Source organism: Marinovum sp. J2-8 (assembly GCF_055808435.1).
In genome coordinates this window covers 1-57671 of record NZ_JBVVRZ010000004.1, presented here as the reverse complement: position 1 = coordinate 57671, position 57671 = coordinate 1, and the positions used below count along the sequence as shown (strand labels likewise).

49 protein-coding genes and 4 pseudogenes are annotated in these 57671 nt (G+C 60.1%); 30 read left to right on the top strand and 23 right to left on the bottom strand.

Annotation, left to right across the window (positions count from 1 at the left end):
- Positions 1 to 174 precede the first annotated feature (174 nt).
- Complete coding sequence (locus tag AC0L4F_RS13185; protein ID WP_244688990.1) at positions 175 to 1179, top strand: LacI family DNA-binding transcriptional regulator; 1005 nt, start codon at positions 175 to 177, stop codon at positions 1177 to 1179.
- A 138-nt stretch (positions 1180 to 1317) separates the two neighbouring features.
- Here the strand turns inward: AC0L4F_RS13185 and AC0L4F_RS13180 are convergent, their stop codons facing one another.
- From AC0L4F_RS13180 to AC0L4F_RS13150, 7 genes are all read right to left on the bottom strand, one after another.
- Positions 1318 to 2376: an ABC transporter ATP-binding protein gene (locus tag AC0L4F_RS13180; RefSeq protein ID WP_244688989.1), complete on the bottom strand. Its 1059-nt coding sequence runs from the start codon at positions 2374 to 2376 to the stop codon at positions 1318 to 1320.
- 1 nt (position 2377) lies between these two features.
- Positions 2378 to 3304: a DUF4432 family protein gene (locus tag AC0L4F_RS13175; protein WP_244688988.1), complete on the bottom strand. Its 927-nt coding sequence runs from the start codon at positions 3302 to 3304 to the stop codon at positions 2378 to 2380.
- Positions 3301 to 4833 (bottom strand): sulfatase, encoded by a 1533-nt coding sequence (locus AC0L4F_RS13170; protein ID WP_244688987.1) that lies wholly within the window; start codon positions 4831 to 4833, stop codon positions 3301 to 3303. Before AC0L4F_RS13170 ends, AC0L4F_RS13175 begins: the two co-directional genes overlap by 4 nt.
- 9 nt (positions 4834 to 4842) lie before the next feature.
- Entirely contained in the window at positions 4843 to 5724 is an 882-nt protein-coding gene (locus AC0L4F_RS13165; RefSeq protein WP_244688986.1) for a carbohydrate ABC transporter permease, read from the bottom strand.
- Positions 5721 to 6596 (bottom strand): carbohydrate ABC transporter permease, encoded by an 876-nt coding sequence (locus AC0L4F_RS13160; RefSeq protein WP_244688985.1) that lies wholly within the window; start codon positions 6594 to 6596, stop codon positions 5721 to 5723. Before AC0L4F_RS13160 ends, AC0L4F_RS13165 begins: the two co-directional genes overlap by 4 nt.
- Before the next feature lie 56 nt (positions 6597 to 6652).
- Entirely contained in the window at positions 6653 to 7993 is a 1341-nt protein-coding gene (locus tag AC0L4F_RS13155; protein ID WP_244688984.1) for an extracellular solute-binding protein, read from the bottom strand.
- Between the two features lie 120 nt (positions 7994 to 8113).
- Positions 8114 to 9034, bottom strand: a complete 921-nt coding sequence (locus AC0L4F_RS13150) for a LysR family transcriptional regulator (protein ID WP_244688983.1) — start codon at positions 9032 to 9034, stop codon at positions 8114 to 8116.
- 694 nt (positions 9035 to 9728) lie between these two features.
- Between AC0L4F_RS13150 and AC0L4F_RS13145 the strand changes: the two genes are divergently transcribed.
- The 7 genes from AC0L4F_RS13145 to AC0L4F_RS13115 all read left to right on the top strand — a co-directional run bounded on the left by AC0L4F_RS13145 (position 9729) and on the right by AC0L4F_RS13115 (position 17678).
- Complete coding sequence (locus AC0L4F_RS13145) at positions 9729 to 10709, top strand: LacI family DNA-binding transcriptional regulator (protein ID WP_244688982.1); 981 nt, start codon at positions 9729 to 9731, stop codon at positions 10707 to 10709.
- 125 nt (positions 10710 to 10834) lie between these two features.
- On the top strand, positions 10835 to 11788 hold the full coding sequence (locus AC0L4F_RS13140; RefSeq protein ID WP_280520601.1) for a TAXI family TRAP transporter solute-binding subunit: 954 nt from the start codon (positions 10835 to 10837) through the stop codon (positions 11786 to 11788).
- Positions 11789 to 11976: 188 nt separating this feature from the next.
- Complete coding sequence (locus tag AC0L4F_RS13135) at positions 11977 to 13767, top strand: TRAP transporter permease (protein WP_244688980.1); 1791 nt, start codon at positions 11977 to 11979, stop codon at positions 13765 to 13767.
- Positions 13768 to 13872: 105 nt separating this feature from the next.
- A complete protein-coding gene (hisD, locus tag AC0L4F_RS13130; protein ID WP_244688979.1) occupies positions 13873 to 15204 on the top strand; it encodes a histidinol dehydrogenase in 1332 nt (443 codons plus the stop codon).
- Complete coding sequence (locus AC0L4F_RS13125; RefSeq protein ID WP_244688978.1) at positions 15201 to 15956, top strand: SDR family NAD(P)-dependent oxidoreductase; 756 nt, start codon at positions 15201 to 15203, stop codon at positions 15954 to 15956. Before hisD ends, AC0L4F_RS13125 begins: the two co-directional genes overlap by 4 nt.
- Positions 15957 to 15999: 43 nt before the next feature.
- Positions 16000 to 16710 (top strand): RraA family protein, encoded by a 711-nt coding sequence (locus tag AC0L4F_RS13120; RefSeq protein WP_244688977.1) that lies wholly within the window; start codon positions 16000 to 16002, stop codon positions 16708 to 16710.
- Positions 16707 to 17678, top strand: coding sequence for a 2-hydroxyacid dehydrogenase (locus AC0L4F_RS13115; RefSeq protein WP_244688976.1), 972 nt, complete (start codon positions 16707 to 16709; stop codon positions 17676 to 17678). Before AC0L4F_RS13120 ends, AC0L4F_RS13115 begins: the two co-directional genes overlap by 4 nt.
- Before the next feature lie 113 nt (positions 17679 to 17791).
- Here the strand turns inward: AC0L4F_RS13115 and AC0L4F_RS13110 are convergent, their stop codons facing one another.
- On the bottom strand, positions 17792 to 18829 hold the full coding sequence (locus tag AC0L4F_RS13110; protein ID WP_244688975.1) for a LacI family DNA-binding transcriptional regulator: 1038 nt from the start codon (positions 18827 to 18829) through the stop codon (positions 17792 to 17794).
- Between the two features lie 242 nt (positions 18830 to 19071).
- Here AC0L4F_RS13110 and AC0L4F_RS13105 point away from each other — a divergent pair.
- The 9 genes and pseudogenes from AC0L4F_RS13105 to AC0L4F_RS13065 all read left to right on the top strand — a co-directional run bounded on the left by AC0L4F_RS13105 (position 19072) and on the right by AC0L4F_RS13065 (position 27926).
- Positions 19072 to 20107, top strand: a pseudogene (locus tag AC0L4F_RS13105) (TRAP transporter substrate-binding protein).
- An 83-nt stretch (positions 20108 to 20190) separates the two neighbouring features.
- Positions 20191 to 20754 (top strand): annotated as a pseudogene (locus AC0L4F_RS13100) (TRAP transporter small permease subunit); the annotation flags it as partial.
- A 174-nt stretch (positions 20755 to 20928) separates the two neighbouring features.
- A complete protein-coding gene (locus AC0L4F_RS13095; RefSeq protein ID WP_244689718.1) occupies positions 20929 to 22206 on the top strand; it encodes a TRAP transporter large permease in 1278 nt (425 codons plus the stop codon).
- Between the two features lies 1 nt (position 22207).
- A complete protein-coding gene (gene ltnD, locus AC0L4F_RS13090) occupies positions 22208 to 23125 on the top strand; it encodes an L-threonate dehydrogenase (RefSeq protein WP_244688974.1) in 918 nt (305 codons plus the stop codon).
- Positions 23122 to 24390 (top strand): 3-oxo-tetronate kinase, encoded by a 1269-nt coding sequence (gene otnK / locus AC0L4F_RS13085; RefSeq protein WP_244688973.1) that lies wholly within the window; start codon positions 23122 to 23124, stop codon positions 24388 to 24390. Before ltnD ends, otnK begins: the two co-directional genes overlap by 4 nt.
- Positions 24387 to 25037, top strand: coding sequence for a 3-oxo-tetronate 4-phosphate decarboxylase (gene otnC, locus AC0L4F_RS13080; protein WP_244688972.1), 651 nt, complete (start codon positions 24387 to 24389; stop codon positions 25035 to 25037). The genes otnK and otnC overlap by 4 nt, the downstream gene beginning before the upstream one ends.
- Positions 25034 to 25795 (top strand): hydroxypyruvate isomerase family protein, encoded by a 762-nt coding sequence (locus AC0L4F_RS13075; protein WP_244688971.1) that lies wholly within the window; start codon positions 25034 to 25036, stop codon positions 25793 to 25795. The genes otnC and AC0L4F_RS13075 overlap by 4 nt, the downstream gene beginning before the upstream one ends.
- A gap of 119 nt (positions 25796 to 25914) precedes the next feature.
- Positions 25915 to 26580, top strand: coding sequence for a potassium channel family protein (locus AC0L4F_RS13070; protein WP_244688970.1), 666 nt, complete (start codon positions 25915 to 25917; stop codon positions 26578 to 26580).
- Positions 26581 to 26603: 23 nt separating this feature from the next.
- Positions 26604 to 27926, top strand: a complete 1323-nt coding sequence (locus tag AC0L4F_RS13065; RefSeq protein ID WP_244688969.1) for a TrkH family potassium uptake protein — start codon at positions 26604 to 26606, stop codon at positions 27924 to 27926.
- A 135-nt stretch (positions 27927 to 28061) separates the two neighbouring features.
- On the opposite strand, the gene AC0L4F_RS13060 is transcribed toward AC0L4F_RS13065, so the two are convergent.
- From AC0L4F_RS13060 to dctP, 5 genes are all read right to left on the bottom strand, one after another.
- Positions 28062 to 28571 carry an OsmC family protein gene (locus AC0L4F_RS13060; RefSeq protein ID WP_244688968.1) on the bottom strand — a complete coding sequence of 170 codons (510 nt, stop codon included), beginning with the start codon at positions 28569 to 28571 and terminating at the stop codon, positions 28062 to 28064.
- Positions 28572 to 28582: 11 nt separating this feature from the next.
- Positions 28583 to 29473, bottom strand: a complete 891-nt coding sequence (locus AC0L4F_RS13055) for an SMP-30/gluconolactonase/LRE family protein (protein WP_244688967.1) — start codon at positions 29471 to 29473, stop codon at positions 28583 to 28585.
- A gap of 15 nt (positions 29474 to 29488) precedes the next feature.
- The gene (locus tag AC0L4F_RS13050; protein ID WP_244688966.1) at positions 29489 to 30799 is read right to left on the bottom strand and encodes a TRAP transporter large permease; all 1311 of its coding nucleotides are present in this window, start codon (positions 30797 to 30799) and stop codon (positions 29489 to 29491) included.
- A 9-nt stretch (positions 30800 to 30808) separates the two neighbouring features.
- Positions 30809 to 31357, bottom strand: a complete 549-nt coding sequence (locus AC0L4F_RS13045) for a TRAP transporter small permease (protein ID WP_244688965.1) — start codon at positions 31355 to 31357, stop codon at positions 30809 to 30811.
- Between the two features lie 85 nt (positions 31358 to 31442).
- Positions 31443 to 32444 carry a TRAP transporter substrate-binding protein DctP gene (gene dctP / locus AC0L4F_RS13040; protein WP_244688964.1) on the bottom strand — a complete coding sequence of 334 codons (1002 nt, stop codon included), beginning with the start codon at positions 32442 to 32444 and terminating at the stop codon, positions 31443 to 31445.
- 147 nt (positions 32445 to 32591) lie between these two features.
- Here dctP and AC0L4F_RS13035 point away from each other — a divergent pair, with 147 nt between their 5' ends.
- Positions 32592 to 32849 (top strand): LacI family DNA-binding transcriptional regulator, encoded by a 258-nt coding sequence (locus AC0L4F_RS13035; protein ID WP_473446488.1) that lies wholly within the window; start codon positions 32592 to 32594, stop codon positions 32847 to 32849.
- Positions 32842 to 33633 carry a substrate-binding domain-containing protein gene (locus AC0L4F_RS13030; RefSeq protein ID WP_473446486.1) on the top strand — a complete coding sequence of 264 codons (792 nt, stop codon included), beginning with the start codon at positions 32842 to 32844 and terminating at the stop codon, positions 33631 to 33633. Before AC0L4F_RS13035 ends, AC0L4F_RS13030 begins: the two co-directional genes overlap by 8 nt.
- Positions 33634 to 33833: 200 nt before the next feature.
- Here AC0L4F_RS13030 and AC0L4F_RS13025 read toward each other — a convergent pair whose 3' ends face one another.
- From AC0L4F_RS13025 to AC0L4F_RS13015, 3 genes are all read right to left on the bottom strand, one after another.
- Complete coding sequence (locus AC0L4F_RS13025) at positions 33834 to 34562, bottom strand: SDR family oxidoreductase (RefSeq protein WP_244688962.1); 729 nt, start codon at positions 34560 to 34562, stop codon at positions 33834 to 33836.
- 76 nt (positions 34563 to 34638) lie between these two features.
- On the bottom strand, positions 34639 to 35364 hold the full coding sequence (locus tag AC0L4F_RS13020; protein ID WP_244688961.1) for an SDR family oxidoreductase: 726 nt from the start codon (positions 35362 to 35364) through the stop codon (positions 34639 to 34641).
- Positions 35365 to 35545: 181 nt separating this feature from the next.
- Positions 35546 to 36430, bottom strand: coding sequence for an AraC family transcriptional regulator (locus AC0L4F_RS13015; RefSeq protein WP_244688960.1), 885 nt, complete (start codon positions 36428 to 36430; stop codon positions 35546 to 35548).
- Between the two features lie 520 nt (positions 36431 to 36950).
- Here AC0L4F_RS13015 and AC0L4F_RS13010 point away from each other — a divergent pair.
- The gene (locus AC0L4F_RS13010) at positions 36951 to 38312 is read left to right on the top strand and encodes an ISNCY family transposase (protein WP_244686667.1); all 1362 of its coding nucleotides are present in this window, start codon (positions 36951 to 36953) and stop codon (positions 38310 to 38312) included.
- Between the two features lie 137 nt (positions 38313 to 38449).
- Here the strand turns inward: AC0L4F_RS13010 and hpaR are convergent, their stop codons facing one another.
- A complete protein-coding gene (gene hpaR / locus AC0L4F_RS13005) occupies positions 38450 to 38896 on the bottom strand; it encodes a homoprotocatechuate degradation operon regulator HpaR (RefSeq protein ID WP_244688959.1) in 447 nt (148 codons plus the stop codon).
- A 106-nt stretch (positions 38897 to 39002) separates the two neighbouring features.
- Between hpaR and AC0L4F_RS13000 the strand changes: the two genes are divergently transcribed.
- The 10 genes and pseudogenes from AC0L4F_RS13000 to AC0L4F_RS12955 all read left to right on the top strand — a co-directional run bounded on the left by AC0L4F_RS13000 (position 39003) and on the right by AC0L4F_RS12955 (position 50247).
- Positions 39003 to 39392, top strand: coding sequence for a 5-carboxymethyl-2-hydroxymuconate Delta-isomerase (locus tag AC0L4F_RS13000; protein WP_244688958.1), 390 nt, complete (start codon positions 39003 to 39005; stop codon positions 39390 to 39392).
- On the top strand, positions 39389 to 40912 hold the full coding sequence (gene hpaE, locus AC0L4F_RS12995; protein ID WP_244688957.1) for a 5-carboxymethyl-2-hydroxymuconate semialdehyde dehydrogenase: 1524 nt from the start codon (positions 39389 to 39391) through the stop codon (positions 40910 to 40912). Before AC0L4F_RS13000 ends, hpaE begins: the two co-directional genes overlap by 4 nt.
- 100 nt (positions 40913 to 41012) lie before the next feature.
- Entirely contained in the window at positions 41013 to 41996 is a 984-nt protein-coding gene (hpaD, locus tag AC0L4F_RS12990) for a 3,4-dihydroxyphenylacetate 2,3-dioxygenase (protein ID WP_244688956.1), read from the top strand.
- A 124-nt stretch (positions 41997 to 42120) separates the two neighbouring features.
- Positions 42121 to 42979 (top strand): annotated as a pseudogene (locus AC0L4F_RS12985) (fumarylacetoacetate hydrolase family protein).
- Entirely contained in the window at positions 42976 to 43776 is an 801-nt protein-coding gene (gene hpaH, locus AC0L4F_RS12980; RefSeq protein WP_244688955.1) for a 2-oxo-hept-4-ene-1,7-dioate hydratase, read from the top strand. The pseudogene AC0L4F_RS12985 and the gene hpaH overlap by 4 nt, the downstream one beginning before the upstream one ends.
- 139 nt (positions 43777 to 43915) lie before the next feature.
- Entirely contained in the window at positions 43916 to 45541 is a 1626-nt protein-coding gene (locus tag AC0L4F_RS12975; RefSeq protein WP_244688954.1) for a thiamine pyrophosphate-dependent enzyme, read from the top strand.
- 319 nt (positions 45542 to 45860) lie between these two features.
- The gene (locus AC0L4F_RS12970) at positions 45861 to 46955 is read left to right on the top strand and encodes an ABC transporter ATP-binding protein (protein ID WP_244688953.1); all 1095 of its coding nucleotides are present in this window, start codon (positions 45861 to 45863) and stop codon (positions 46953 to 46955) included.
- A 57-nt stretch (positions 46956 to 47012) separates the two neighbouring features.
- Complete coding sequence (locus AC0L4F_RS12965; RefSeq protein ID WP_244688952.1) at positions 47013 to 48056, top strand: ABC transporter substrate-binding protein; 1044 nt, start codon at positions 47013 to 47015, stop codon at positions 48054 to 48056.
- A gap of 98 nt (positions 48057 to 48154) precedes the next feature.
- Positions 48155 to 49396, top strand: a complete 1242-nt coding sequence (locus AC0L4F_RS12960) for an ABC transporter permease (protein ID WP_244688951.1) — start codon at positions 48155 to 48157, stop codon at positions 49394 to 49396.
- A 3-nt stretch (positions 49397 to 49399) separates the two neighbouring features.
- A pseudogene (locus AC0L4F_RS12955) lies at positions 49400 to 50247 on the top strand (ABC transporter permease).
- 3 nt (positions 50248 to 50250) lie between these two features.
- Here the strand turns inward: AC0L4F_RS12955 and nagA are convergent.
- The 6 genes from nagA to AC0L4F_RS12925 form a co-directional block, all read right to left on the bottom strand.
- Positions 50251 to 51423, bottom strand: a complete 1173-nt coding sequence (gene nagA, locus AC0L4F_RS12950; protein WP_244688950.1) for an N-acetylglucosamine-6-phosphate deacetylase — start codon at positions 51421 to 51423, stop codon at positions 50251 to 50253.
- Positions 51424 to 51796: 373 nt separating this feature from the next.
- On the bottom strand, positions 51797 to 52819 hold the full coding sequence (locus tag AC0L4F_RS12945; protein ID WP_244688949.1) for an ABC transporter ATP-binding protein: 1023 nt from the start codon (positions 52817 to 52819) through the stop codon (positions 51797 to 51799).
- Positions 52816 to 53898 carry an ABC transporter ATP-binding protein gene (locus AC0L4F_RS12940; protein WP_244688948.1) on the bottom strand — a complete coding sequence of 361 codons (1083 nt, stop codon included), beginning with the start codon at positions 53896 to 53898 and terminating at the stop codon, positions 52816 to 52818. Before AC0L4F_RS12940 ends, AC0L4F_RS12945 begins: the two co-directional genes overlap by 4 nt.
- Positions 53899 to 53936: 38 nt before the next feature.
- Positions 53937 to 55082 carry an ABC transporter permease gene (locus AC0L4F_RS12935; protein ID WP_244688947.1) on the bottom strand — a complete coding sequence of 382 codons (1146 nt, stop codon included), beginning with the start codon at positions 55080 to 55082 and terminating at the stop codon, positions 53937 to 53939.
- Entirely contained in the window at positions 55075 to 56076 is a 1002-nt protein-coding gene (locus AC0L4F_RS12930; protein ID WP_244688946.1) for an ABC transporter permease, read from the bottom strand. Before AC0L4F_RS12930 ends, AC0L4F_RS12935 begins: the two co-directional genes overlap by 8 nt.
- 87 nt (positions 56077 to 56163) lie before the next feature.
- Positions 56164 to 57671 (bottom strand): ABC transporter substrate-binding protein (locus tag AC0L4F_RS12925; RefSeq protein WP_244688945.1); only part of this gene is annotated, 1508 nt, incomplete at its 5' end.

Sequence of the window (57671 nt, the reverse complement as noted above, 5' to 3'; positions counted from 1 at the left end):
ACGGCTCAGGGCTTGGCTTGTGCAAAAACGACGTATTTTCAGGTACTTGAGCGGCGTGGTGAAATCTTGCAGGAAATCAATCTGTCTTGCGTCCCGCAAGATTATTTACAGACTCTGGATTATGATATAACTGTTTAACACAGATCAATTGATGACAGAGCGAGGTCCGAGGAGATGAAGAAAAGGCCATCTATCAAAGATGTCGCTCGCGAAGCCGGGGTGTCGACGGCGACGGTTTCCCATGTCTTTTCGGGCAAGAAACACGTGAACGAAGACTCTGCACAAAAGGTGCGGCGCGCGGCGGAAAAACTGGGTTACACCATCGACCGGGTGGCGGCGCAATTGCGGACGCGGCGCACCAAAATCATAGCGGTTCTGGTGCCCAATCTCGAAGACCTCTTTCTTAACCGGTTCATCTCGCTGATTAAATCCAGGGCCGAAGATGCCGGATATCAGGTCATTGTCTCTTGTTCGCGCGATGATCTGAAGATTGAACAAGACCGGCTTCGTGCGCTGATGGGGTGGCGTCCCAGCGGTTTGATCCTTGTGCCCTGTATCGAGTCAATTCCCGACATGTTGCTGAAGGAATATCCCGATGTCCCGGTTGTCGCCGTGGACCGGGTGAACCCTGCAAAGTCAAAATATGACACGATTACATCCGATGATTTCGCCTCGGGTTGGGAAGTGGCACGGCATTTGATTGAAATGGACGCGCGGTCGCTTCTTGTGCTGGCCACCAGCGACAAGATTTTCACCCAGAAAGAGCGTATTCGCGGCATCGAAGATTGTGCGCGCGAAGCCCGCGCCATGACCGTCAACACATTGGTTGCGGGCCCGGACGCAGAAGCCGCCGCCGACAAACTGGGTTGCTGGCTGGATGACAACCCGCAGACCAAGGCAGTGATCGGGCTGACCAATGTGATGACACTGGCCGCCCTGTCGACCTTTGCCTCGCGGGGGATTCAACCGCCGAAGGACGTCATGCTGGCCGGGTTTCACGATTCGTTGTGGATGACCGCCCGCCGCGTGCCGATCACGACCGTGGCGCAACCGGTTGATGCGATTGCCAATGCCGCATGGGACCGGATGCGCGTTCGGATCGCGCAAGAGGACGATCAGGTGGTGAACCTGATTTACAAAAGTACGCTGATCAAACGCACATCGACCTCGGCCGATTGAACAGCCGCCTTCCTGCGCGTGTCGTGACGATTGGCCCCGCCCTGAAACGATCCAGGGACCGCTCAGGTCGGGACATGGGGACCGGGACATGGGGCCCGGTTAGCAGGTCAGGGGCGCAGGTCAGGGCGCGCGGGTTTTTCAGGCCGCAGCCCCGTCGGGAAAGGCATGCACGCGTTCCGCATTCGGAACCAGCCAGACGCTGTCACCGGGATTGATCGCCAGACGCTCGTGTGACAGGACGGTGATGTTCTGCCCGGCCTTGCGCACCACCAGTTCCGTGGAGGCCCCTGTCGGTTCGACCACCACAACCTCGGCACGCAGTGCCCCGGATCCGGCTTCGGATTGCAGCGCGAAACATTCGGGGCGAATGCCCACGGTCGCCCGTCCCGGTGCCGCCGGCGCGGCAAGCCGCAGGGCCTCACCATCGGAAAAACGCGCCTCTGAGGGGTTCTCGGCCGACACCTCGAGGTCCAGCAGGTTCATCGTCGGCGATCCAAGGAACGCCCCGACAAAAGCATTGGCCGGATTGTCATAAAGCTCTAGCGGGGTGCCGATCTGTTCGATTTCCCCATCGCGCAACACAACGATGCGATCGGCGAGTGTCATCGCCTCGACCTGATCATGGGTGACATAAATCGTGGTGGTTTTCAGTTTCTGATGCAGTTCTTTCAGCTCGGCCCGCATCTTGACCCGTAGCTTGGCATCAAGGTTCGACAGCGGTTCGTCAAACAGGAACACCTCTGGTTTGCGCACGATGGCGCGGCCCATGGCAACGCGCTGGCGTTGTCCGCCCGAAAGCTGTTTTGGCAACCGATCCAGATAAGGCCCAAGCCCCAGGATATCGGCCGCGCGGTCGACCTTGCTGCGCCGCTGGGGTTCGTCTTCGCCCGCGAGTTTGAGGGAAAACGACATATTGTCGGCGCTGTTCATATGCGGGTAAAGCGCATAGCTTTGAAACACCATCGAGATGCCGCGATCCCGTGGCGGCACATCATTCATCGGGGCGCCGCCAATCTGTAGCGTGCCGGATGTGATGCTTTCCAACCCGGCGATCATGCGCAACAGGGTGGATTTGCCACAGCCCGACGGGCCGATCAGCACGACAAATTCGCCGTCCTTGATGTCAAGCGAGACATCTTTGATCACATCGACCTTGCCATAGCTTTTGGACAGGTTGTTCAGCCGAACATGTGCCATGTCATTCCTCCTGATTGCCGGATAAAAAGGTGTATTTTTGGTGTGATTGCCAGCTTTCGCCGGGGGCCAGCCACGTGCCGGGGCCGCTGGTGCCGTCGGCGGTGCGGTCGCAATTGGACGGTTCAATCGCCAGCACGTTGCGCCGGGGGCGGGCATCGCGCCAAAACTGAACAAAGGGCAAATCGCTTTCGATCTGGACCTTGGCCGACGGCCAGCCGTCACTGGCGGCGCGGCTGATGTCGGCGCTGCCGCCCTTTGGCGTGGGGTGGCATGCGGTGTGTTGATCCCCCAATGACAGCGGCACGCCATCCAGCCGCACGGTGGTGTCGGCGGCGACCAACGGATAGCCGAAATTGGTGTGATAGAGAATGTGCATTTCCGCCGGTTCCGGCCCGATGTTTTCCACCCGGTCGATCAGCGTCATCGTCGCGCCGCCCACCGGGGCCTCGATCCGGCGATGCAGCCGGAAACAGGCGCCGCCGAGATGGGCGGTGGTGACCTCACCCGTGGCAAAAAGCATCGGATCGGGGCGATCCCAATCCGCCCCGCAGGCGGTGACATGGGCCGGGGTCAGCGGCAGGCTGCCATGCAGCGGCATGCCCGCGCGCGGTTGGCGGGCATTGTCCAACCCGCAAGTGACGAGAAACCCCGACAGGCTGCGCTGGATGCCGGTGCCGCTGTCGGCCTCTGCATCATGTTGCCCCGGCGCGACGAACCCCGCCGGATGCTGCCAGGCCAGTGGCATGCCGCGAAAGCTGAGCGGGCCGATATCAAGGCTGCGATCGGCCAGCACCCAAAAGGCCAACCCGCCGCCGGTGTCAAAGCTGAGCGCGCGCACGCCGCGTTCCGGCCCATCATCCAGCGTGATCCGCCGCACGGCGGCCAGTTGGCGCAGATCTGCCACCTGATGTTGCCAATCGTGGATCATGCCGGGACAGCTTCGGGCAAAAGGTCGATCCGGGCAAAGGCCTCTTGTGGGGCATCCAGCCCGCGCATCAGATCGGCCATTTGTGCCGCCAGCTGTGCCTCAAGCGCGGGGGTGTCCAATGGCGCTGTCTGTCCAGGGTCGCGCGCCAGATCATAGAGCCGGGTTTCATCCTCGATCAGACAGCCGGGTCCATAGGTGTTGTACATCGCCGATTTCGAACTGACCGGCACCCGCAAAAGCGGCATGTCGCGGCTGAACGGGGTGGGCGGGGCCAGTTTCGCCTGTGTCAGCTCCTCTGGGTGGAAGAAGTCAAAGATATGCGTCGGCATCAGCGTGTATTGATAGATTTCCTGGGTTTCCACATTCGCCGGATACCGGTGATAGCTGTATTGCCCATCGGTCAGATTCACTGCGCCGCCAAAGAAGCCATAGATCAGCGCCTCATGCGGCGATGCCTGTCCCGCCAGCATCGGGCGCAGCGAGGGCGAGGCCATCTGATCCGGGCGCGGGGCGTCATAAAGATCGAGGATTGTTGCGGCCAGATCAGGGGTCTGGCTGAGGCCGGCCACCGTTGTGCCCGCCGCTGCGAGATGGGCCGGATCATGGATGAACAGCGGGATCTGGGCGATTTCCTGATATAGCGCCATGCGGTTTTTGGCCCAAAGATCATGTTCGCCCAGCAGGAAGCCGTGATCGGTGGTCACAATCAGCGCGGTGTCGTCCCACAGGTTGTCGCGGTCAAAGACATCAAGCACCTGCCCCAGAAGTTCGTCACACATCGCAAGCGAGGCATGATAACTGGCGCGCAGCTCGTCCTTTTCCTCTAGCGGGCGGTCGCTGTGGCCATATTCCGGCCAATCCAGCGCCGGACCATCGGCGCGCGCGCCGGCAATGTCGCGGAACCGCTTGGGCGCAAAAAACGGCTCATGCGGGGCAAATGTTTCGATCTGAAGGAACCAATCCTCGGCGGTCTTGTTGTGTTCGATAAATTCGACACCGGCGGCAAAGGTCTGAAAACTGGGATGTGCGGCCTCGTCCTCCAGATAGTCGCGGTTGACCACGTTGTGGCGCGGATAGCTGCGCGGTTTGCGTGACACCTGACCGGGATCAAAGCGTTTTTCGATCCCGGGCCAGTCGGGGGCGACGACGCCTTTCCAGCGGTCGCCTTCTTGTCCACGAAAGAATTCGTAGCTGTCATAGCGGTTGTGATAGGTCGCGCCGCCATCTTCCCAATAGTGGAAATGATCGGTGACAAAGTGGCTGTAGACGCCTTTGTCACGGCTCAGCACCTCGGGGAAGGTCACGTCGTAGGGTTCGATCGGCCCCCAGCTGCGATGCAGAAAGGACATGCGCCCGGTCATCAGATCCCGCCGGGCGGGCATGCAGGGCATGGATCCGACGTGGTGATTGTCGAACCGGGCACTGCGCGCGGCCAGCCGGTCAAAATTCGGGGTGGGCACCGTGTCGCCGCCATAGGGCGACAGTGCGCGGCGATTGAGCGAGTCAAAGAGTACAAGAACGGTTTTCATCGGGAATTCCTATTTCACAGCGCCAGAGGTCAGGCCGCGGACAATGAAACGCTGGGCAAAGAGCAGCAGCAGGAAGGCAGGCAGGATCGACAGGGTCGAGGCCGCAGCCATTTCCGTAAAGGCGATGGTGTTTTCCTGGGCGTATTTGCCAATGCCAAGCGGTACGGTGGCGGTCTGTCGCTGGCTGAGCACCAACACGACCGGGAATTCATTCCAGCTGAAGATGAAGGTCAGAATGCCGGTGGCTGCCAATCCGGGCCGCACGATCGGCAGCACCACATGCCAGAGGATATGCGGCACCTTGGCGCCGTCGATCTGGGCGGCCTCGACCAGCTCTTTCGGCACATCACGGACAAAGACCCCCATCATCCAAAGCGCCATCGGCAGATGCAGCGTCGTATGGGCCAGGATGATGCCGGAATAGGTGTTGTCGAGGCCAACAGAACGGAACATCGAATACCACGCCCCCGCCAATGTAATCGGCGGCACCATGTGAAAGATCACGGACCAGCCCAGCAGCGAATGCAGCACCCAGCCCGGCCATTGCAGACGATAGAGCGAGAAGGCCGCCAGCGTCGCGATCACCAACACGAGGAAGGTGCTGATCGCGCCAATCACCATGGAATTGCCGAAGTTACGCAGGAAATCCGAGGTCTTGTCGAAGATGACCTTGGTAAATCCGTCGAGATTGGGTTCGAACAGGATACGCCCCATCAACAAATCAATCTGGGTCTTGAAGGCGGCTGAAACGATCCAGAAGAACGGAAACAGCACAACCAGCGCAAAGCTCATCAGGATAAGGTGGCGGATCACCGCGACCTGACCGTCAGTCAGGGCGAAACGGCGCTGCGGCGTGGCGAGCGGCTGGTGGGTGTCAGATGCATGGGTCATGCCTTGGCTCCTTTGCCGGCGGTGGCGCGGGTGGCGGCAATGATGCCGGCGGCAATCACCGCGATCACGGCGATGGACATCGCGGCGCCATAGCCGGTCTGATCCTCGGTGAAGAAACGGCGATAGATGGTGAAGCTGATCACCTCGGTCGAGGTGCCCGGTCCGCCGCCGGTCAACAGATAGATTTCGTCGAATACCTTGAACGCAAGGATCATGCGGAAGACAAAGGTCACGGCGATGGTCGGCAGCATCAGCGGCAGGGTGATGTGACGCAGCTCTTGCCAGCGGGTGGCGCCGTCGATCTTGGCGGCCTCAAAGATGTCGTCCGGCAGGCTTTCAAGCCCGGCGAGCAGCAGCAGGAAACAGAACGGCGTCCAATGCCAGACATCAACGATGATCACGGACAACAGCGCAAGATCGGGGCTGCCCAGCCAGTCCTGCGGGGCAAGTCCCAGCGCCATGAGGATGCTGTTCAATACGCCAAAGTCATAAGAATACATCAGCTTCCAGATCGCGCCGATGATAATGCCGGGCACAAGGATCGGCAGGATGAAAACGGTCCGGTAGAACACCCGCCCCCGCACCACCCGCGTGGTCAGCAAGGCAAGGATGAAACCAAGCAGCATTTGCAGCGCCACGGCAACCACCGCAAAGATCAGCGTGTTCAGCGCCCCGGCGCGCAGCAGATTGTCCTGCGGCAGCTTGGCGTAATTGGACAACCCGACCCAGTCCCAGACCGCTTCGCGGTTGACCCACTCCACGTCATGGAAGCTGAGCGCAAAGAGTTTCATCAGCGGCAGGATGGTCAGAAGCGCAAAAAGGACAAGCGCGGGCCATAGCGTCGCGTGACGCCAGAAGGTATCGGTTTTCATGGGACGGGCTCCGTTGCATTTGGTGGCCGCGGACGAGGCCGCGACCACCGGGGAGGTTACTGGAGCGGATCGAGCGTCGGCGCGTCGTAGCCCGCGTCGGACAGCACCTTGGCAATCTCTTCCGCGGCCATGTTGAGCGCCTCTTTCAGCTCGATTTCACCGCCGATAGCCTGGTTCAGCCGCAACTCGGTCACGGCAAGGACCTGGCTGGCCTCGGGGATGGTGAAGGTCAGTTGAGCGTTGGGGATGGAGGCCGCCAGGGCGCGCATGTAGCGATAAGGTTCCTGATCGGCCATGTCCGACGTCATCACCGCCCCGCTCACCGGAGGCGACCCGGCCTCGGCGTAAGCACGCTGCGCCGCATCGGTCTGGAACCATGTCAGGAAAGCCACCGCTGCCTGCTTGTTCTCGTCGGCGATGTTTTTCGGAACACCTGCCAGCCAATGTCCGAGACCCGGTGCGGGGCCGAATTCATCCGTACCGGGAACAACCGCGTAGTCGACCTTGCCGACCACGGCCGATTGCTTGGGATCGTCGAACTGCGCCGGAGCAGGCACGCCCTGAATATGGCCCGCGCGACCGGTCGCCATGTTCTGGATCACATTGGTCTGGGTCTGCCCGGCGGTCGAGGGATGCCCGACCTCGTTCGCCAGCCGCAGGTAGGTTTTCATTCCGGCCAGCGTCTCCGGGCTGTTGATGGTCACGGTGAAATCGCCGCCCTTCTGATCGGCGATGATGCCGCCGCCGTGGCTCAGGATATAGGGAAATACGTCAAAGGTGACGTCAAAGGCGCCGCGCTGCCCGCGCTGAGAAATGCCGTACATCCCCGGGGGGTTGTGCAATACTTTGGCGTTTTCATAAAGCTGGGTCCAGGTCGTGGGCACCTCGAGCCCGTGCTCCTCGTAGAGGTCCGAGCGGTAGTGCAGGAGCGGCAGGAAAGGGTTGACCGGCACGCTGACCAGCTTGCCGTTGCCGTCGCATGTGATGGTGGCGGCAGCCTCGTCCCAGCAGACGCTGTCATCGAAGGTGAAGATGTCCTCGCCCAAGGCGAAATCGGCGTCGATATCGGTCAGCGGCTGCATGAAGCCGCCGGTATAGAATTCGACGAAAAAGCCCGCGTTCATGATCAGGATGTCAAAGGGGCTGGCGTCCGAACGCACGGCGGTGCGCTGTTTTTCCAGGCTGCCGGCAAAGGGATTGACGTCAAGGTTGACGGTATTGCCGGTTTCTTCTTCGTATTTCTCGACCACCGCCTGAAAGCCGGGAAACCACGGCGATTGGTTGATGACGATGGTGATCGGCGTTTCCGCAGCCGAAGCCAGCGACGCGCAGAGCGCCAGTGCGCTGGCCGCAAGACCGGTGCGCAGGGGTTTTGTATGTCCAGTAAAAAGAGCCATGTGACCTCCCATGAGTGGCAATTGCGATACCTCCCGCATCGCTTGTTATTGGGTGTACCTCAGACGGATGGCATTCCGGAAATGAAAAGAATTGCTCTCTCCATAGCCGCTGGCTATGCCTTAGTTGAACGGATCCGCGGCGCATTCCTCGATCAATGCATCGGCAATCACCCGCGCCGCCGGGGTCAACAATCCGGGACTGCGATAGATCAACCCGGCCTGACGGTTGGTCACCAGCTCCGGCACGTCGATTTCCACCAGCTGGGCCGCTTCGGGCGTCAAAAGCTGTGAGCGCGTCGTATAGACCAGCGTGTCGGTCTGGCTTGCGTGGGTCAGCAGGAAGGTCAGCGATGTCGACACCACATGGGCCTGCGGCGGAGAATGGCCAAGGCTGATCACCCGCCCGTCAAGCTTGCGCCGCGCCAGCGTATCCCCCGGTGGCAGTGCCCAGGCCATCGCCAATGCATCCAACGTCGACACTGACTTGCGCCGGGCCAACGGATGGTCCGCCCGTCCCACGACGATCAGGTCGTCTGCGGTCAGCAAGCGGAATTCCAGGTTCCCGCTTTCGCCGTCCAGCGGCCGTTCGGCGACCACGAAATCGAGCGCGCCCTTGGCCAGCCGCTCCAGCAGCGACTCGTCAAACCCGGTGTGCACCTCGATCATCATGTCGGGCCGTTGCGTCGTGATCCGGCTGACCGCCTCGGGCAGCATGCGCCGCACCCAGGATGGACCGGCGCCGATCTGCACATGGCCGCCCTGTCCGGTCTGCAATTGCGCCATTTCGGCGGCGGCATCATTGACCTGCGCCACCACCACCGCCGCATGTTCGGCCAGTCGCGCACCAATCGGCGTCAATGAAATCCCGTGTGCATGCCGTTCCAGCAGCGGTGTGCCGACCTGATCTTCCAACAACTTGAGCGCCTTGGACAGCGTAGGCTGCGCCACATTGAGCTCTGCCGCCGCGCGCGTGATATTGCCGGTCTGTGCGGTGCGGTGGAAATAGCCCAGCAGGCGAAGATCGAAAGTGCCACGGTTCACGTCTTCGTTCCCACAAGCATGTCAGGTTTGGATGCGAAGATATGGTAGACGACCCGCGCGGCGCGGCAAAGCGCTAACTCACGGATTGGATCTGGCAAATGATGCTTGCCCAGACGTTTCCCGCGTTGGGGCGAGACGGCTTTGCAACGCGCCATGACCATGGTGAAATTTCGCCGCGCGTTGGTATAAACGTTCTCCGCTTGGGGTATGCCTGCGAATTGAGTTGCCATGATTGCGCGACTGGGGTCTTCGCCACTTTGACGAGATCAATAAAGCGGATCATTGAACATATTCACCCAAGGCCCGGAAGTTGCCGAAGAGCGGTCATTGATCGTCAGCGTGGTGCAGTTGCCAAAAGACAAGCGCGGTGAGCGGTAGCGAGGAGCATAAAGTGTCGGATGCCGCTAACAAATTTCAAGAAAAACGTGAGGTCGAAAGCGGGAATTCATTGTGTTTAGTGTCATCATGCAGGGTATCAGGACGTCAATTGCAGATCCCAAAAGCCATTTGGCGTCACGGGGTTGCTTCCATCGGTGAAAGTTAGTCGAAATTTGTAGAATGCGTAGCTGAAGCCCCTGAATTTCGAGGGGCAGCGCGGTCTCGTGCTCTGTCGCCAGGGATTTGGCGGGCCCTTTGGACGTCAGGCGCGATGAAAGTATTTCACGCACGCGTCTGGTGTGGCTATAGACAAAGTATGAAAAAGATTACCGCCAAAGATGTTGCCGACCTTGCCGGGGTGTCCACTTCGGCTGTTTCGCGGGCGTATCGGTCTGATGCGCCCATTGCCGAGGATAAGCGAAAGGCAATTTTTGCCGCGGCGGCGAGGCTGGGTTATGTCAGCAACGTCGACAAGACCCTTTCCAAACAGGCGACCAATACCATCGCGATGGTGGTCAGCGAGCTGCACAACCCGTTTTACCCGAACGCGGTTGACGAGCTGGTGCGCCAGTTGCCCGAACGCGGGCTGAAAGCAATTGTGCATGTCGTGCCCTCAGCCGAGGAGGTGGATACAATCATGCGGCAAGTGCTTGATTTTCGGACAGAAGGTGTGATCCTGGCAAGTTCGACAATGACCTCGGACATGGCGCGCTTGTGCCGCGAGAACGGGTTGCCGGCGGTGCTTTTGAATCGTGTGCAAACGGACAATACCATGATGGCGGTGTGCTGCGACAACTACGGCGGCGCCCAACAGATTGCGTCACGGTTTCTGACGGCGGGTCGACAACGGATTGCCTTTGTCGGGGGGCGGCGCGACACCTCTACCCATTTAGAGCGGATGCGCGGATTTCGCGATCACCTCGAAGAAGCAGGAACACCTATCTATAGACAGTTGGATGGCGGGTTCGACTATCAACAAGCCTTCCGTGCCGCTCAGGACCTCCTTGGCCAGCGGCCACTGCCGGATGCGGTATTTTGTGCCAATGATATCATGGCCATAGCCTTTCTGGATGCGGCGCGCATTGCCGGCGTTTCGGTGCCACAGGACATTGCGGTCATCGGCTTTGACGATATTCCAATGGCGTCCTGGGCCGCCTATCGCCTGACAACGGTGCGCCAGCCGCTGCGTCGGATGTTGCACCAGGCGGTCGACATCATCACCAGCGCCGAAGCGTCGTTCGATTCAGGCGATATACGAATCTTGCAAGGTGAAATGCAGGAGCGTGAAAGCGGATAGTGAAATAATTTCACTGCATTGCGAAATCGTTGCAGCTTTTTTCATTTTGTTGTTCTTTCCCGCGCAGGCACCAAATTTTTTTGGGGCCCATGTTACTGGGAGGCACAACATGAAATTCAAGAACTCTGATTTCGACCGCAGCTTTGACAATCGCGGGTCTGGGAGCAAGCATTCCGGCTGCCGCAGAGACGCGGCTTGCCTTTGGCGCGACCAATTCGCAAAGCGCGCATTACGCCTATTTTGCCGCATTGGCCAATATCGTAAACAGCGCCTATCCTGACGGTTATCAGGCCTCGGTGGTGGAAACCGGCGCGACGGTCGACAATCTCAAACGCATGTCGCGGGATCAGCTGGATATCGGTTTGATCACAACGTCGACGCTTTATCATGCTTATAACGGCGTGAAATCCTTTGACGGGCGCGCGGTCGAATCCCGGCTGCTTTGGGCCTATTCGCTGGCGCCGCAAAACGTTGTGGTGCGCCGCGATTCCGGGGTCACCGAATTTGCGGATCTGAACGGCATGGCATTTGGTCCTGGGGCGCGCGGTTCCTCGACCGAGGCGACCTCGCTTGAAGTTTTTGAGCTGTTCGGGATCGCGCCGGACTGGGTGCGCGGGTCCAATGGCGAACTGGCCAATGCAATCCGGGACAACCGATCCGCCGGTTTCATCAAAAGCGCGGTCGGCACATCCTTTGACGCGCTGACCACCGATATTGCGGCCTTCACGCCGGTGCAGGTGCTGGGTCTCGACGATGCGCAGGAAGCGCAAATTCGCGAAGAATTGCCGGAACTTTCGATTGTCGAGATGCCCGGCGGTGACATGGAAAATTCCGGCCCTTACACATCATGGGGTTTCATGATCGGCGTGTCGGCGCGCCCGAATATGGATGACCAGACCGCTTATGACATCACCAAGGCGGTGATGGAAAACATGGCGGCGCAAGAAGCGGCCTTTCCTGCGGTCAAGGGCAACAACCTGCCCGAGTTGACGCTGCAATATGCCACCAGCCCGCTGCACCCCGGGGCGGTTCGTTACTACGAAGAAATCGGCCTGACTGTGCCTGATCGGCTCAAGTAACGATCCAGATGTGTTGTTGACGGGGCGGGCCTGTGGCTGCCCCGTTCATTCAATCTCTTGCCCAAAGGTGCCGAGATGCCCGATCTTCCTTTCCTCGCAAAGGTCCGTCAAACGACCATTGCTGCGCTGGCCGTCCTGTTGGGGGCTTTCGTATTCTATACCTCCTTTAACGGACCATTCGAATTCTGGTGCAGCGCGCGTTGTTCGTGATGACCATCGTGTCGCTTGCCGTGATGATGCACCCCCTGTTTGGCGGCAGCCGCTGGCGCCCGCTGGGCATGGTGATCGACGCGGCAATCGTTGTGACGGTGACAGCTTCGGGCACGTATATCATCGGCAATTTCGAAGCCATAATGACCGATCTGCCCTGGGCCACCAGCTGGGACATGGTGATGGGGTTCGGCACCTTGCTCTGTGTGCTGGAATTGGCGCGCCGCACCTCGAATTGGGTGTTCCCGATGATTGTGCTGGCCTCTGTGGCCTATGCGTTTTTCGGCTATCTCATCCCCGGTCAATTCGGCCATCGTGGGTTTGATGCGGGTTATTTGACGGAAATCATCTTTCTGTCCGATCGCGGCCTTTGGGGGATGCTGGTCAACGTGGCATCGACGACGCTTGCGGCCTTTGTGCTGTTTGGCGCGATCCTGCTGCACACCGGCGCGGGCGAGACGTTTTTTGATCTTTCTGCGCGGCTTGGTGGTGCGCGCCCGGGCGGCGCGGCCAAAATCGCGACCTTTGCCTCGGGCTTTTTCGGCGCGATCAACGGGTCGACCGTGGCCAATGTTGCCACAACGGGCAATTTTACCATCCCGTTGATGAAGCGGTTGAAATATCCACCCGCCTATGCCGGCGCGGTAGAGGCCATTGCCTCGACCGGGGGGCAGCTTGCGCCGCCGATCATGGGGACCGCGGCGTTTGTCATGGCGGAACTGGTGGGCATGAATTACTGGTCCATCGCCCTTGCCGGGGTTGTTCCGGCGCTGCTTTTCTATCTTGGCATCTATTCTACCGTGCATGTCATCGCGCGCCGCCAAAGCTTTCGCGCGGTGAACGCCGATGATCTGCCGGATTGGCGCGGCGCGATGAGCTTCCGGCGGCTGGCACCGATTGTGGCGGCGCTGTTGGGGTTGGGATTTGGCGTTATCAACGGCTATTCCGTCGAATTGACGGCCTGTTTCGGCATGATTGCCATGTTGGTCGCCGTTTTTGTCGCCCGGATTTCCGGTGGTGAAGACCCCCGCGCGGTATTCGGCATCATCATTCGGGCACTGGAGGCCGGCGGCAAGGGCGTTGTCATCGTCGGCATCCTGTTGGTGGGCGCGCAGGTCTTTGTGGCAATGATCAACCTGACCGGGTTCGGGGTGGCGGTGACGTCGGCGGTGCTGGCAATCGGGCAGGGGCAAATCTGGGTGATCGCCGGATTGATGGCAGTGGTCTGCCTGATCGCGGGCATGGGCCTGCCTACCTCCGCCGCCTATGTGATGGTTGCCGCGGTTTTTGCACCGGCCCTGATCCAACAGGGGATCGACCCGTTGGTCGTGCATATGTTCGTTCTGTATTACGCCGCGCTGTCGGTGATTACGCCGCCGGTCTGTCTTGGGGTGTTTGTCGCGGCCACCATCGCCCAGGCACCCTGGATGAAGGTAGCGATAGAGACCCTTCGGCTTGGGGCGACCGCCTATGCGCTGCCGATGCTGTTCATTGCTTATCCGGGCATGTTGGGCGGCGGCGGGGCCGAGGGCATTGCCCGTGCGGTGCTGTCGGGGGCGGTCTTTGCGCTGGCTGTCGCGCATCTTCTGGGCGGTGCTCGGCTGCCTTGGGGCGGGCTGTCACGTGTGCTCTGGTTTGTGCCGGTTACTCTGGCATTGCTGCCGCCCTGGTGGGCGACACTGACTGCGGTGCTGGTGTTTGGTGGGCTTGTCGTCCTGTCCCGCAAGGCGACCGAGGCCCATCAGAACCAGAGCCTGCAACCAGCGTAACCGCACTGCGCGCACCACAAAGATACCTCAGGTGGCCCGCATTCCCTGCACTTCAGGCGGGGCCACCGTCAGACAACATGGTTCAGACATGACTGGAGATCCCACATGACAATCACCTATCTCAAACGCGGGAAACCCGCCGCAGATCGTGCCGAAGACGACGCCAAGACCGCCGCCGTTGTGGCCTCGACACTCAAAGATATCGAAACGCGTGGCGATGCGGCGGTGCGTGATTTGTCGGTGAAGTTCGACAAATATGATCGCAGCACCTATCGGCTGACCGAAGAAGAGATCGAGGCAATCATCGCCAAAGTCAGCCCGCAGGACCTCGCTGACATCAAGTTCGCTCAGGAGCAGGTGCGCAATTTTGCCAAGGCGCAGCGCGATTCCATGCTGGACATCGAGGTAGAGCCGATGCCCGGTGTCATTTTGGGCCACAAGAATATCCCCGTGCAATCGGTGGGCTGCTATGTTCCCGGCGGCAAATTTCCGATGGTGGCCAGCGCACATATGTCGGTCGCCACCGCATCCGTTGCGGGCGTGCCGCGCATCATCGCCTGTACGCCGCCCTTCAACGGGGAACCGAATCCGGGGGTGATCGCGGCGATACATCTTGGCGGCGCGCATGAGATCTATGTTCTGGGTGGCATTCAGGCCGTCGGCGCAATGGCCATCGGCACCGAAAGCATTGATCCGGTGCATTTGCTTGTCGGGCCCGGCAATGCCTTTGTCGCCGAAGCCAAACGTCAGCTTTTTGGCCGGATCGGCATTGATCTGTTTGCCGGCCCCACCGAAACCATGGTGATCGCGGATGAAACCGCCGCCGATGCCGAATTGTGCGCGACCGACCTTCTGGGGCAGGCGGAACATGGCTATAACAGCCCCTGTGTGCTGCTGACCAATTCGGAAAAGCTGGCACAGGACACCATGTCCGAGATTGACCGCCTGCTTGGCCTTCTGCCCACTGCGGGCACCGCCAGAGTGAGCTGGGAAGACTACGGCGAGGTGATCGTCTGTGACAGCTATGACGAGATGCTGACCGTCGCCGATGATATTGCAAGCGAACATGTTCAGGTGATGACCGACCGCGACGATTGGTTCCTGGAGCATATGACCTGTTACGGCGCGCTGTTCCTTGGGCCACGAACCAATGTGGCCAATGGTGACAAGGTGATCGGCACGAACCACACGTTGCCAACCAAAAAGGCCGGTCGCTATACCGGCGGGCTTTGGGTCGGCAAATACCTGAAAACACACAGCTATCAAAAGGTGACCACAGACGAGGCCGCAGCCCTGATTGGCGCTTACGGGTCGCGCCTTTGCCTGTTGGAGGGCTTCGTGGGCCACGCCGAGCAATGCAATGTGCGCGTGCGTCGCTATGGCGGCATCAACGTCCCATATGGCGGCCCTGCTGCCCTGCCGGAGGCGGCAGAGTGAGTTTGCCGCGCACACCTTCCCTGCGCCTGGACGGCAAACGCGCCTTGGTGACGGGGGCCTCATCGGGCATCGGTCAGGCATGCGCGGTGGCATTGGCCGAAATGGGTGCACATGTCATCTGTGCCGCGCGCGGGCGTGACCGCCTGGACGACACGGTTCAGGAGATGCAGGCCGAAGGTTGGTCGGCCGAGGCATTGGTGTTGGACATTGCCGATCAACCCGCCCTTACAGAGGCCCTGAATGGTCAGCGGCTTGACGTGGTGGTCAATTCTGCGGGGCTTGCCCGTCACGGTCCCGCGCTTGAAACAACGCCCGAAGATTTCGATGCCGTTATGGGGGTGAACTTGCGGGGGGCCTATTTCCTGTCGGTGGCCGCAGCGAAATGCATGGCCGATACCGGCGGTTCAATCATCCACATCGGCAGCCAAATGGGCCGTGTCGGCGGTGTCGACCGCGCGGTGTATTGCGCGTCCAAACATGGTCTTGAGGGCATGATCAAGGCCATGGCCATCGAATGGGGCGCAGACCAGATCCGCATCAATGCGATTTGCCCCACTTTCATCCGCACCCCGCTGACCGACCAGACATTCGACAACCCCGAGCGCGCGGCCTGGGTCAAGGAAAAGATCAAGCTGGGTCGCATCGGCGAGGTCGAAGATATCATGGGGGCGGTGATCTATCTGGCCTCTGATGCCGCCGCACTTGTCACCGGGACATCGCTGTTGGTCGACGGCGGTTGGACCGCAGGCTGACACATATCGCGGAACAGAATTTTCTCTGAAGAGGACAAGATCCATGACCGACACAGCACTTCCTGACGATCTTTTGGCGCTGCTGCGCAAGGTTGACACCCCGACGGTTTGCAACGCGATTGAAGTGGCGCAGGGCAAGCGGGGGTTCAACCGTTTCACGCGCGGCACAATGCAGCATTCCAAACCCGGCGATCCGGCCATTGTCGGGTTCGCACGGACGGCGCGCATTTCCGGTCTTGCGCCCCCGAACGAGGCCCCGGATGTCATCCGGGCCCGCCGGATGGAGTATTTCCGATCAATGGCGGCCGGTAACGGGCCAACTGCGGCGGTGGTCGAGGATGTCGATTACCCAAATTGTATCGCCGGCTGGTGGGGCGAAGTGCATGTTGCCGTTCACAAGGGTCTTGGCCTTGCGGGGGCGGTGACCAATGGCGTCTTGCGCGACCTTGATGTCATTGATGAAGGTTTTCCGGTGCTGGCCGGATCGCTCGGGCCAAGCCACGGTTTTGTCCATGTTGTCGATATCGGCACCGACGTCAGCGTCATGGGGATGCGGGTCGCACAGGGCGAGTTGATTCACGCCGACCGCCATGGCGCGCTGGTCATTCCGGACGAAGTCATTCCCGATCTCAAACGCGCAATCGAAACCGTGATCGCCAGCGAAAGCATCGTGCTTGGCCCCGCCCGCGAACCCGGATTTGATATCAACAAGCTGGAAGAAGCCTGGGCAAAGTTTGAAGCCGCACGCACATGACGACGCGATCGGAAAAACCCAAAATTCTGGTGCTGCGGAAGCTGACACCGGCGGTTGAGGCGCGTCTTGCCGCAAATTACGAGGCGACTTTCAACCCCGACGACAGGCCGTTGACGCCTGCGGCCATTGGCCGGGCGCTCTGCACGTATGAGGCCCTGGTGCCGACTGTCAGTGACCGGATCACCGCAGAGATGCTACAGGCCAAGGGGTGCAAGACGCGGATGATTGCCAATGTCGGTGTCGGCTATTCCAACATAGATGTCGACGCGGCCAAGGCAACAGGCATTGCCGTTTCGAATACGCCGGATGTTCTGACGGATGCCACCGCCGACACCGCATTGCTGTTGATTTTATCGGTCACCCGCCGGGCCTTTGCCGCCGAGAAAATACTGCGCGCGGGGCGATGGACCGGGTTTTCCATTGTCGATGGCTTGGGCTCCAGCATTCAGGGCAAGGTGCTGGGCATTATCGGGATGGGCCGCATCGGTCAGGCCGTGGCGCATCGGGCGGCGGTCGGGTTTGGCATGAAAATCGCCTATTATAACCGCTCACCGGTGGGCGATTTAGGTTTCCCCGCCAAAAGGTTGGACAGCATTGATGCTGTGATGGCGGCGGCGGATGTGGTGTCCGTGCATGTGCCGGGCGGTGGCGACACACCGTTGGTCACCGCCGCGCATATTGCCCGCATGAAGCCCTCGGCCTATTTGATCAATACCGCGCGTGGCGACAGTCTTGACCAGGATGCCCTGATTGCAGCACTGGCCGAGGAACGCATCGCCGGGGCCGGTTTCGATGTCTTTGCCAAAGAGCCAGAGGTGCCGGAAATCCTGCGCAAAATGGAAAACGTCACGCTGCTGCCGCATATCGGGTCCGCAACCGAAGAGGTGCGCACCGCGATGGGGCATATGGCGGCGGATAATCTCGATGCATTCTTTGCGGGGCGGGACCTCCCTTGTCGCGTCGTGTGATCCAAAGCGGAATCGCGGTCTGAAACGGTTGTTTTGAGCGCGTTATTGCAACAAAGCTGCGCGATAGGTCCGATAGGAAAGGGCCTGTCGCGCATCGCAACCGCCAATGCGTTCTACTTCGCAATTTCTGCCAAATCCCCGAGCGTGATGGTCGGGGTCAGAATGTGGATCTTTTCACTCTCTGCTTTGGTGCCTTCGACTGTCTCCAGAATGGCCTTGGCGGCGGTCTCGCCGATCTCGCGCCGGGCGGTGCGGGAGGTGGCGATCTTTCCCGGGAACCCCTCGATAAGGCTCAGCCCGTTGAAACCGGCCAGGGCGAGCGCGCCCGGCACGTCGATGCCTGCGGCGATGCAATGACACAACCCGCCAAAGGCGAGGTCGTCGTTGGAAAAATGGATGCAATCAAGGTCAGGTTGACGGGCCAGAAGGTCGGCCGTCATACGCCGCCCACAGGCGATGGCTGATTGTGTGGTCTCATCCTCCTGCAGGTGCGACCCGTCGATTGTGTCGATGAAATCAAGCCCCTGGTCGCGCAACTTGTCATGGAAACCCTTCTTGCGCTTGGCCGCCCTGAGATCCTTGGCGAGGTTGCGCCCGACATATCCAAAGCGCCGCCGCCCCGCCGCAAGAAGGGCCGACGCCATGTCGTGCCCGGCCCCGATTTGTGAAAATCCGACACAGGCGTCGACCGGGTCGCCATCGCAATCCATGATCTGGACGATGGGAATACCGGCGCTGGCCAGCAATTTCCGGGTATCCTCTGGCTGGTCAAGCCCGGCAACGATCAGCCCGGCAGGCCGCCAGGACAGCATGTTGCGGATGATGTCGTATTCGGTTTCGGGGTCATAATCGGTCACACCGAATACCGGCTGAAGAGGGGAGCCTTTGAGCGCGTTGGTCACCCCGGACATGACTTCGGGAAAAACGATGTTTGAGAGGTTGGGAACGACCACTCCGATCAGGTCGGTGCGTTTGCTGGACAGCGACGCGGCCAGATGATTCCCGTAATACCCGATCTCGCGGGCGGCGCGTTTCACCTTCTTGACATTGGCCTCTGACACATCCTTGTCGCCCCTCAGCGCGCGTGAGGCCGTCATCTTGCTGACCCCTGCGGCGGCGGCGACATCGACCAAGGTTTTTCTTTTTCTCATAGGCTTACCGCTCCCTCACAGGCGATCTTTTACCTGATCCGGGTCTCAAATCCCACTGCTCAATCCCAAGGTGCCGAACCCAAGTGTTGACACATCATTGCAGGATGTGTCACTGATATCCATACCGGTACCGATACCGGTCTCGATACCGGCGGAGATTTTGCCGGGCAGACAACGCGATCTCGCAGAAATCGCGTCTTGAAACGGACCAAGGCCCCGAAGGGGGTCTGACGGGAGGAAACATGACTGCTTACACTTTGAAATCCGCACTTCTGGGCGGCCTCGTCGCTGCCACGTCGCTGATGGCCAGCACGGCCCTGGCGCAAGAATACCAGTGGACGTTCCAGACCTCGGCGCAGGCTGGCGACAACTTCTTTCCGATCGAAGAAGCCTGGGCCGACCGCGTCAACGCGCTGTCCGATGGCCGTATCGAGATCACCGTCGTACCCGTCGGGACAGTGGTGGCGCATATCGAAACCCTCGACGCGGTGGGCGCCGGCATTTTGCAAGGCCACATCACCGACCCGTCGTATTTCTCGGGCAAGGATCCGGCCTTTGCGATGCTGGGCAACCTCGTCGGCGCATGGTCGGCGCCCGAGCAGATGTTCGACTACATGGAAAACGGCGGCGGCAAGGCGCTGTTCAACGAGCTGGTGAACCCCTACGGGCTGCAATTCCTGGGGGCTTCGGCAACCGGTGTCGAGGCCTTTTTGTCGACCAAGCCGATCCATGGCGTCGATGACCTCAAAGGCATCAAGATGCGTGCCCCCGAAGGCATGGTGCAAGAGGTCTTTGCCGCCGCGGGTGCCTCGCCGGTGAACCTGCCTGGTTCCGAAGTTTATACCGCGCTGGAAAAAGGCGTGATTGACGCGGCCGATTATACCGTGTTCTCGACCAACCATGCCCAGGGCATGCACGAGTTCGCCAAATACCCGCTTTATCCTGGGTTCCACTCGATGCCGGTCATCGAGGTTTCCCTGAACAAGGCGATTTATGACGGGCTGCCCGAAGACCTTCAGACCATTTTGAACGAGTTCGGTCTCGGTCTTTGCGCGGGACATGATCAGCCAGCTTGACGTCCAGAACGAGGCCGCCCTGGCCGAGGCACAGGCCGACCCCGAGATCACCGTGATCGACTGGTCCGACGAAGAGCGCGCCAAGTTCCGTGGCATCGCCAAGTCGCAGTGGGCGAACTGGGCGGAACGGTCCGAAATGGCCGGCAAAGCCTATGAGAGCGTCACCGCCTATCTGACCGAAAAGGGCCTTCTGGCCGAGTGATCGCCGTCTGACGGCAAGACCCGAGGGGGCCGGTTTCGGCCCCTTCGTTTTCCACTGTCCAGCTCACGTTTCGGGAGGAAACAATGGCACAACATGACGCGGCGATGACCGAAGCCGAAATCGAAGCGCAGCTTGAGGCGCTTAAAAGGGTCCATGAAGAAGACAATGCCGGTCCTCAGAACGCGCTGGATCGTGGTATTGTCACGGTTGGCACCGCATTCAGTTTCCTGTTTGCCATCGCGACCGTGATCTCGATCTACGAGATCGTCGTGCGATATTTCTTTAACGCCCCGACGATCTGGGCGCATGAAACGGTGATCGCGCTGATTGCGGCCTGTTACCTCTACGGTGGTATGCAATGTCTTGCTGCCGACAAACATATTCGCATCGGGCTGATCTATTTCAACACCAGCGGCGGCACCCGGCGGCTTTTGGATATCGTGAACGGATTGCTTGCGCTGTTCTTTGCGGTGGCGATTGCCTATGCGGCCTATACGATGGTCGAAAAATCCTGGTGGACGCCGCAGGGTGACATCCGGCTTGAGCGGTCCGGGTCGGCGTGGAACCCGATCACCCCCGCCGTCATCAAGTTGATGCTGCTGATCACCGCGATCGTGCTGGCGATCCAATCCGTCGGCCATATCTGGACCGCCTGGAAAGGCACCGGGTTCCGGCAGAGCGCCGGAGAGCCGCCAAGCAAAATGGCCCTTGCCGCCATCGGGATCGTCTTTGCCATCCTGGCCATCGGGGGCTATGTGCTGTTTTCCCAAGGCCGCGATCTGGGCATTCAGTCGGGCTCTTTCCTGTTGGTGGGGTCGATCATGATCCTGATCCTGACCGGTATCCCGCTGGCCTTTGTGACCGGGTTGATTGCGATCCTGTTCACCATCGCCTGGTTTGGCCCGATGGGCGTGCCGCTGGTGTCGTCGCGCATCTATTCCTTTGTCAACGAATACGTGCTTGTCGCCATTCCGATGTTCGTGCTCATGGCCTCGCTGCTGGACCGGTCGGGCATGGCGCGGGATCTCTATGATGCGATGCGTCTGATTGCCGGTCGGATCAAGGGCGGCGTCGCCGTGCAAACGCTTGTCGCGGCGGTCTTTCTTGCGGCGATCTCTGGCATCATCGGCGGCGAGATCGTGCTGCTGGGCCTGATCGCGCTGCCGCAGATGCTGCGGCTGGGTTACAACCGGGCCTTGGCCATTGGCACCGTCTGCGCCGGCGGCTCGCTGGGGACGATGATCCCGCCGTCGATCGTGTTGATCGTCTATGGTCTCACCGCCAGTGTTTCGATCGGTGATCTGTTCCTGGCCACCGTGACCCCCGGTCTGATGCTGGCGTCGTTCTACATCATCTACATCCTCGTGCGCTGCTACGCGAACCCAGAGATGGGGCCGCCGATTTCGAACGCGGAGCTGGACATCCCGATGTCGGAAAAACTGCGCAAGATGCGCGGTGTGATCCTGCCGGTCGGTGTGGCGGTGACGGTTCTGGGGTCGATCTACGGCGGCATCGCCTCGGTGACCGAGGCCGCAGCCATGGGCGTGGTCGGCGTGTTCCTGTCGGCGGCAATCCGGGGCGAAGTGACCTGGGCATTGATCCGCGACAGCCTGAAACAGACGTTGGAAACCTGCGGCATGATCATCTGGATCGGCCTTGGCGCGGCGGCGCTGGTGGGGGTCTACAACCTCATGGGCGGCAACCGTTTCATTGAAAGCACCATCCTCGACAGCGGTGCCTCGCCAATGGTGATTGTGCTGATCATGATGGGTATCCTCGTGGTGCTGGGTCTGTTCATGGACTGGATCGGGATCGCGCTTTTGACCATGCCGATCTTTGTGCCGATCATCATCAAACTGGGGATGGACCCGGTCTGGTTCGGCATTCTCTTTGCGATGAACATGCAGGTCAGCTATCTCTCGCCACCCTTTGGCCCGGCTGCCTTCTATCTGAAATCCGTCGCCCCCAAGGACATGAGCCTGTCCGAGATCTTCCGCGCGCTGATCCCCTTCATCTGCATTCAGGTCGTGGCGCTTGCCATTGTGCTGTTCTTCCCGGACGTTGCGCTATGGTTGCCGAATTGGCTGAAAGGAAATTAAGATGTCCATGAATACCAAAAGTGCACATAATGTTGCTGTCATCGGCTTGGGCTCGATGGGATACGGCATGGCCGCATCGGCCCTGCGCGGCGGGCACAAGGTCTGGGGCGTGGACATAAACCCGGACCAGATCGCCAAGTTCAAATCCGAAGGCGGGCAAGACAGCCCGCTGGACGAGGCTGCCGGTGGGTTGGATGCCGTGGCCGTCGTCGTGCTGAATGCCGCCCAGACCGAAAGCGTGCTGTTCGGCGCGGACGGGATCGTCGCAAAGCTGAAGCCCGGCGCAGTTGTCCTGGCCTGTGCCACCGTGCCGCCGGCCTTTGCCCGGGACATGGCGGCGCGCTGTGGCGAGACCGGTGTTCACTATCTTGATGCGCCGATTTCCGGTGGCGCGGCCAAGGCCGCCAGCGGCCAGCTGTCAATCATGGCGTCGGGCGCACCCGATGCCTTTGCCGCCGCACGGCCGCTGCTGGACAGTATCGCCCAGACGGTGTTCGAACTTGGCGACGACGTAGGTGCCGGCAGCGCCATGAAGGCGGTCAACCAGCTTTTGGCCGGGGTGCATATCGCCACCATGGCCGAGGCGCTGACCTTTGGCATGACCCAGGGCGTCACGCCGGAGAAATTTGTCGAGGTGATCAGCAAATGCGCCGGCACCAGCTGGATGCTGGAAAACCGCGCGCCGCATATCGTGGCGGGTGACTACACGCCGCTCAGCTCGGTCAATATCTGGCCAAAGGATCTGGGCATCGTGCTCGACATCGCCAAATCTGCGCAATTCAGCGCCCCGATCACCGCCGCCGCACTACAGCAATTTATCGCAGCCGCCGGCATGGGCCATGGACAGGAGGACGACGCCGCAGTCGCCAAGGTCTATGCCCGCAACGCTGGATTGACCTTGCCAGGAGAAAACACATGACCACCGTTCTTGGATGTATTGCCGATGATTTCACTGGCGCGACCGATTTGGCCGGGCTTTTGGCCCGCAGTGGCGTGCGCGTCTCTTTGCGCATCGGCGTGCCGTCAGAGCCGCCGGCCGACCCGGCTGCGTTTGAGGTGATTGCGCTGAAATCGCGCACGGCGCCGGTTGCCGAAGCGGTGGCCGAAACCCGCAAGGCGCTGCAATGGCTGCGCGCCGCCGGAGCGCAGCGGTTTTTCTGGAAATATTGCTCGACCTTCGACAGCACCGCAGAGGGCAATATCGGCCCGGTGGCCGAGGCGCTGATGGCGGAGCTTGGTACTGACCAGACGATCTATTGCCCGGCGTTTCCGGAAAATGGCCGGTCGATCTTCATGGGCAACTTGTTTGTCGGCCAGCAACCACTGGCCGAAAGCCCGATGAAGGATCACCCGCTGACCCCGATGCGCGACAGCAATCTGATGCGTTTGTTGACGCCGCAGGTGACGAAAGCCGTCGGTCTGGCGGACCGTCTTGCGGTGGCACAGGGGGCTGCGGCCCTGCGGGAAAAACTCGCGGCGATGAAGGCCGATGGTGTGGCGCATGTGGTGGTTGATGCGGTGGCGAACGAAGACCTCGCCGTGATCGCCGAGGCCTGCCGCGACATGCCGTTGATGACCGGGGGCAGCGCCGTGGCCATGCCGTTGCCCGCGCTTTACCTTGCCGATGGAACCCTGTCGGCGGATGCGCCCAAGGCCGAAGCGCCAAAGCTGGGCGCAGGCACCATCGTGCTTTCGGGCAGCTGTTCGGCCATGACCAACAAGCAGGTGGCCGATTATACCAGCCGCGGCGTGCCTGCCTTCCAGCTCGACCCGCTGTCGCTGGCCGAAAACGGCCCGCAAAAGGCGCTCGACTGGTTGGCGCAACAGGATCTGGACAAGGCCCCGTTGATCTATGCCACAGCCAACCCCGAAAGCGTGCGCGCAGCGCAGGAAAAGCTGGGCGTCGCCGGTGCCGGTGAGATAGTCGAGGCGACGCTCTCTGCATGCGCGGTCGCGGCGCGCGACAGGGGCGCACGGCGGGTGATCGTCGCGGGCGGCGAAACCTCGGGCGCGGTGACCAAGGCGCTTGGCGTCAGCCAGCTGGATATCGGCACCGAAATCGCGCCGGGCGTGCCCTGGACCTATTGCCAGTCGGGCGGCCAGCAGATCGCGCTGACCCTGAAATCCGGCAACTTCGGCTCCGAGACCTTCTTTACCGATGCGCAGGAAAGACTGGCGTCATGAGCGTCGAGGCCCGCTTGCGCGAACAGATCTGCCTGCTGGCGAAATCCATGTTCGACCGTGGCCTGACCGGCGGCAGCACCGGCAATATCTCGGCCCGGACCGAAGATGGCGGGCTGTTGGTCAGCCCCACCGGCACCAGTTTCGGGCGGCTCGATCCCGGACGGCTCAGCCGCTTTGACGCCAATGGCACACATATCAGCGGCGACAAACCGACCAAGGAAATGCCGCTGCATTCGGCGTTTTATGACACCCGCAGCACGGCGGGCGCGGTGGTGCATCTGCATTCCTGCCACTCGGTTGCGCTGTCGATGATGCCGGATGCGGACGAGGACAATTTCCTGCCACCGCTCACGCCCTACGGCATCATGAAGCTGGGCCGGGTCAAGCTGTTGCCGTTCTTCCTGCCCGGCGATCCAGAGATGGGTGAGGCCGTGCGCGGTCTGGCCGGTAAACGCAGTGCTGTCATGCTGGCCAATCATGGGCCGGTGGTGGCGGGCAAGGATATCGAGGCCGCCTGCAACGCCATCGAAGAGCTGGAGGATACCGCGCGTCTGGCAATGATGACCCGTGGGCTGAACCCGCGCGGAATCGGCCCGGATATGGTGCAGAAACTGGTGACGAAATTTAATGTGGAGTGGGACGGATGAAGTTTTCTGCCAATCTGGGATTTCTGTGGAATGACCGCCCGCTGCCGGATGCCATTCGCGCCGCCAAAGCCGCAGGTTTTGATGCGGTGGAATGCCATTGGCCTTATGACATCCCGGCGGCCGAAACCAAGGCCGCGCTGGACGAAACTGGCCTGTCCATGCTGGGTTTGAACACAAGCCGGGGCAATCTGGCGGCGGGCGAAAACGGTCTCAGCGCGCTGCCCGGACGCGAGGCCGAGGCGCGTGCCGCGATTGGCGAAGCCGTGGCCTATGCGACCGCTATCGGCACGGCCAATATCCACGTCATGGCGGGTTTCGCCGCCGGGGACACGGCCCATCGCACCTTTGTTGGCAACCTGAAATATGCCTGCGATACCGTTGCGGCCCATGGCATGAATATCCTGATCGAACCCCTGAACAAATATGACGCGCCGGGGTACTTCCTGACCACAACCGATCAGGCCCTTGCGATCATCAAAGAGGTCGCGGCCCCCAACCTCAAGCTGATGTTTGACTGTTATCATGTGCAGCTGATGGAGGGCGATCTGACCCACCGGATCGAGGCGCTCCTGCCGTGGATTGGCCATATTCAGTTTGCATCTGTCCCGGATCGCGGCGCGCCGGATCACGGCGAGATCAACTATGATCACCTGTTCGAGGTCACGCGCAAGCTTGGCTATGATGCCCCGCTTGGCGCGGAATACAAACCCGGCGGCAACACCGACGACACCCTTGGCTGGTTGAAAAACCGGGGGTGACCTGTGTGCCTGCATTCACCCGCGACACCGCCACTAGGCGGCCCCCGGGCCCATGTTGACAATTTTCTGCGTTGCGGCGAGGTTCGCTGAACCGTGATGTAATATCGTGAGTTGAAAACATGAAGTCCTCTGCCAACCGTACTTTTGGTGTCTTGGGGTTGGGCAATTTCGGCAGTACCGTCGCCAAGGAATTGCAGCGCTTTGGCAATCACGTCATTGGCGCCGATATATCCGAGGCCAGTGTTGCCGGTCTTGCCGATACACTCTCTCAGGCCATGATCGTCGATGCGCGCGATGATGCAGCCCTGCGGGAGGCCGGTTTCGGGGATTGTGATGTGGCCGTCGTGGCGATCGGCGATGATCTGGAGGCCAGCATCCTGGCCACGATCAACCTTAAACTTGTCGGCGTTCCGATTGTGTGGGCCAAAGCGATCAGCAAGACGCACCACCGAATTCTGAGCAAACTTGGCGTCGACAGGGTCATTCATCCCGAAGTGGAAGTCGGCCAACACATCGCACAGGTTCTGCACAACCCGCTGGTGCGTGACTATGTCAGCCTGGGCAATGGCTTTCACGTCGTGAATTTCCAAATCCCGGAAAGCCTTGAGGGCAAGAGCCTGAAAGACCTGCCGCATGGCGACAAGTTCAACCTGCGGTGCATCGGGGTCATGCGCGGCACGGAATTTGTCGGGCAAGACGCAACAGGATGCCAATTGGAGCGTGATGACCTGTTGCTGCTGCTTGGCCAACGCAAAGACCTGCGCAACTTCGCGGCCAGCCTCTGACCATGGCACCCCGGCCTTTGAAAATGGTCCAGCGGTTCGCGACGCTGCGCATGCCGCCGCCCGCGGTTCTGGCGATCTTCTACCTCGCCTTCATCATCCTTGGTGCCGTCCTGCTTTGGCTTCCGATCTCGCATCACGAGGGGATCGGGTTCGGAGAGGCGCTGTTTACATCAACCTCTGCCGTGACCGTGACCGGCCTGGTGCTTGCCGATACCGGTGCCGCCTTCACCGGCTTTGGTCAGGCGGTGATCGCGGTGCTAATTCAGCTTGGCGGGTTGGGGTTGATGACGTTTGCCGTGCTCCTGCTGGGGGCGCTTGGCATTCCCGTTGGCATGCCGCAACGGCTGATCCTGCGCGAAGACCTGAACCAGACGTCGCTGTCAAACCTGACCTATCTTGCACGTATCATTTTCATCATTGCCTTTGTGTGCGAGGCCATTGGTGCCGCATTGCTGGCCTTTGTCTTTGTTCCACAGTTCGGCTGGGCCGGTCTGTGGCAAGCGGTTTTCCATTCGATTTCGGCCTTCAACAACGCGGGCTTTGCGCTTCACCCTGACAGTCTCTCGCAGTGGGTGGGCAACCCGATCATCAACATCGTGATACCGGCGCTTTTCATTCTGGGCGGGCTTGGGTTCATTGTGGTGGGCGACATCTATCAGAAACGTCATTGGCGCGGTCTTACGCTGCATTCCAAATTGATGCTGCTCGGCACCGCCGTCTTGATCGTTTGGGGCAGCGTCATGTTCGGCCTTCTTGAATGGACGAACCCCGCCACGCTGGGCCAATTGGACACAGCGGACAAACTATGGGCCAGCTGGTTTCAGGGCGTCACGCCACGCACCGCCGGTTTCAACACAATCGACACCGGCGGAATGCATGACAGCGCGACGTTGTTGACGATGACACTCATGCTGGTGGGCGGGGGCAGCACCTCGACCGCGGGCGGGATCAAGGTGACGACCCTGTGCGTCTTGTTGCTTGCGACGGCTGCGTTTTTCCGACGGCGCACAACGTTGCAGGCGTTTGGCCGTTCATTGGGCGTCAATGAGGTGATGAAGGTGCTCGCACTCACGACGATTTCCATGCTTTTGGTGCTGACGGGTATTTTTCTGGCCTCGATCAATCACGATGGCGAGTTCATTGATCTTGCATTTGAAGTCACATCCGCGTTCGGCACCGTGGGTTTGTCGCGCGGCACAACCGGAGAGCTTGACGGTATCGGCCGGGCCATCATCATCGTGATGATGTTTATCGGCCGGGTTGGCCCGTTGACGATTGGCTTCTTTCTGGCCTCCCGCAGTGTCCCGAGGGTGAAGTATCCCGCCGGGCAAGTATACCTTGGGTAGCTGTGGGCGGCCGTTGTGGCATTGTGGCCAGGGATGATGATCGGGCATTCATCCCGTCGTCGCGGTTCAAGTGTAAGTGGCACCTGAACCACAATTCATTTTTGGCGCAGACAGCTGCACCCAAACAGGGAGCCGTCAGGCGGCTCCTTGCTGGGCGGTCCGGGTCTTCCAGACCACGTTCATCTCGACATCGGCGCTTTCGAACAGGTTCATCACCGGGCAGCGCTGTTCGACGTTGCGGCGCAGAAGCTCCAGCCGCTTCTCGCTTTCGTCGGTCTCCAGCTCGATCACCATGTCGACCGTGGTGAAATAGGGGCGCACGCCCTTGACCCCGCGCGCACCGCGCATGTCGGCAGTGCCCGTGCATTCGATGGTGAGGTCGGTGAAGTTGAAACCGATGGCCTTGGACACCAGTTTCAGAACGACACTCTCACAGCCCACCAACGCGCCCAACAGCGATTCCAGCGGTGTCGGCCCAAGATCGGTCGCGCCCTTGTGCTCTGGCTCGTCGATGATCCAGCGGTGGCCCCGGCTGCTGACGGCGACCAGCATCTCGCCCTTCATCCGGGCCGAAACCTTGGGATGGATCAGCGTTGCGGTCTTGGTGTTTTCGATGCTGGGCGGGATGTCGAATTCGTTGCTCATGTGCGGTCCTTTCAGAACATGGCCAGACCGGTCAACCCGGTCTCGATGCGGTAAACAGAGGTAGAGGCGGTGATGAAGAGCGTGCGCAGCTCTGGCCCGCCGAAGCAGAAATTGGTGGATTTCTGCGGTGTCAGGATCACACCGAGGCACTCTGCCTCGGCATTGAAGAGATGAACGCCGCCGGGACCGTTGCAGAGGATGTGGCCTTCGGTGGTGGTCTTCATGCCGTCGGGCACGCCGTCGCCATCACCAGTGACCTCGGCCCAGACGCGCGAATTGGTCAACGCGCCGTCGTCGGTCACATCCAGCACCCGGATATGCCCACCCCAGCTGTCATTGACAAAAAGCTGGCTTTCATCGACCGAAAGACAAAGCCCGTTGGGCTGCTGAAAATCATCCGCTACCAGCGTCAGCGTGCCATTCGGGTCAAGCCGGTAAACGCCTTGGTAGGGCAACTCCTGCTCGCGCAGAATTCCCAGCGGTTCACGGATGCGGCCAAAGCTCGGATCGGTGAACCAGATCCGCCCCCGGCTGTCGCAGACCACGTCATTGGGGCTGTTGAGCTCTTTGAAATCATAGTGGGTGGCAATCGGCACCACATGCTTGCCGTCATGTTCATGCCGGACAAGCTGCGACGACGCATGTTCACAGGAAATCACCCGGCCCTGACGATCAAAGAAGTTGCCATTGGCCTGGTTGGACGGCGTACGAAACACCTCAAGACCGATGTCAGGGTGCCATTTGTACTGACGGCTTTCCTGAATATCGGAAAAGATCAGCCAGTGTTCGGTCGGGTGCCAGATCGGGCCTTCGGTAAAACCGAAGCTGCCGGCGATCTCCTCCAGCCGGCTGTTGGCCGGGATGGCGGTGGTAAAGGCGTCGGAACGGATGTCGAAGGGCATCGGGGTCTCCATGGGTCAGCCCGCCCCAAGAACGAGGGTGGGCAGGAACAGGGTGATGGACGGAAAAAGGATCAGCAGCGCTACGGTCAGAATGTCGATCAGCACAAAGGGCCAGATCGCGCGGAAGATGCCGTTGATCGGAATATCGGGCCGGACACCGGCCACGACATAGACGTTCAGGCCCACAGGCGGGGTGATGAACCCGATCTCGACCATTTTGATGACGAGGATGCCGAACAGGATCGGGTCGATCCCCAGCTCGACGATGGCCGGAAAGATCACCGGCAGCGTCAGAAGCATCATTCCCGAGGCGCTGAGGAACATGCCGAGAAAGGCATCGCCGGCAAGAACCGCAATCAGGATCACCGTCGGCGGATAGGGCAGGGTGACAAGCCATTCCGCGATTTCGGTCGGCAGCCGGGTAAAGGCCAGGAAACGGGCAAAGATGAAGACACCCCAGAAGGTCGAAAAGATCATCACCGTCAGCTTGGCGGTCTCGACCAGCGACGATTGCAACGCGCTGAAGTTCAGCTTGCGGCGCAACAACGCGTAGACAAAGACGATGGCCGCCCCGGTGGCGCCGGCCTCTGTCGGGGTGGTCCAGCCGGTGGACATGCCGCCCAGGATCATCAGCATCACAAGGATGATCGGCATCACGTCGATCAGCGACGCGCCGCGTTCGGACCAGCTTATTCCCGTGATTGGGCGGCCAAGGTCGGGATTGGCGGCAAAGCGCAGCAGGATGAAACCGGCATACAGCAGGGCCGAGAACACCCCCGGGATAAAGCCCGCCAGCAGCAGCCGACCGATGCTTTCGTCGACGATGGCGCCATAGACCACCAGCGCGGCAGAGGGCGGGATCAATGAGGCCAGGGTGCCCGCCGCCGCCACCGCCGCCGCCGAGACCGAGGGCGAATATTTCAGCTTCAAAAGCTCCGGGATGGCCACGCGGGCAAAGACCGCCGCCGTCGCCTGGCTTGCGCCGGAAACCGCGCCAAAGGCCCCGGCGGCGAGCACGGTCGAAACCGCAAGCCCGCCGGGCATCCAGCCGATCCATGCCTTGGCCGCGCGATAGGCGCCCTGCACCATACCCGAGGATGAGGCGAAGAAGCCGATCAGAATGAACATCGGCAACACGCTGAACAGATAGTTAGAGCCGGCCGAATGCGGGATGATGCAGGCGATATTGACCGCCACCGGCCAGCCCTTGAGCACGACAATGCCCAGAAAGCCGGTAATCGCGGTGGCAAAGACGATGTGTACGCCGGTCATCACCATGACGACAAGTGCGAGAAAGCCCAGGGCGCCGATTGTCGAGGGATCCATCATGTGTCCTTACGCGTCCATATCTTCGAGGGGGTTGGGCGGCTGTGGCACGCCAATCGGCGCGAGGCCGGGGTCCCGCAGGAGACGGCCGAACACCCAGAGTTCAAGCGTCAGCCGCAGGGCGAGGATGCCAAGGCCAATCGGTGCGGCCAGTTTCGATGGCCAGGTGGGCAGGCCGACGCCGATGGTGGTGTCACCAAAGGTCCAGGCGCGGGCGAAATGCGTCCAGGTGCCGGGTAGGATGGCCAGCACGACGAACAACCCGATCAGGGTGGCGAACAGATGGGTCAGCCATTGCGCGCGGCCATGAAAGGCCTTTTGCAACATGTCCATGCGGATGTGCCCGGCCTGGCGATAGCAATGCGAGATGCACAGCAGGCTGAAGGTCACCATCGACATCGAGATGAAGTCGATCTGGCCGGCAATCGGCGCATTGAACAGCCGCCGCATGAGCACCTCGGCGGTCACCAGCAGCATGATCACGAATATCGTCAGGCCCGCGATCCAGGCGGTCGCGTATTCGATCCGCATCAGGGCCTTGTCTAGCTTGTCGAGCATGATACCTCCGGCGCACCCGGTCGGGTGCGACTGTCAGGGAAAGGTGGGCGGACGCGACGGGAGGGCGCCCCCGCCCGGGAGCGGGTCAGTGTCCGGCGTTCAGCACGAGATCCAGCATCTCGCGCCCCGGAAGACCCTTGCCTTCGAGATCGGCGACATAGGCGTCCCAAACCGGCTGGGCCGCGTCCTTGCGCAGCGCGGCGATCATCTCGTCGGTGACCGCCACATGTTTCAGGCCACGCTTTTCAAGCTCGGGGATGTAAAAAGTGGCGGCGTCGCTCTGGGCCGCGATCGTGGCCGCGCTGGCGTGGGCCTTGGCCTCTGCCAGCAGCGCCTTCATGTCATCGGGCAGGGCATCATAGGCGGCGGCATTGCCGACCAGCGTCACATGGGCCGAACCGGCCGCCATGCCGGTGGTGTACCAATCCGACAACTCATAAAGCTTGTAGCCGCCGTGCCCCGAGGGGGTTGCCGCGACCGCGTCGATCACGCCGGTTTGCAGGGCATTGTACTGCTCGGGCCCGCTGACGTTGACCAGGCTGGCGCCATAGACCGCCAAGGCATTGCCAATGCCGCTGGTCGCCTTGATCCGCATGCCATCAAAGGCCGCAAGCGTGTCGGGCGGCGTGCCCTTGCCCATGATCTCATAGTTCGGTTGCACCACGGTCATCACCGGCATCACGCCCCACCGGGCGAATTCTTTCTGCACATGCGGATTGTCGTAGATCAATTCCGCCACTTCCAGCCGGTCCTCCATCGAGTCAATCGGCAGGAAAGGCAGGTCAAGAACCGAGAGCAAAGGATTCTTGCCGGGGTGGTAGCTGGAAATCACATACCCCAGCTCGAAGGCGCCAATCGACACATTGTCCAGAACTTCACGTGTCGGCGAAAGGGTGCCGTTGTGAACGGTGATCTCCATCTTACCGCCGCTGTTTTCATTGACGTACTCAGCGAAGCTTTCGCCGGCGACGCGGAACGCCGGGCTGCCGAAAAGTGCAAGATCCCACGAGATCTCCTGCGCCTGGCTGCCCGATGCGATCACGGCAATTGCCGCGGCGCCAAGCGCCTGGATCGTGTAATGTTTCATGTGGTCTCCTCCCAGAAAACGATGTCGCGAATGATCGCGCGTTCATAATCATTGCGACATTTGGGCAAGCTGAGTCAAGGATTGCTTGTAAAAAAGTGCAAAAATGAATGAACGCGCGTTCATGAATGTTGCTGGACAAGAAGGCCGATGTGCGCCATTGTGCTTGTAAACAAGGGAAAAGAGCTGCCAATGTCAGATGGACGAGTTACCGCAGACGATGTTGCACGGCGGGCCGGTGTATCGCGGGCAACCGTGTCGCGGACCTTTTCGCGCGGGCATTCCGTGCAGGAACAGACCCGGCAGAGAAATCCTCAAGGCCGCCGCCGATCTGGGTTATCAACCCAATGCCTTGGCGCAGGCGCTGACCTCGCGCCGGTCGCAAATCGTCAGTATCCTGATGGGTGAGCTGAAAAACCCAATTCATGCGGTGCTCCACCAATCTATCTCTATGGCATTGCAGGAAAAAAACTTTATTCCGATCTCTGGCCAGATTGGTGTCGATTCGGATGCGGACAAGCTGATTGCCACGTTTCGGCAATACCAGGTGGGTGTTGTCATTCTGACGTCGATGAACATTCCGCCGGGATTGATCAGGGATCTGCACAAGGCCGGGTTGCAGGTTTTACTGCTGAATCGGATTGATGATGACGAGATTACGGCCTCTGTCTGTGCCGATCTGACCCAGGGCGGAACTCTGGCCGCCAGGCATCTTGCTGAACGCGGGTGCACAAATGTTGCAGTGGCCAAGGGCCCGATCGGTCACTGGACCAGCACGGCGCGGTACGTCGGCCATCTTGCCGGGTTAGAGCGTATGGGACTGCAACCGGCGAAGATCCTCGAAGGCGGATATACCTATGCCGATGGCGCCCGCGTCGCGGATGCGCTGTTGGCCGAAGGCGGCGACCTGCCCGAGGGGGTCCTGTGCCCCAACGATCTGTTTGCGATCGGCCTGATGGACCGGTTGCGGGCGGGGGCGGGCGTGCGTTTCCCCGAGGATATGCGGGTTGTCGGCTTTGACGATATTCCGATGGCGGAATGGGAAAGCAACCAGCTGACCACGATCAGACTGCCGGTGCATTCCATGGCCAAACGGGCAACCGACGTGATTTCGCGCATTCTTGTCGAGGAAGAGACCGTCGAGGAAAAGATCTGGATACCTTGCCGGTTGATCGAACGCGGCTCTGCCTGATCCGGGCCGAAAGACACTGCGGGCGCAAACGGCTTCGGCCAAGACCATTGCGCCCGGTATTTATTCAGTGTGCCAGCCTCCATGACATGATGTGCGTCGCATGCCGCCGGTTAGGTCAGGCAATTGGGTGGCGCGGGGATCAGGCCATTTGATGCTTCAGCGGGTCGGATACGGTCGGGGTGGCCTCTGCAATACCGGTGTCAGATGTCGAAATTTGACGGCAGGACAATCATGTCGCGGATGGTGACATTGCGGGGGCGGGTCAGCATGTACATCATGGCGTCTGCGACCTCTTGCGTTTCCATCAGCGCGCAGGCGTTTTTCATCCGTTGCAGACGGTCGGGTTCCCAATCGGCCAGCAAGGCCGAAATCACCGGCCCGGGAGAGACCTGACCCACGCGAATGCCGTGGCCCATCAATTGCCGGCGCATGGTTTGCACGAAGCTGGTGATCGCCCATTTCGACGCTGAATACACCGGTTCGACATTGATCGCCGTATGTCCCGCCACCGAACAGGTGACCACAATGTCGCCGGTGCCGCGCGCGATCATATGCGGTGCCACCGCATGGACGTTTTTCATCACCGCATTGACGTTCAGATTGACCATGCGATCAATGGCGGCGGGGGTGGTGTCGACAAGGTCGCCGCCGATATAGCTGCCGGCGTTGCACAGCATGATGTCGATCTTGCCCGCTTTTTCCAAGATCTCCGGCACCATGGCGTCACAGCTTGCCGGGTCCAGCAGATCGGTGACCTGCGCGATTGCGGCTTCGCCCAACTCCCGGGTCAGGGTGGCAAGCGCGGCGGCATCGCGATCCACCATCACAACGGTTGCGCCTTCGGCCAGCAAGGCGCGGGTAATTGACAATCCGATCCCGGATGCGGCGCCGGTCACTGCGGCGATCTTGCCTTGAAATCCATCAGCCATGTTTTTCCTCCATTGGGGCAAGCGCCGTGGCGGGCGCGGGGGTGTCATCGTCATATTTCGGGGTGGGGGCGGGATGTCAGACGGCCAAAAATCCACCGTCCACCGCCAGAACAGAGCCGGTGATCATGCCGGCATCCTCGGACAGCAATAGCGCAATGCTGCGCGCCACATCTTCGGCGCTGGCAAAACGGCCAACCGGGTGGCGGACCATCATCGGCTGGCTTTTGACCGGGTCGCTCCAGGCCTGTGCCGCGAGTTCGGTCAAGGTGATGGTGGGCGCAATTGCCACGGCGCGAATGCCATGTGGCCCCAGCTCGCGCGCCAAAACCCGTGTCGCCGCTTCCAGCCCGGCCTTTGATGCCGCGTAACAGAGATGATCCTGAAATCCGCGATGGCCGGCAATCGAGGTGACATTGACAATTGTGCCGCCGCCGCCCGCCTTGATCCGGGCCTTGGCGAATTCCTGGGCACAGATCAACGCGCTGCGCAGGTTGATGCCCATCACCGTTTCATACCCGGCGTCGGTCATGTCGAGCACGCTTTCCAGCACATTTGTGCCCGCGCAATTGATCAGCATATCGCAAGTGCCGGCCGTGGCCATGGCGGCGCGCGCGCTGTCCGGGTCGGACAGATCGGCGACAACGCTGCGCCCGCCGATTTCGGCGCGCAACCCGTCGAGATCGGATTGCGTGCGGCTGATGGCGACAACCTCGGCGCCGCGAGCGGCCAAAAGCTGGGCGGTGGCGCGCCCGATGCCCTTGCCGGCGCCGGTGATGATGGCGGATTTTCCAGAATATTCCATGGGGTCCCTCATGTGATGGGCTGACCGGTCACGGCCCGGTCATTTCGGTTTCTTGTGGTCGATGTGGCGGTCCGGGTTTCGGCCCTTGGGTTTGCGGGTGGCAAAAATTCCTTGTTTCCGCGCGCCGGGGGCGTGCGAAGAAAGGGTCACGATGGTGGTCGGCTGGCGGCCGCGGCTGGGGCTAGGCGGGCATGTGCAGGGCGTCGTTTTCGGCAAAGGTTGCCCGAAAGTCCGAGGGCGACAGGCCTTTCAAACGCAGAAAGTGGCGATTGAAATTGGACAGGTTGGAAAAGCCGACATCAAAGCAGATATTGGCGATCTTGGCCTCTGGATCGGACACCAGCATCTGGCAGGCCAGATCAATGCGCAGCTGATTGCGGAACCGCACCAATGTGGTGCCGGTGTGCCGTTTGAACGCGCGTGAAAAGGCGCTTTGGCTTTGGCCGGTCATCCGGGCGAGGGTGGTTTCGCTGAGCGGTTCGGTCAGATTGTCCCGCAAATGTGCGATGACGCGGTTCATGTCGGACTCCTGCGATTTTTCCATGTCGATCTGGAAACTAAGGCTGGACAGAATCTGGGGTCTGGGGGCCTGTCGCAGGTGATCGAGGATCTCGAAAAACAGCCCCAGACGCAGGATGCCGCGTGCGTCGATCAGCCGTTTCATCAGCGGCTGCACCGCGGCGGAGGTCTCTTGGTCAAACAGGATGCCCCGGCGGCTGCGCTCTAGCAGACCTTTGGCGGCCTCCATTTCCGGGAATGCGGCAATCAGCTTGTCCACGAAGCTTTGCGGAAATTGGATCACCTCTGTGCGTTGCGGCACGGTGGTGCCGGGTAAAACGTCGCTGATCCAGTTTTGCGGCAGGTTCGGGCCGGTCATGATCAATTGGCCCGGGGCAAAATCGCCGACGTGATCGCCGATATAGAATTTGCCCGTGGTCGCCACCACCAGGTGGATTTCATATTCGGGATGGTAATGCCAGCGCACGGTGCGAAACGGGTAGCCATGCCGCCAGGCGGCAAAGGAGTCACCGTTTCTGATATGGACCAGCTCAAGGTCAAGTTGCATGTCATCCTCCCCATCGCCCAAATCCGTTCCGCATCTGGGCGCGGTCCCGGTGTGTTGGTGATGGGGATTTCTATCACTGCTTTGCCCCTGCGACCACGACGCCACATCGCATTTAGTGATACTTTTTTGACATTCGTCCCGATGGGGTCAGCCAAGTGGCGATTTTGATCGGTTCCCGCGTGACCATGCAATTGCAGAAAATGCTTCGCAGTTCTGCGTATCAGGTGGAAACCCACGGATTGTGTCAGATGCAGGCGGGCGAGCGATTAATCGGCGCAGCGGTGTCGCACTTGTACTATTTCAACAGAGACTGGGGTAAAATGGTATCAGAGGATCTACTGTTTGATTGAAGCCCCGATCGCAAATGTGCGATTTCCCAGTTCATGGTGCGAATGGCGCTGTATATAACATAACTCCAATTATGAGTGTCGCAGCTGTACCCGCAAAGTTAAAGTGTCCCACATCTGCAAAGTAGAAGTGTCACACTCTGCCCCGATGAGAACAGGCAGAGAGTGTGGGCATGGGATGGGTTTTGATGAGCGAGCGCGAGCTGAACCGGGTCGAGGTGTTGAGCCAGGTGAGCCAAGGTCGGATGACGGCGACGACTGCGGCGAACGTTTTGGGATTGAGCCGCAGACAGGTTCACCGGCTTCTCAGGAAGTTCCAATCTGACGGTCCGGCGTCAATCCGGCACAAAGCGCGTGGTCGGGTTTCGAACAATCGGATCGATCCGGCGGTTCGCGAGTTCGCGGTGACACTGGTGCGCGAGAACTACGTCGACTTCGGACCGACCTTTGCGGCTGAGAAGCTCGAGGAAGTTCACGGGCTGAAGGTGTCGCGCGAGACGCTGCGCAAGTGGATGCAGGACGCCGGGATTTGGCTTTCTCGCAAGCAACGCAGGACCTTTCACCAATCACGCCTGCGCCGGGAATGCTTTGGCGAGCTGATCCAGATCGACGGCTCGGACCATCACTGGTTTGAGGATCGCGGGCCGTCCTGCACCCTGCTTGTTTTCATCGACGATGCGACCAGTACGTTGATGCATCTGGAGTTCGTGAAGTCCGAGAGCACATTCAGCTACTTTGGCGCTCTGGAGGCCTACCTGCATGCACATGGACGACCTGTGGCGTTCTATTCGGACAAACACACGGTGTTCCGTGTTGCGAGCCAAGGTGCGGAGTCAGGTCACGGGATGACCCAGTTTGGCCGTGCTTTGAACGAGTTGAACATCGAGATTCTCTGCGCCAACAGCTCTCAGGCCAAGGGCCGCGTCGAACGCGCGAACCGGACGCTACAGGATCGACTGGTGAAGGAACTGCGCCTGGCGAGCATCTCGGACATGACAGCGGCCAATGCGTTCCTTCCGGCTTTCATGAACCGCTACAACACGAAGTTCGCCAAGACCCCACGCCGTCCGGATAACCTGCACCGGCCCCTCAATACCGAACCGGATCGGCTGGCGGATGTGCTGTGCTGGCGCGACGAGCGCTATGTCGGCAACCAATTGGCCTTCTCCTACGACCGGCAGCGCATCATCCTGCAAGAGAACGAGATCACGCGCGGCCTGCCCGGCAAGTATGTCGACAGCTATGAGTACCCTGACGGCCGCTTGGAGTTCCGCTGGAAGGGCGTCTCGCTCCCCTACTCCATTTTTGACAAGGAGCAGCGCGTCACCCACGCCGCGATCACCGAGAATAAGCATCTAAGCGCGGTCCTTGAGCACATCAAGGCCGAGCAGGACAAGGCCCCGCCAAAGAAACGCCGCGCAGGCAAACAGCGCTCTCGCTACAAACCGAATGGACGGCGCAACGATGGCTGGAATTCAAAGCTGGCAAGAGCCGCGAAAGAGAAACACAAAGCCAGCCAGGGCTGCGATATCTGAGGTCTCCGCCCTGTCAGGCTTTGCTACCGTCAGCGCTCTTGGTGACATTTCTACTTTGCGGAGCGAGGGACATTTCTACTTGGTTGCAACAGCAGCATGTAGCTGGTGCGCGCTACCCTGAAGTGCGATTTCGGGGTTCAGGTATCGCCGTCGGAATTGGCCGGGTCGAGCATCGCCAGCAGGTCCAGCAACGTCTCATAGTTTTCCGGCCCAAGCCGGGATTTGAAGCCGACCACAATCCGGGCCGCTTCTTCGGAATGGTCGTCGATGATTTTCTTGCCGACCTCGGTGATTGCAACGATTTGTTTGCGGCGATCCGCGGCGTCCCGCGTTTGGGTGACCAGCCCGCCCTTGTTCAACGTGGTCACAATGCGCGTCAGGCTGGGAAACAAAAGACTGGCCCGATCGGCAAGCGTTTTGGAATCCAGCGGCCCACATTCCGTCAGCACCCGCAGCACCCGCCATTGCTGTTCCGTGATGGATGTTTCGCTCAGCATTTCACGGATCGGCGACATCACACCCTCGCGGGCGCGCACCAGTGCGATGGGCAAAGATCTGGACGTTGAAGGCAGTTTGGTGGCCATGGCACGCTCGCGTCTTGTCGAAATCGTCTTTCCCTATGCCGAAAGATGCTTGACAGGCATAGCTGTATTTACTTAACTTCGCAATGATTAATAAGTTAAGGAAACCATGCCCCACTTTCATATCGAATATTCAGCCAACCTCGACCGCGCGGTCGACATGGCCGCATTGTGCGAAGCGATCCGGGCATGTGCGGCCGATATTGCCACCTTTCCAACGGCGGGCATACGCGTGCGTGCCACCCGCGTTGATCATGTGGCAATGGCCGATGGAAATCCGAAGCATGGTTTCATCGACATGTCCATTCGGCTGCGAGAGGGGCGAACCGAGGCGGTCAAGGAAGATGCGGTCAATCGCATCTTTGCCTGCCTCAAGGATTTCATGGCCCCGGCGATGGCGACCCGTTCCATCGCGCTTTCGGCCGAGATCAGAGACATCAACGCCGCGCTTTCGCCGAAATTCGGAAATGTCCGTGATCACCTGGAGGACACGCCATGAGCGTATTTGACGACAATCTTGCCAAGCTGGATGGATATCTGGCGCGGTTTCGCGCCACGGGCATCCTTAATCGGGTGGGCGGACAGGACGTAGCGGGCAGCGCGGGCACATTCGCAAACACCTCGCCTGTTGATACGTCGCTGATTTGCGATGTGGCCCATGGCACCGCCGCAGACATCGACGCGGCGGCGACTGCTGCGCATGATGCCTTTGCCGCGTGGCGCGACATGCCGGCGCTGGAGCGCAAGAAAATCCTGATCCGCATCGCCGAAGGGATCGAGTCCCGGGCCGAGGAAATCGCGCTGTGCGAATGCTGGGATACCGGGCAGGCCTATAAATTCATGTCCAAGGCGGCGCTGCGTGGGGCCGAGAACTTTCGCTATTTCGCCGATCAGGTGGTACAGGCGCGCGATGGTCAGCACCTGAAATCCCCTACCCTGATGAACATCACGACGCGGGTGCCGATCGGCCCGGTCGGGGTGATCACGCCCTGGAACACGCCTTTCATGCTGTCGACCTGGAAGATCGCCCCGGCGCTGGCGGCAGGTTGCACCGTGGTCCACAAACCCGCCGAAGCAAGCCCGCTGACCGCGCGGCTGCTGGTCGAGATCGCCGAGGAGGCGGGGCTGCCGCCAGGGGTGCTCAACACCGTCAACGGCTTTGGCGAAGGCGCGGGCAAGGCGCTGTGCGAACATCCCAAAATCAGGGCCATCGCCTTTGTCGGCGAAAGCCGTACCGGCAGCCTGATCACCAAACAGGGCGCCGATACGCTGAAGCGCAATCATCTGGAACTGGGCGGCAAGAACCCGGTCATCGTCTTTGATGATGCCGATCTGGACCGTGCGCTGGATGCGGCGATTTTCATGATCTATTCGATCAATGGCGAGCGCTGCACCTCGTCCTCGCGCCTGTTGGTGCAGGACACGATCCGCCAGGAATTCGAGGCCAGGCTGATCGAACGGGTCAACAACATCAGGGTTGGTCACCCGCTGGACCCAACGACCGAAGTCGGCCCGCTTGTCACCGAGGAACACTTCAACAAGGTCACCAGCTATTTCGACATCGCCAAACAGGACGGCGCCACGATTGCCGCCGGTGGTGAGGCCGTTGATGGCAAGGGCTATTTCGTGCGCCCGACCCTGTTCACCGGCGCGCATAACGGCATGCGCATCGCGCAAGAGGAAATTTTTGGCCCGGTGCTGACCTCGATCCCCTTCACGACCGAGGAAGAGGCGTTGCAGATCGCCAATGATATTCCTTACGGTCTGACCGGCTATGTCTGGACCAATGATCTGACCCGCGCGCTGCGCTTTACCGACAGGCTCGAGGCTGGAATGATCTGGGTGAATTCGGAAAATGTCCGCCACCTTCCCACGCCATTTGGCGGGGTCAAGGCCAGCGGCATCGGGCGCGACGGCGGCGATTGGTCGTTTGATTTCTATATGGAGCAGAAGCACATCGGTTTCGCCCTCGGACACCACAAGATCACGAAACTCGGCGCTCAAGCAGCGAAGCGGTAGCGCAAATAGTCACACCGCGCTCAAGCAGCAAAGCGGTAGCGTAAAGATACACCCCGCGCTCTGGTCGCGAAGCGATAGCGCAATTCATGGGAGCAACCTGATGCCTGTACCTGCACCGAACCTCTACCCTGATTTCAATACCATCCGGCTTAGCCATGTGTGCCTGAACGTCCGGAATCTTGTGGCGTCAAAGAGGTTTTACACCGAAATCCTTGGCCTGCAGCTGACGGATGAAAGCGACAGCCACATCTATCTGCGGGCGATGGAGGAGCGGGGGCATCATTGCATCATCCTGCAAAAATCCGATCAGCCCGGCACGGTCGAGGTCATGGGGTTCAAGACCTTTGACGACGCCGATCTGGATCGGGCCGAGGCCTATTTTGCCGCCAAGGGCCGCCCCACCGAATGGGTCGAGCGCCCCTATCAGGGGCGTACCCTGCTGACGTCGGACAACATGGGCATTCCGCTGGAATTCTATCACAAAATGGACCGGTTGGCGCCGATCCATCAGAAATATGCGCTTTACCGCGGGGTAAAACCGCTGCGGATCGACCACTTCAACTGCTTCAGCCATGATGTTGATGCCTCGGTTGCGTTTTATTCCGACTTTGGCTTCCGGGTGACCGAATACACCGAGGACGAAGACAGCAAGAAGCTTTGGGCGGCGTGGATGCATCGCAAGGGCGGCGTGCATGATATGGCCTTTACCAATGGCACCGGCCCGCGCATGCATCATGTGGCGTTCTGGGTTCCGACGCCGCTGAACATCATTGACCTGCTCGATCTGATGGCGACCAGCGGTTATGTTGATAATATCGAACGCGGGCCGGGGCGGCACGGTATTTCCAACGCGTTTTTCCTCTATATCCTTGACCCCGATGGCCACCGGATCGAAATCTATTGCTCGGACTATCAAACGGTTGATCCCGATCTGGAACCGATCAAATGGGATCTTCAAGATCCCCAGCGCCAGACGCTCTGGGGGGCGCCCGCGCCGGAATCCTGGTTCAAACATGGTTCGAAATTCGTTGGCGTTGCGACCCGCGAGTCCGACATCGAAGCCAGCCCGATCATCGCACCATGAGGGGGCTGGGCGTGCAGACCCCGTCGCGGTTGCGACCGGCGGTGCCAGCTGATCTGGCGCGCGAAGATAGCCCCGAGATCAAATATTTCTGCATGGGCGGGATCACCCCCGTCGAGGAGGCCAAATGACCCGCTTTGCAACCTACAGCGCCGAGGGTAAAACCCATTATGGTGCGGTGACCGACACCGGGATGATCGCCCTTGATGATACCTGCCCGCAGTGGCCAACCCTGTTTGATGCTGTTCAGGCCTGGCGCGCTTGACCAACTGGCGCAGGCAGCGGACGGCAAGCCCGTCACCCACAAAGATTTCCAATATGAAATGGTCCTGCCCAATGCCCGCCGCATCCTCTGTGTCGGGGTGAATTTTCCCGACCGGAATGCGGAATATAAAGACGGATCGGAGCAGCCGAAATACATGTCGCTGTTTCCACGCTTTGCCAGCGGGTTCACCGGCCACGACCGGCCCCTGATCCGCCCACCGGAAAGCCCGCAGCTGGACTACGAAGGCGAGGTCGCGGTTGTCATCGGCAAAGGCGGCCGCCGCATCGCACAGGCCGATGCCTATGACCATATCGCCGCGCTGACGCTGTGCAACGAAGGCACCATTCGCGATTGGGTCCGGCATGCCAAATTCAACGTCACGCAGGGCAAGAATTGGGACAATTCCGGGTCGATGGGGCCTTGGCTGGTGCCTTTTACCGATGCCGCACAATTGGAGGATGCGCGTATTGTCACGCGGGTCAACGGCGCGGTCCGGCAGGATGATGTCCTCGCCCGGATGATGCATCCAATCCGGCGCGAGATCGAATATATCTCGACTTTCATGACCTTGCAGCCCGGCGATATCATCGTCACGGGCACCCCCACCGGATCCGGTGCGCGGCTCGATCCGCCACAGTTTCTTGTCCCCGGTGACATTGTCGAGGTCGAGGTCAACGGCATCGGCACCCTGCGCAACACGGTTCAGGACGAAACACCATGACCCCCGAAGATCACACAGCGGCGGCGGCGGATCTGTTGGCGGCGGAAACGACAGGTCAGCAGATCGGTTTGCTGAGCCTGCGCCATCCCGAAATGAACATGGATGATGCCTATGCGGTGCAAAATGCCATCCATCAGGCCAAGACCGATGCCGGGCGTCGGGTGATCGGCTGGAAGATCGGGTTGACGTCCAAGGCCATGCAATATGCGCTGAACATCGACATTCCCGACAGCGGCATTTTGTTCGATGACATGGCATTTGATCACGGGGCGGTTGTGCCCGCGGGGCGGTTCATCCAACCCCGGATCGAGGCCGAGATCGCCTTTGTGATGAAATCCGCGATTGGCGGTGCGGATGTGACCCGCGCGGATGTTCTGGCGGCAACCGATTACGTGGCGCCCTCGATTGAAATCCTCGACACCCGCATTCTGCGCGCCGATCCCGACACCGGCCAGACGCGCGTGGTGTTCGACACCATCGCTGACAATGCCGCCAATGCCGGGGTGGTTCTGGGGCCGCAGCGCCATGCGCCGGACGTCTTTGATCTGCGTTGGGTCGGGGCAATCACATCGCGCAACCATGTGGTCGAGGAAACAGGTCTGGGCGCGGGGGTGTTGAACGATCCGGTCGAAAGCGTGATCTGGTTGGCCCGTCGTATGGCGCAATACGGCCAGAGCATTGAACCGGGCCAGATCATCCTGTCCGGCAGTTTCATTCGCCCCATCGAATGCCCCCCCGGCACCGAGATCACCGCAGATTTCGGGCCTTTTGGCGATGTTGCCATCGCTTTTGCCTAGGGGCGTCCCATGCCCCCGAGTGCCGGGGCGGTGTCACATGATCCGGGCGCTGCGTCGGGTTTTGCAATGAGGGTCGGCACCAATATACTGATGCGATTGTGCCCGCGATCGCCAAACAATTCACGAAAGAGAACCAGACATGGCCAAGCTGACAACCGGTGAAGTGATCGCCAAATCCCTGACCGCAAATGGTGTCGATACGGTGTTCGGCATTCCCGGTGCGCATATGTATGATTTCAATGATGCGTTGGCACGACAGGACGGGATACGGTTCATCCATACCCGCCACGAACAGGGCGCGGGGTATATGGCCTATGGCTATGCCCGTTCGTCGGGCAAGCCGGGGGTCTATACCGTGGTGCCGGGTCCGGGGCTGCTGAATTCCGGCGCGGCGCTGTGTACCGCATATGGGGCCAATACGCCGGTCATGTGCATCACCGGCAACATCATGTCGCATCTGATCGGACAAGGGCGCGGGCAATTGCATGAACTTCCCGATCATCTTGGCACGCTGAAAGGCCTGACAAAATGGGCGGATCGGATAAACCACCCGACCGAGGCCGGGGGCACCATGGACGCCGGATTTCAGCGCATGTCATCCGGGCGGCCCGGTCCCGTCGGCATTGAAACGCCCTGGGATGTGTTTGGCATGGCCGCCGAGGTTTCCGAGCCCGTCGCCAGCACCGCCGTTGCGGCCCCGACGCCCGACCCGGACGCCATCGCGGCCGCCGCCGACATGATTGCCAAGGCGAAAAACCCGATGATCATGGTCGGAAGTGGCGCCTGGGACGCGAGCGCAGAGGTGCGGGCATTGGCGCGCCTGTTGCAGGCCCCGGTCACCGCCCACCGTCAGGGCAAGGGTGTGATGCCCGAGGATGATGATCTGGCGTTGCTGCCGCCCGCCGCATGGAAATTCTGGCCGAAATGCGATCTTTTGATCGGCATCGGGTCGCGGTTGGAATTGCAGCACTTCCGCTGGCGCTGGTTCCCGGAAGGGTTGAAAACACTTCGGATCGACATTGATCCCACTGAATTCGTGCGGCTCAAACCGGATCACGGCGTTGTTGCCGATGCGGCTGAGGCCACGCGTGCCCTGATCGACGCCCTGGGGGATCGCATTGACAGCCGGGCCAGTCGCAGCGCCGAATATCGCGCGCTGACGGTGGCCGCTGACGCCGATCTTGCCACGGTGCAACCGCAGCAGGGCTATCTCAAGGTTATTCGGGACGCCCTGCCCCGCGATGGTTTCTTTGTCGAAGAAGTCAGCCAGGTCGGCTTTACCGCGCGCATGTGTTTTCCGGTGTATGAACCGCGCCAATATGTGACCTGTGGCTATCAGGACAATCTGGGGTTTGGGTTCAATACCGCCCTCGGGGTCAAGGTCGCGAACCCGGACAAGGCGGTGATTTCGATCTCGGGCGATGGCGGGTTCATGTTCGGGGTGCAGGAACTGGCCACCGCCGCCCAGCACGGGATCAATGTGGTGGCGGTGGTGTTCAACAACGCGGCCTATGGCAATGTGCGCCGGGATCAGCAAACGGTGTATGACAATCGCCTGCTGGGCGCGGATCTGGAGAACCCGGATTTCGTGGCATTGGCGCAAAGCTTTGGCGTGCGCGGGATTTGGGCCACGGACCCTGCCGAGCTGAAACAGGCGTTGACCGAAGCGCTAAGCGCCGAGGCGCCGGTTGTGATCGAAGTGCCGGTTCCGCGCGGCGGTGACGCGTCCCCCTGGCCCTTTATTCATCCGGCGGCGCCAGAGTAACGGCACCACACATCCATTGGACAGAAAACGGCCCTGATCCCGATTGCGGGGCTGTTTTGCCCATTCGTCTATTTAATCATCAAGATGGATTAAATCTTGGCGCAGGATCTCTTTTCGACCGGCCGCGGCCGCAGCCAGCAAAACCCGGCCTTGAAACCCCCGCCGATTGCCGGCGTTCCGTTGCGGCGTGGGGTGCGCCGGATGCGCGCGGTGATCGCTTTTTGATCGCTGCCATCTCGGATGTCACAACATTCGCAACAGGTGATTGTCAAATGTCATTACACCTGATTAAGTCGCGTAAGAGGGTGGTGACGTAATGATGAAAGATCTGAATATCGATACCTTTCTGAAGTTTGACGACGTCAAGAAAAGCTACGACCAAAAGAATCTGGTGGTCAAAGGCTTTAACATGGACGTCCAAGAGGGCGAGTTCATAACACTGCTCGGGCCATCGGGGTCGGGCAAGACAACGGTCCTGATGATGCTGGCCGGATTTGAAAGCGTCACATCGGGCGATATCGCCATCGCCGGAAAATCCATCAACCGCACGGCCCCCTATCGCCGCAATATCGGCATGGTCTTTCAGAACTATGCGCTGTTTCCCCATATGACGGTGGCGGAAAATCTGGCCTATCCATTGGCCGTGCGCAAAATGCCAAAGGACAAGATCAAGGCCCAGGTGGCGGAATATCTGAACCTGGTGGAATTGTCGGCCTTCGGGGATCGTCGCCCCGGCCAGCTTTCAGGGGGGCAGCGCCAGCGCGTCGCTCTGGCCCGCGCGATGATCTTTGAACCGACCCTGATTTTGATGGATGAACCGCTGGGCGCGCTCGACAAGAACCTGCGCGAACAGATGCAGTATGAAATCACCCGCCTGCACAAGCAGATGGGATTCACCGTGATCTATGTGACCCATGATCAGGCCGAGGCGCTGTCGATGTCGAGCCGGATCGCCGTGTTCAACGACGGTGTGGTCCAGCAATGCGCGCCCCCGGCCGAGCTTTATGAACGCCCGGCCAATGCGTTTGTTGCCGACTTTATCGGCGAAAACAATTTTGTCCCCGGCCGGGTCGAAAGCATCGACGGCGCAACCGCGAAAATCGTCACCGACGGCGGCACCATCGTCGCCCAGGCAACAGCGGATCTGACCGTCGGCGGTGCCTGTCGCGTGTCTGTGCGCCCGGAAAAGCTTTTCTTTCCGCCATCGACCCATGCGCATGACAACGCCCTGACCGTTCGGTTCGAAACCCGGATCTATGTCGGTGATTTCATTCGTTACTATTTCAAGCTGCCTGATGGCACCGACATCATTGTCAAAATCTTGAACGACCTTTCTGCGCCGGAATTTACCGATGGCGCGGAGGCCCAGCTGCTTTGGTTGGCATCCGATTGCATCGCTTTCCAGGCGGGCTAGGCGACACAGGGCAAAACCGGGGTCCTGATAAATACCCGGACTGACAAGGAGAAACCGATGAAGAAACATCTGACGTTACTTGCGACTGTCGCGCTGCTCGCCAGCCCCGCAGTGGCGCAAGATCTCACCGTGACGTCCTTTGGCGGTGCCTATGGTGCGGCCCAGAAGGAACACATGATCGACCCCTTCGTAGCCGAGACCGGCGTCAATATCCTGTTCGAGGATTACGGCGGCGGCGTTGCGGAAATGAAGGCCCAGGTCGAGGCCGGCAATATCCAGTGGGATGTCGTGGATATCGAGGTGATTGACCTCGAACGCGCCTGTGCCGAAGGCTATCTTGAGGTGCTGGACCAGAGCGTTCTGCCCGATGGTGACGATGGCACCGCCGCTGCGGATGACTTCATCCCCGATGCTTTGGCCAATGAATGTGGCGTCGGCAATATCGTGTGGTCGGTTGTCTTTGCGGTGAACACCGAAAACGGCCCCGGTCCCGAATCGATTGCGGATTTCTTTGACACCGAGGCCTTCCCCGGCAAGCGTGGTCTGCGCAAGCGTCCGCAGGTCAACATGGAATGGGCTCTGATCGCGGATGGCGTTGCCCCCGAAGATGTCTATGCCACCCTGTCCACCGACGAAGGTCAGGCCCGCGCATTTGCCAAGCTCGACACCATCAAGGACGATATCGTCTGGTATGACAGCTGGTCTCAGGCCCCCGTTCTGTTGAATGACGGTGGCGCGCAGATGGTGCAATCGGCCAATGGCCGGATCTTTGCCGCAATCAAGGACGACGGCGCACCGTTCAGCATCGTCTGGGACAGCCATGTCTATGACCTTGATGTCTGGGCCATCATGAAAGGGTCGCCGAACCTGGAAACCGCGATGGAATTCGTGAAATCCGCGACCCGCACCGTGCCGCTTTCGGGGATGCAGGACGTGGCCTATGGCCCGACCCGCAAATCCGCTCAGGCGCTGCTGCCGGAAAGCGTGAAACAGGATCTGCCCACCGCCCACCTCGACGAGGGTCTGAAAGCGGATGGTATCTTCTGGGCTGACTATGGCGAAAGCCTTGGCGAGAAGTTCAACGAATGGCTGCTGCAATAAGCCGCTGATCGTCGATCATCCAATTCTGTCCCTCGCGCCGTGTCGTGGCGCGGGGGATATCCCCCCAGATCATGCCAACCCTTAACCATGAATGGCCCATGACCGCAGCAACGCCAAATCTTGATCGTGCCGATGCCCGCAACGCAGCGCGCGAGGCGCGCAAGCGCAAGCTTCAGGCATTCCTGTTTGTCGTGCCGCTTTTGGTCTTTATCATTTTCGCCTTTGTGGCGCCGATCACGACGATGCTCTATCGCAGCATCCACAACCCCACGGTGGCCAATCTGGTGCCCGAAACGCTGGCGGCTTTGGCGGAATGGTCTGGCGATGACATGCCCGACGATGCCGTCCTGATCCAGTTCGCCGCAGACATGAAGCGGATGGCGAATGATCGCACATCCGGCAAGCTGGCCGATGAAATCAATCGCGCCCTGCCCGGCATGTCGAGCGTGGTAAAATCCACGGCACGTGCCCTGCGCCGGGTCGATGACGCCGAGATTGCCAGCAATGGCGCGACCTTGCTGAAAGACGCAAATGACCGCTGGGCCGATCCCGCCACATGGCGCGCGCTCAAGGCCGCGGGCAAGCCTTATACCGACAGCTATTACCTGACCTCTGTCGATCTTGAACGCGACGCGGATCGCAGCATCGTGCAGCGCGACACCCAGATCTACGTCAAGCTTTACACCAAGACCCTGCGCATGGCGTTGATCATCACGCTTCTGACCGTCCTGCTTGGCTATCCGCTGGCGTTCTATATGGCGCATGCCTCTGACAAGATGGCGAATTTCCTGATGGTCTTTGTCCTGTTGCCGTTCTGGACCTCGCTTCTGGTGCGGACAACGGCCTGGATCGCGCTGTTGCAAACCAATGGTGTGGTCAATTCGACGCTCATGGCGCTTGGCATTGCCGATGAACCGCTGGAAATGCTGTATACCCAGTTTTCAACCGTCATCGCGATGACCCATATCCTGCTGCCGTTCATGGTGCTGCCGCTTTATTCGGTGATGCGTGGTATCGACCAAAGCTATATGCGCGCCGCCCTGTCGATGGGCAGCAAACCCTTGGGCGCGTGGTACAAGATCTACCTCCCGATGAGCCTGCCTGGCCTGTCCGCCGGGGCGCTTTTGGTGTTCATCATTTCGGTGGGCTATTACATCACGCCTGCACTGGTTGGCGGCACCGACGGGCAGATGATTTCCAACATCATCGCCTTCCACATGCAAACCTCCAACAACTGGGAGTTGGCCGCTGCGCTGGGCTCGCTGTTGCTGGTGATCATTTTGCTGCTGTACTGGCTGTTCGACCGGTTTGTCGGCGCAAGCAACATCAAGTTGGGATAAGGCATGAAACGCTTCCCCGAATATTTCACCTTTTGGCATATCGCGGGCCACTACGGGTTGCGGGTGTTCGCCTTTTTGGTGCTCTTGTTCCTGATGCTGCCGATCCTGGTGATCATGCCGCTTTCCTTCAACGCCGAGCCGTTTTTTACCTTTACCGAGGGCATGTTGGCGCTGGATGCCGAGGCCTATTCCATCCGTTGGTATCAGGAAATCCTTGACGATCAGAAATGGCTGCTGGCCATTCGCAACAGTTTTGTCGTCGGCTTTGCCGCCGCGACCATCGCCACGGTGCTTGGCACGGTGGCCGCTGTTGGTCTGTCGTCGCCCTGGATGCCCTATAAACGGATCATCACGGCGCTGTTGCTGTCGCCGATGATTGTGCCGCTGATCATCATCGCGGCGGGGATGTTTTTCTTTTACACCCAGTTCAATCTGGTCGGCACCTATGGCGGGTTGATCATTGCCCATGCCGCGCTGGGGGTGCCCTTTGTGATCATCACAGTGACCGCCACGCTCAGCGGCTTTGACCGATCGTTGTTTGTCGCGGGGCTCAGCCTGGGGGCGTCACCGGTCAAGGTGTTCTGGGACGTGGTCATTCCGCTGATCCGGCCGGGCGTGATTTCCGGTGGGCTTTTCGCCTTTGTCACCTCGTTTGACGAGGTGGTGCTGGTGCTGTTTCTGGCGGCCCCGAACAACGCACCATTCCGCGCCAGATGTTTTCCGGGCTGCGCGAACAGATCAATCCAACCATCCTTGCGGTTGCGACCCTGCTTGTCGTGCTCTCGGCGGCGCTGTTGTTCACATTGGAAGCGCTGCGCAGACGTTCCGCAGCGATGAGCGGATCTGCCTGAAGCTCAAGGGTGGTCCGCGCTGCTGCCGATTAGCACCGATTGAACATTCAAATCCTGATCCAGAAGCGTGAAACCGGCACGTTTTCCGATCTCGATCGTGCCGATCTCATGGTCCAGCCCAATCGCCCGCGCCGGGGTTTGCGTTGCCATCTGGATCGCCGTGCTCAGATCGCATCCTGTCAGCCGTATCAGGGTGCGCACCGCGTCGATCATCGAAATATCCGCCCCGGCCAGCACGCCGGCGTCACTCATCAATCGGCCATCCTTGCGATGGATGCGGCGGCCCAACAGGTCAAATTCGGTCATCTGCGTGCCAAGCGGCATCATCGCGTCGCTGACCAGAAACAGCCGCTCTGGTCCGGCCAATGCAAGCGCGCTGCGCAGGTTTGCCGGATGCACGTGGATGCCATCGGCAATTATGCCGGCAAACAAGTCCGGACAGTCGAACACCGCCCCGACAAGACCGGGTTCCCGGTTTGCCATTTGGCTCATCGCGTTGAACAGATGCGTCGCGCCACGCAGGCCAGATTTCTGAGCTTGGACGATTGTGTCGTATCGCGCCTCGCTATGTCCGGCAAACAGCCGCACGCCGCTGGCGGTCAATCGCTGCAAACGCGCCATTTCCGTTTCTTCCGGGGCAAGTGTCAGCAGGATTCGAACAGAGGCCTCGGTGATCAGCCGCTCGTCCGCGTCGTCGATCTTGCGAATGGCGGCGGACGGATGAATGCCGGGGCGCACAGGCGACAGAAACGGGCCTTCAAGGTGCAGACCAATGACGCCGATACAATGCGGGCTGGCCGCTTCGACCGCCGCAATCGCCCGCTGATAGCTGCGCCCGGCGTCGGTGATGAAGGTCGGAAGGAACCAGGCCGTGCCGCCGATCTGCGCCGCTTTGGCCATACAGTCCAGGGTGTCGCGCGTCGGGTCGTCATTGAACTGTCGCCCGCCTGCCCCGTTCAGTTGCAGATCGACCAGACCCGGCACAAGAATGTCCGTCGCGATCCCCCCGGCCTCGATTCCGCTGGCCTCGTTTCCTCCGGCCACCTGCGGGGCTTTTGCTGCTGGCAGCACATCAAGGATCTCCGCCCCGCGAAACACCACAGCATGGTCGGGCAATGGCGCGCCGCCATCCCCCACATATAATTTCCGCGCCTTGATAACCTGAAGCCTATCCAAAACGTACCCCGTTGATGACTATGGCCAAGGTCAGGGCCCGGCTGTGTAAGCCAAGGTCGGCACCGGGAATGCCCCCCCGGATATGCGCGTTTTTGCCAATGCCCAACACGTGCCGATCCATACCTTCCCGCGCCGCGACCCCGTGGTTGTATCACAGCGCTGTTGCTTCGGGTTCGAAGCAACGTTTTATGGAATATGCGTCGTGTTGGGCGTGATGTTCAAGTGAGCAAAAGCCGGATCTGGCGTGTCATGCCCATCTGGTTCCGACGAAGGGACATGATGGCCATGCCCCGTTCTGAAACCTTAATCCCGGATTTGCCCAATCTGTTGTTTTTCATACGTTTCTCCAGACATTCAATCCTGTGTGCCGGGGTCAGGTGACCGCGCCAACCAACGAAAGCTCTTGCGCGCGGTGACAGGCGACGTGATGACCGGGATTGATTTCCTGCCATTGCGGCGGGGTTTTGGTGCAGATGTCCTGCGCATGGGCGCAGCGATCGGCAAAGGGGCATCCGGCGCTGGTTCTGGTGGGATCAGGGGGATCCCCGCGCAAGGAGATGCGCGGCGATCTGGTGTCCGGGTCGGGGTTCGGGATCGCCGAAAGCAGCGCCTCGGTATAGGGATGTTTGGGCGCAGAGAACAATTCGTCGGTTGTGCCCAGTTCGACCAGCTGGCCCAGATACATGACCGCGACCCGATGCGAAATGTAGCGCACAACAGACAGGTCATGCGACACAAACAGATAGGCGATGCCGTATTCCTTTTGCAGATCCGACAGAAGGTTCAGGATCTGTGCCTTGACCGAAACATCCAGCGCCGAAACCGCCTCGTCACAGACCATGAGCCGGGGATTTGTGGCCAGGGCCCGCGCGATGCAGATCCTTTGCCGCTGTCCGCCACTAAAGGCATGTGGGTAACGGTTCAGGTAGCCGGTGTTCAGCCCGACAATGGTCATCAGTTCCGCCACCCGCGCCTTCATCTGTGACCGGCTCATCTCGCCAGCGACGCGCAGCGGTTCCGACACCAGTTCGAAAATTGTCATGCGCGGGTCAAGCGATCCATAGGGATCCTGAAACACCATCTGGAGCTCGGGGCGAATGGCGCGCAGGCTCTTGGCGTCCAGGGTGCGCAAATCCAGTTTGCCCTTGGAACTGGCGAATTGGATGCTGCCGCCACTGGGTTCAATCGCCCGCAACACACAGCGCCCCAGCGTGGTCTTTCCGCAGCCGCTTTCCCCGACAAGCCCCAGCGTTTCGCCAAAGCCGAGTTCGAATGAAACGCCGCGCAGCGCCTTGACCGGGTTTCCCGCAGGTTTCAGGAAACCGCCCTTTACGCCAAAGGATTTCTCAAGATCATGAACTTCCAGAACCGCGTCCTGGGGGCCTGCATCCTTCATGTTCGTCCTCCCGAAAACAATGAACGCCGCGCGCGGGGGGCCGGGGCCTGCGGCAATGGGGGTTCTTTGGTGTCGCCATTGTGGAAACAACGCACCATGTGGCCGTCTTCCACCGGGGTCATGGCGGGCACGCTTGTGTCGCATTTGCCGTCGATGGCCACCGGGCAGCGGCTGCGAAATCCGCATTGCCACGGCAGGCCGATTGGCACCGGAACGTTGCCCGGAATGGCCTGAAGCCGCTCTTGCCGCGCGCCGGACAGTTTTGGAAAGCTGTCGATCAGACCCTTGGTATAGGGATGGCGGGGATTTTTCAGCACCTGGCGCGTTGTGCCTGTTTCGACGATACGGCCCAGATACATCACCGCGATCCGTTGGGTGACTTCGGCGACAACCCCCAGATCATGGGTGATATAGAGGATCGACATCCCCATTTCTTCGCGCAGACCTTCCAGCAGTTCGAGGATCTGTGACTGCACCGTGACGTCCAGCGCGGTTGTCGGCTCATCCGCGATCAGCAGATCAGGATCACAGGCCAGCCCCATCGCGATCATCACCCTTTGTCGCATCCCGCCAGAGAGGTTGAACGGGTATTCCCGGAACCTTTGCTGCGGGTTGGTGATCTGCATCCGCTCAAGATAGTGCAGCGCGATGTCGCGCGCTTCGGCCTTGTCGCGGGTGCGGTGCAGCATGACCGCTTCGACGATCTGATCGCCGATCCGATGCACCGGTGACAGGCTGGTCATCGGCTCTTGAAAGATCATGGCAATCCGGCCGCCGCGGATCTTGCGGATCAGCCCGCCCCGGGTGTTGATCCGGGCCAGATCCACCCCACCGTCAGAACCCTGTTCGGCACCGCCCGGCGCGTTCAGCATGATCGAACCGTTCACGATCTTGCCGGGGTTGGGCACAATCCGCATGATCGCCTGGGCGGTGACGCTTTTGCCCGACCCGCTTTCCCCGACAATTCCAAACGACTCTCCTGCGTTGAGCGAAAGATTGACCCCGTTGACGGCATTCAGGGTCGCACGCCCAAGGTCGAATTCGACGCGAAGGTCCTTGATGCTCAGTAATTCCTGCATTGGTCTTCCCGTTTTAGTGGCGTTTGCATCCATGACGATCACCGATAGGGGTCAACGGCATCGCGCAGACCGTCGCCGACAAAGTTAAAGCAGATGACCGTCAGCACGACAAAGGCACCGGGGATCAAAAGCCAGGGGCTTTGCGACAGGGCATTCGGGCTTTGTGCCGCTTGCAAGAGCACGCCCCAGCTGACCGCCGGTGGCTTGATGCCGATCTGAAGAAAGCTCAGCGCCGTTTCGGCAATGATCATCGCCGGCACGCCCAGCGTGATGCTGACAATCAGATAGCTGGCAAAGGACGGCAGGATATGACGCCGGATGATCTGCATCGTCGGCACCCCCATCAGGCGCGCCGCCATGACGAAATCAGCCTCGCGGATTTCCAGCGTCTTGCCGCGCACCACTCTTGCCAGATTGGCCCAGCCGACAACCGACAGCACAATGGTGATCCCGAAAAACACCTGGGTGCTCGACCATTCCTGGGGCATTGCGGCGGCCAACGCCATCCAGAGTGGAATGCTGGGAATGCTCAGCACGAATTCGATCAACCGTTGAATGGCAATGTCGATGGTGCCGCCGAAATAGCCCGACAACCCGCCCATGAAACTGCCGATCAGGAAGCTCAGCATCACACCGGCAATGCCGATGAACAGGGAAATCTGCGACGCGGCAATGGTGCGCGAAAAAAGACATCGGCCAAATTCATCGGTGCCAAAGGGAAACCAGACCCCCGGCGCCTCGACCCCAACCAGATGCCTGCCCAGCGTCAGCGCCCCCCAGAGGTTTTCATTCTCGCGCTGGGGAAAGAACCGGATCGGGTGGCGCACGGCCTCGTCCCGGACATAGGTTTTTTCCCATGTCTCATCGTCGATTTCCTGGCGCACGCCATAAACAAAGGGCCGCAGCGAGAAATTGCCCGCAGCATCGACAAAGTGAATGCCCTGCGGCGGCATCAGGATGTAATCGGTGTGGGTTTCGTTATGGGTGTTGACCGAAAAGAAACCGGGAAACAGCGCCAGCGTGTAAAGCACCGCCAAGATGGTCAGCCCCGCCATGGCAAGCCTGTGTTTCTTGAACTTGAACCGGATCAGGCTCCATTGCGAGGCGGCGAAATAATCGTCTGCCGCCTTGGTCGAAGTGTCGTTGGACGCGGTGTCGTCGTTGAGGGTCAGGTTGTCAGCCACGGATTTCCGACCTTTCTAGCTTGATCCTTGGGTCAACAAGGACGAGCAGCAAATCTGCGATTGTGCTGCCGATGATCACGAGGAATGAGAGGAACATCAGGATGGTCGCCGACAGGAAGGTGTCCTGGCTGATCAACGCGCGCAGCAACATCGGCCCCGCGGTCGGCAGTCCCAGCACGACGGCAGTCACGGTGGCGGCCGAAATCGTCGCGGGCAGCACCATCGCCATTTCACTGATGATCGGGTTCAATGCCAGCCGCACGGGGTATTTGAACAGCAACTTGCGTTCACCCACGCCCTTGGCGCGTGCGGTCACAACGTATTGCTTGCGCAATTCGTCCAACAGCGATGCCCGCATCACCCGGACCACGCCGGCGGCCATATAGGTGCTGACAATCAGGATCTGCGTCGGCAAGTGCCAAAGCATGTCGGCAAACTTGGCCAGGCTCCAGGGCGCCAGCAGGAATTCGTCGGAATTCAGGCCCGTCAGGTCGATGCCGAACCATGTCGTTGCGATATAAAGCGTCACCAGCGCCAGCAGGAAACTTGGCGTCGCCAGCCCCAGCAGGCTCAGGAAGGTGACGGTGTGATCGCCGACCGAATATTGATGCGTGGCCGAATAGACCGCGATCGGAATGGCGATGGCATAGGTCACCAAAACGATCAGGACGGCAATAAAGGCATCCAGGATCAAAGGTTCCACAACCAGATCGCTGACCGGGCGGTTCCATTCAAAGGAATAGCCGAAATCACCCACCAAAAAGCCAGAGATCCAGCGGAAATATCGAAGATAGCTCGGCAGATCGAGACCGTATTGCTGTCGCAACGCCTCCAGCTGCTCGACAGATACCTTTGAACCGGATTGTTCCAGCGCGGCCACCACCGACGTCAGATAGTCGCCAGGCGGCAGTTCGATGACCAGGAAAGAAACGATCGAAATCAGCCACAGCAGGATCAGGGCGTATATCAATCGTTTGAGGATGTATTTTGCCATTTTGGGGCCTCATGCTTGCGGATCGGGGCCGCATAGGTCCACGGAGGGGGATGGCCGCCCCGGATGTGGGGCGGCCAAGTTTGACGGCTATTGGCTGGCTTCGGTGTCGAACCAGAACTGCTCTGGGAGGAACTGAGTCCATTGGTGGAACACCGAGTCCCAGACATCGCCGTCTTTGGGGCCGTTGCGTGCCTGCTTGGAAATCAGCAGGGGTTGCGGCGGCAGACCAACGGTGCCGATGGCATACATGCCTTCCAGCTGGGCGGTGAACACAGCTTTGGCGGCCTCGTCGAATGCGGGATCATCCGGCGTCACCTGAAGAAATTTCTGGAAATCCTCTGCGGCTGTCTGCACCTCCAGCGGCGGTTCCGTGCCGGTTTCACCATTGCTGTCGAGCCAGGCCGCCCATTCCAGCGCGCCATAGCCATAATGCGGGGCATATTGGCTCATGTTTGCGGCGGCGCCCGACCACATGCCCGCCAGGTGAACCGAATAGGCCCATGCGGGCACATCCAACTGGCCGGCATTGCGTTGCTGTTGGAACAAACCGAATTCCACCAGTTTGGCACGGGTCCGCACGCCAACGGCATTCCAGTCTTCGGTCACAAGCTCGACAATCTTGGCCCAGGCCGGTTCTGGCGGCGCTTGCACCATCTGCACGGTAAAGGGTTCGCCATCGGGGCCAAGCCGGTAGCCGTCGCTGTCGCGTTCGGTCAGACCCATTTCATCCAACAGCTTGTTGGCAAGATCGCGGTCGAATTGGGCGTAATGTTCCCCCATCCAATCCTCGTAATAGGGATCTTGCGGCACCGGCGCGGCCTGACGCGGTGTGGCACGGCCGAAATACACCAGTTTGTTGATCCGCTCGCGGTCAATCGCAACCGACATCGCCTGACGGAACCGCAGATCGCCAAACACCTCGCGCTTGATCGGTTCTGGATGATTCACGTTGAACGAAAAGACGAATTCGTTGCCGCGATAATAGGTCACCAGCTTGGTTTCATATCCGCCGACGTCTTCGTTTTTCTTGTAGGTGGTGTAATTGGCCAGCGACCCCCAGCCATAATGGGTATAGCGCCCGGCGATCCCGCCCAGATCCTGCGCTTCGAGATTGGTCACCAACAGACGCTTCAGATCATCGACATAAGGCAGTTGGTTGCCCTCGGAATCCACCTTGAAGAAATAGGGGTTGCGGGTGAATGTCTTGTTGCCCGCACTGTCGACCGAAGAGAAGACATGGGTGCCGATGGTCGGCTGACCGGGCACCAGATCGCCGTCAAAATACCAGTAGTTGCCATAGACCAGCATCTGGTTTTGCAGGTTCGTCACCCAGCTTTCAAAACCCGCCTCTTCGGCCAGCTTGTCAGCATCGGGATTGATGGCGATGTCGAACTGGCCGATGTAATGTTTCGGCACCAGCCCCGACAAAACCGCCGCATTGGCCAGTTTCATCACAAAGGACGGGTTCGGAGCGGCAAATTCCCACTGGAAGGTATAATTGTCGACCCGGTTGAATTTGACCAATTCACCGCCCGCAAACCAGCGCCGGTCGGGCGACGGCGTGACATCGGGATTGGTCAGGATGCGCTCATAGA

What these genes read in the sequence shown, in the direction of transcription:
- AC0L4F_RS13065 (WP_244688969.1), top strand. Translation starts at nt 26,604, where the DNA reads ATGGTCCAGCGGTTCGCGACGCTGCGCATGCCGCCGCCCGCGGTTCTG.
- AC0L4F_RS13050 (WP_244688966.1), bottom strand. Translation starts at nt 30,799, where the DNA reads ATGGATCCCTCGACAATCGGCGCCCTGGGCTTTCTCGCACTTGTCGTC.
- otnK (WP_244688973.1), top strand. Translation starts at nt 23,122, where the DNA reads ATGACCACCGTTCTTGGATGTATTGCCGATGATTTCACTGGCGCGACC.
- AC0L4F_RS13185 (WP_244688990.1), top strand. Translation starts at nt 175, where the DNA reads ATGAAGAAAAGGCCATCTATCAAAGATGTCGCTCGCGAAGCCGGGGTG.
- AC0L4F_RS13060 (WP_244688968.1), bottom strand. Translation starts at nt 28,571, where the DNA reads ATGAGCAACGAATTCGACATCCCGCCCAGCATCGAAAACACCAAGACC.
- AC0L4F_RS13095 (WP_244689718.1), top strand. Translation starts at nt 20,929, where the DNA reads ATGATCCTGATCCTGACCGGTATCCCGCTGGCCTTTGTGACCGGGTTG.
- AC0L4F_RS13055 (WP_244688967.1), bottom strand. Translation starts at nt 29,473, where the DNA reads ATGCCCTTCGACATCCGTTCCGACGCCTTTACCACCGCCATCCCGGCC.
- AC0L4F_RS13075 (WP_244688971.1), top strand. Translation starts at nt 25,034, where the DNA reads ATGAAGTTTTCTGCCAATCTGGGATTTCTGTGGAATGACCGCCCGCTG.
- AC0L4F_RS12940 (WP_244688948.1), bottom strand. Translation starts at nt 53,898, where the DNA reads ATGCAGGAATTACTGAGCATCAAGGACCTTCGCGTCGAATTCGACCTT.
- AC0L4F_RS13145 (WP_244688982.1), top strand. Translation starts at nt 9,729, where the DNA reads ATGAAAAAGATTACCGCCAAAGATGTTGCCGACCTTGCCGGGGTGTCC.
- AC0L4F_RS13010 (WP_244686667.1), top strand. Translation starts at nt 36,951, where the DNA reads ATGGGATGGGTTTTGATGAGCGAGCGCGAGCTGAACCGGGTCGAGGTG.
- hpaE (WP_244688957.1), top strand. Translation starts at nt 39,389, where the DNA reads ATGAGCGTATTTGACGACAATCTTGCCAAGCTGGATGGATATCTGGCG.
- AC0L4F_RS12975 (WP_244688954.1), top strand. Translation starts at nt 43,916, where the DNA reads ATGGCCAAGCTGACAACCGGTGAAGTGATCGCCAAATCCCTGACCGCA.
- AC0L4F_RS13160 (WP_244688985.1), bottom strand. Translation starts at nt 6,596, where the DNA reads ATGAAAACCGATACCTTCTGGCGTCACGCGACGCTATGGCCCGCGCTT.
- AC0L4F_RS13110 (WP_244688975.1), bottom strand. Translation starts at nt 18,829, where the DNA reads ATGAGAAAAAGAAAAACCTTGGTCGATGTCGCCGCCGCCGCAGGGGTC.
- AC0L4F_RS12970 (WP_244688953.1), top strand. Translation starts at nt 45,861, where the DNA reads ATGAAAGATCTGAATATCGATACCTTTCTGAAGTTTGACGACGTCAAG.
- AC0L4F_RS13035 (WP_473446488.1), top strand. Translation starts at nt 32,592, where the DNA reads ATGTGCGCCATTGTGCTTGTAAACAAGGGAAAAGAGCTGCCAATGTCA.
- hpaH (WP_244688955.1), top strand. Translation starts at nt 42,976, where the DNA reads ATGACCCCCGAAGATCACACAGCGGCGGCGGCGGATCTGTTGGCGGCG.
- AC0L4F_RS13115 (WP_244688976.1), top strand. Translation starts at nt 16,707, where the DNA reads ATGACGACGCGATCGGAAAAACCCAAAATTCTGGTGCTGCGGAAGCTG.
- AC0L4F_RS13000 (WP_244688958.1), top strand. Translation starts at nt 39,003, where the DNA reads ATGCCCCACTTTCATATCGAATATTCAGCCAACCTCGACCGCGCGGTC.
- hpaD (WP_244688956.1), top strand. Translation starts at nt 41,013, where the DNA reads ATGCCTGTACCTGCACCGAACCTCTACCCTGATTTCAATACCATCCGG.
- AC0L4F_RS12960 (WP_244688951.1), top strand. Translation starts at nt 48,155, where the DNA reads ATGACCGCAGCAACGCCAAATCTTGATCGTGCCGATGCCCGCAACGCA.
- AC0L4F_RS13175 (WP_244688988.1), bottom strand. Translation starts at nt 3,304, where the DNA reads ATGATCCACGATTGGCAACATCAGGTGGCAGATCTGCGCCAACTGGCC.
- AC0L4F_RS13045 (WP_244688965.1), bottom strand. Translation starts at nt 31,357, where the DNA reads ATGCTCGACAAGCTAGACAAGGCCCTGATGCGGATCGAATACGCGACC.
- hisD (WP_244688979.1), top strand. Translation starts at nt 13,873, where the DNA reads ATGACAATCACCTATCTCAAACGCGGGAAACCCGCCGCAGATCGTGCC.
- AC0L4F_RS13025 (WP_244688962.1), bottom strand. Translation starts at nt 34,562, where the DNA reads ATGGCTGATGGATTTCAAGGCAAGATCGCCGCAGTGACCGGCGCCGCA.
- AC0L4F_RS13020 (WP_244688961.1), bottom strand. Translation starts at nt 35,364, where the DNA reads ATGGAATATTCTGGAAAATCCGCCATCATCACCGGCGCCGGCAAGGGC.
- otnC (WP_244688972.1), top strand. Translation starts at nt 24,387, where the DNA reads ATGAGCGTCGAGGCCCGCTTGCGCGAACAGATCTGCCTGCTGGCGAAA.
- AC0L4F_RS13030 (WP_473446486.1), top strand. Translation starts at nt 32,842, where the DNA reads ATGGGTGAGCTGAAAAACCCAATTCATGCGGTGCTCCACCAATCTATC.
- AC0L4F_RS13180 (WP_244688989.1), bottom strand. Translation starts at nt 2,376, where the DNA reads ATGGCACATGTTCGGCTGAACAACCTGTCCAAAAGCTATGGCAAGGTC.
- AC0L4F_RS13015 (WP_244688960.1), bottom strand. Translation starts at nt 36,430, where the DNA reads ATGCAACTTGACCTTGAGCTGGTCCATATCAGAAACGGTGACTCCTTT.
- AC0L4F_RS12945 (WP_244688949.1), bottom strand. Translation starts at nt 52,819, where the DNA reads ATGAAGGATGCAGGCCCCCAGGACGCGGTTCTGGAAGTTCATGATCTT.
- AC0L4F_RS12965 (WP_244688952.1), top strand. Translation starts at nt 47,013, where the DNA reads ATGAAGAAACATCTGACGTTACTTGCGACTGTCGCGCTGCTCGCCAGC.
- ltnD (WP_244688974.1), top strand. Translation starts at nt 22,208, where the DNA reads ATGTCCATGAATACCAAAAGTGCACATAATGTTGCTGTCATCGGCTTG.
- AC0L4F_RS13170 (WP_244688987.1), bottom strand. Translation starts at nt 4,833, where the DNA reads ATGAAAACCGTTCTTGTACTCTTTGACTCGCTCAATCGCCGCGCACTG.
- AC0L4F_RS12930 (WP_244688946.1), bottom strand. Translation starts at nt 56,076, where the DNA reads ATGGCAAAATACATCCTCAAACGATTGATATACGCCCTGATCCTGCTG.
- dctP (WP_244688964.1), bottom strand. Translation starts at nt 32,444, where the DNA reads ATGAAACATTACACGATCCAGGCGCTTGGCGCCGCGGCAATTGCCGTG.
- AC0L4F_RS13120 (WP_244688977.1), top strand. Translation starts at nt 16,000, where the DNA reads ATGACCGACACAGCACTTCCTGACGATCTTTTGGCGCTGCTGCGCAAG.
- AC0L4F_RS13165 (WP_244688986.1), bottom strand. Translation starts at nt 5,724, where the DNA reads ATGACCCATGCATCTGACACCCACCAGCCGCTCGCCACGCCGCAGCGC.
- hpaR (WP_244688959.1), bottom strand. Translation starts at nt 38,896, where the DNA reads ATGGCCACCAAACTGCCTTCAACGTCCAGATCTTTGCCCATCGCACTG.
- AC0L4F_RS13155 (WP_244688984.1), bottom strand. Translation starts at nt 7,993, where the DNA reads ATGGCTCTTTTTACTGGACATACAAAACCCCTGCGCACCGGTCTTGCG.
- AC0L4F_RS13070 (WP_244688970.1), top strand. Translation starts at nt 25,915, where the DNA reads ATGAAGTCCTCTGCCAACCGTACTTTTGGTGTCTTGGGGTTGGGCAAT.